Here is a 55,389-nt window from a genome sequence, read left to right as displayed (position 1 = left end):
TCCCGTCCTGCCGGCCCGGGGCGTCCACGACCCACTTCGTGCCGTACAGGGACGCGTCCTCGGACCTGCTGAGCCGGACGGTGTCGCCGTCGGCGGTGGTGAGGGTGAGCCGCTCGCCCTCGTTGTCCGTGGTCAGCGAGCCGGCGGTGAGGGCGCGGCCGAGGGACTTCTCGAAGCCGGCGGGGGTCTTGGCGCAGGCCTTCTCGGTGAACATGGCGTCGCTGAGCCGGACGCGCTGGTCGCCACCCGCGCCCTCGACGTCGGCGCGGGCGCTGAAGCTGTTGCAGCCGGTGCTGCCCGCGGCCTCGCCGCCGTCGTCGATCCGTACGTGGGCCGTGTCCGGCGCGCGGTGGGTGGCGCCGTCGACGGTGACGCTGTCGATGCTCCACCGGACGCCGGTGATGCGCTCTCCGGCCGCCTCCGCGGAACCGCTGCCGCCGCCATCGGCCTTCTCGCTGCCGCAGGCCGCGGCGAGCGGGACCAGCGCGACGACGGCCGCCGCCCCGGCCAGGGCCACACCGCGCCGCTGATTCCGTCCGCTCTTCTCACTCTTCCCGGTCGTCGTCCTCGTACCGGTCGTCGTGCTCTTCCCTGTCTTCCTGCTCTGCCTGTACATGCCGATTCGACGGAGCCGGGGAAGATCCGGTTCCGTCCGGCCTCCGCTCAGCTCAGCAGCGGCAGCAGCGCTCCGAGGTCGGCCCGCTCCCCGCTCGCGCTCACCTTCGCCCCGTCCAGGGCGTCCTTCCAGGTCAGCCGTCCGGTGGCCAGCCGCACCCAGGTCAGCGGGTCGGTCTCGACGACGTTGGGCGGGGTGCCCCGGGTGTGCCGGGGGCCTTCAACACACTGCACGACGGCGTACGGCGGGATCCGCACCTCCGTCGAGCCACCGGGCGCCTTCACCGCGAGCGCGTCGGCCAGCAGCCGGGTCGCGGCGGCCAGCGCCTGGCGGTCGTACGGGATGTCGAGGCCGGGCACCGCGGCGGTGAGGTCGTCGGTGTGCACGACCAGCTCGACGGTCCGCGTGACGACGTAGTCGTCCAGCGGCAGGGCGCCCGCGCTGGTGGGGAGCAGCCTGCTCCCGGGGTGGGTGTCGAGCCGCTCGGTGAAGCGCCGCTCCACGTCGGCGAGGTGGGCGTCGAGGTCGGGGTGCTCGGCGGCGAGCCGCCGGGCCGTCCCGGCGATGGCGTCCGCGTCGGCGGCGATGGCGAACGGCCAGTCGAGCAGCCGTCCGTCCTGCCGCACCGGCTCGGGCTCCCCCAGCAGCCGGTCCACGGCGGTCAGCGCCATCCCGACGTGCGCGACCAGTTCCCGCACGGTCCAGTCCCCGAGCCGGGTCGGCAGCGCCAACTGTTCGGACGTCAGGGTGCGCACGGCCGCCCGTACGTTGCCGAACTGGGCGAGGACGGCGGTGCGGGTGCGGGCGGGGTCGTAGGCGCGGGGGCGTTTCCTGGCGGGCGGCATGGCGGTGAGCCTAACCAGTCCGTCTCCCGGGCCTCGCCCCAGTCCGTTTCCGGGGCTCACCCCGGTCCGTTTCCGGGGCTCACCCCGGACCGTCGTCTAGGAATCGCCCCAGTCGGCGCGGAACGTGTCGTGGCCGGGGAGGACGACGTCCGTGCAGTGGCGGCGGGTGGTCACGTCCTCGACGTAGGCGCGGAAAACCCCCTCCATCCGCGAGGCCACCAGCTTGGCGTAGCCGAGGCGGCCGAGGGTCATGGTGTGGACCTGGGGACGGCCGTCGCAGACGGAGGAGGCCCACCAGACCGGGTCCGTGTCGCTGCGGCCCGCCTTCCCGGGGACCGCCGGTTCCAGGGGCTCGTCGTCGTCGGTGCCGGTGAGGTGGAGGTTCTCGGCGACCGGGCCGGTGTAGGTGTGCAGGGAGACGAACCACTCGCCCGGTGTGTCCGGGCTGTCGAGCCAGTCGTGCGCGTCGGCCAGCTCCGCGTACACCCTGTTGGCGTGGCCGAGGGAGAGGACGAGAGCGCAGCTCTCGTCCCACACCCGGCCGTCTGTGCGGCTCTCGATGACCTCGTCCGGGTAGGGCGACCGGTCGGCGAGGCCGGTCTTCCCGTACCAGGCGCAGGTCCCCTCCGCGCGCGCCGCCGGGACGGGCCCCGCGGTCAGGGCGGGCACGTGGTCCGGGGCGTCCGGCAGGCGGTCGGCGCAGCCGAGCCGGTCGGCGAGGTTGTTGGCGGTTTCCACGGCCGTGTCGGCGAGGATGTCGCGGTCGTGGCCGCTCACCTGGCTGCCGCGCCGCGGCATCAGCTCGGCCCGCGCCCACAGGGCCCGCACGGATGCGCCGTCCGCCGTTCCTTTCTCGCACGGCAGTTGCACGGTGACCGAGGAGTCGGTGACGCGTCCGGCGATGTCGCCGCCCAGGGGCTGCGGCGGGTAGGTGGTCCGGCTGAGTATGTCGAGCGGGCCGTTCATCGGTGCGTCCGCGATCTGGGGCCGACCGGCCGGCAGGACACCCATCGCGCCGGTGAAGAACCAGCGGATACCGGTGTCGGTGCCGGCCCGTTCGCCCGCCTCCGTGCTGAAGATCTCGCAGTCGTGCGGGATCCCCGTGTCCGGGTCGAAGCTGTCCGCGTCGAGCTTCCGGTGCGTGATGGTGCCGCCCGCTTCGGAGAGGTCCAGCACCCGGCCCGCCGGAACGAGTCCCCCGCAGGCCGCGTCGATCTGCCGGTGGTTGTTCCACACCAGCCAGATCTCCCGGCCGCTCCAGCCGATGGCCACCACGGCGGCCAGGCACAGCACGACGTTGACCGTCTTGCGCGCCCCGTCCGGTATTCGCACCGCTCCCCCGTCCCCGTCCCCCGGCGCCCCCGCGGGAGCCGCGATCACGGACGAACGTAACAGGTGTCTACTCGGGCGAGGCGGGGACCGGTTCCGTTACGTCGAACACCTCGCCGTTGCGCGGGACGCCGATGCCGGTCCAGGTGAAGGGGACGCCCCGCGCGGTGTCCGGGTCGGGGCCGTCCATCAGCTGGAAGTGGACGTGCGGCTCCGTGGAGTTGCCGGTGTTGCCGCACCGGGCGAGGACCTGGCCGGCGCGCACGCGGTCGCCCTCGCGGACAGTGAAGGAACCCCGCTGGACGTGGGCGTACAGGGCGTGCACACCGTCGCCGAGGTCGAGGACGAGGTGATTGCCGACGATGCGGCGGACGCCGGCCATCTCCCGCACCGAGCCCTCGACGAGCATCAGGTACAGCAGCGCCGGCAGCGAGGTGCGGCTCAGGTGGTCGCGCTGGCCGTCGTCGGCGCGTACGACCGTGCCGTCGGCCACCGCGAGGAGTGGGGCGCCGAACGCCGGGAAGTCGCGGGGGCGCCGGGCGAGCGGCCACAGGGCACGGAAGCCGGGGCGGGCGCCGGGCTGCGGCTCGGCGACGAGGTCGATGGCGAAGGTCTGGCCGTAGGCGTGGACGCCGTGGCTCGGGGTGCGGTCGGCCGGGCTGTTCAGCGCGGACCAGCGGCCGGTGACGGGCGGGGCGACCTCGACGGGCTCGCGGGACCTGCCGGGCGCGTCCGGAGGGCCGCCGTTCCACCGGTTGACCACCGTGATCAGGACGTAGGCGAGGACCAGCGGCAGGAAGACGCTCCACCACGGATACCCCGGGTCGAAGAGGACGCCGACGACCACCAGGGCCAGGAAGACCAGTTGGAGCACCCTGAAGGCGATCATGGCGAGCTTGCGTACGGACATCGTTCGTTCCCCCTTGCTCGTGACGGTCCCGCCGGTTGGGGCCTCGGTCAGTTCCGCGCGGTCGACAGCGCCACCAGCAGCGGTACGACCCGCCCCGGCGGCACCTCGTGGCGGCCCCGGCCGGTGGTGTGCAGCCAGCCGGCGCCGGTGAGCTGGCGCAGGTGGTGGTAGATCTGGCCGGTCGTGCCCATCCCATCCAGCTCGGCCAGCTCGGCGGCGGTGCGCCGGCCCCCGAGCACCTCCCGCAGCAGCCGCAGCCGCACGGGATGCCCGAGGGCCGCGAACACGTCGGCCGACTCGGCCCAGTCGGCGTCCATCAGCCCGTCGGTCAGCGCGCCGTGCTGCCAGGCGTACAGCTCCCCGGTCGGCAGCCGGACGGAGCCGGTGAACAGGACACCTCCGGCCGCGGCCTTCAGTTCCGCCAGCTGCTCCTTCAGTCCTTCCAGGGCCCAGAGGTCGCCCTCCTTGGGCCCGGGGGCCGACCGGTCGGCGGCCTCCAGGGCGGCGAGGCGCCGCTCGAGGTCGGCCACGCGTTGCTCCAGTTGCTCCACGAGTACGACATTACGTAGCTACGTAATTCCGCGCAAGCGTCACCCGTACGTGTGTCTGGTCGCGAAAGGCGGCCCGGGAGGACCGCGGCCCTGGAAACACTGGTCCGCGCCTGGAAGGAGGTGCAACATGACGGTTATGGCCGAGCACACGTCTCAGATGTCGGTGGACGAGTTCGAAACGATCGCTTCCGCCGCTCCCGAGACCGTCACGTTGGAGTTCATCGACGGACGGATCGGGGTCAAGCCGGTGACGGACGGGGACCACAACAGCATCGTGTCCTGGCTGGCCAAACGCTGTATGCAGACGCGGCCCGACCTGGACCTGTACCAAACACAAGGGCTACGGGTCGACGCCTACCGGCAGAGCAGGGCGCGACCGGACGCCGTGCTCGCGCCAGAGGCCCACTTCGCGGGACACGGCGAATGGGCCGAGCCGGACGGCGCCCTCATGGTCGTCGAAGTCACGTCGTACGACTCGGACACGGACCGGCGTGACCGGCACGAGAAGCCTGCCGCGTACGGGCAGGCGGGCATCCCCGTCTATCTCCTGATCGACCGGGACGCCTGCACGGTCACGGTGCACAGCCGCCCGGACCGGCGGGTCGGTGGCTATCGCGACATCCGCCTGACGGATTTCGGGGAGACCGCGGTCCTCCCCGACCCCGTCGGCATCGAGCTCGACACGGAGATCCTCAAGAACTACGTGCGCTGAGACGACGAGGTCCCGCCCGGAACCGGACGGGACCTCAGACGTTCAGGGAGCTGCGACCGCTACGCCAGCAGCCCCGGGATCGTGCTCTCGTGCGCCTCGCGCAGGTCGGTCAGGGAGAGGGTGAACTCGCCCTGGACCTCGACCGCGTCGCCGTCGACCACGCCGATGCGGGTGACCGGCAGGCCGCGGGCGCCGCACATGTCGTTGAACCGGACCTCCTCCGAGCGCGGGACCGCGACGACCGCACGGCCCGCCGACTCCGAGAACAGGAAGGTGAAGGCGTCCAGCCCGTCCGGTACGACCAGCCGCGCGCCCTTGCCGCCCAGCAGCGCCGACTCGACGACCGCCTGGACCAGACCGCCGTCGGACAGGTCGTGCGCGGAGTCGATCATGCCGTCGCGGGAGGCGGAGATCAGGATCTCGCCGAGCAGGCGCTCGCGCTCCAGGTCGACCTTCGGGGGCAGGCCGCCGAGGTGGTCGTGGATCACCTGGGACCAGGCCGAGCCGCCGAACTCCTCACGGGTGTCGCCCAGCAGGTAGAGCAGCTGGCCGTCCTCCTGGAAGGCGACCGGCGTGCGGCGGGCCACGTCGTCGATGACGCCGAGGACCGCGACCACCGGGGTCGGGTGGATGGCCGCCTCGCCGGTCTGGTTGTAGAGCGAGACGTTGCCGCCGGTCACCGGGGTGCCGAGCTGGAGGCAGCCGTCGGCCAGGCCGCGCACGGCCTCCGCGAACTGCCACATGACCGCCGGGTCCTCCGGCGAGCCGAAGTTCAGGCAGTCGGAGACCGCCAGCGGCTTCGCGCCGGTGGTGGCCACGTTGCGGTAGGCCTCCGCCAGCGCCAGCTGCGCGCCCGTGTACGGGTCGAGCTTGGCGTACCGGCCGTTGCCGTCGGTGGCGATGGCGACGCCGAGGCCGCTCTCCTCGTCCACGCGGATCATGCCGGAGTCCTCGGGCTGGGCGAGGACCGTGTTGCCCTGTACGAAGTGGTCGTACTGCTGGGTGATCCACTGCTTGGACGCCTGGTTGGGCGAGCCGACCAGCTTGAGGACCTGGTCCTTCAGCTCGTCGGACGTGCCCGGCCGGGGCAGCTTGTTCGCGTCGTCGGCCTGGAGGGCGTCCTGCCAGTCGGGGCGGGCGTAGGGGCGCTCGTAGACCGGGCCGTCGTGGGCGACGGTGCGCGGGTCGACGTCGACGATCTTGCCGCCGTGCCAGAAGATCTCCAGCCGGTCGCCGTCGGTGACCTCACCGATGACGGTGGCGATGACGTCCCACTTCTCGCAGATCTCCAGGAAGCGGTCGACCTTCTCCGGCTCGACGACCGCGCACATGCGCTCCTGCGACTCGCTCATGAGGATTTCCTCGGGCGAGAGGGTCGAGTCGCGCAGCGGTACGTCGTCCAGGGTGACGCGCATGCCGCCGGAGCCGTTCGACGCCAGTTCGCTGGTCGCGCAGGACAGGCCCGCCGCTCCCAGGTCCTGGATGCCAACGACCAGCTTCTCGGCGAACGCCTCCAGGGTGCACTCGATGAGGAGCTTCTCCTGGAAGGGGTCGCCGACCTGGACGGCGGGGCGCTTGGACGGCTTGGCGTCGTCGAAGGTCTCGCTCGCCAGGATCGACGCGCCGCCGATGCCGTCGCCGCCGGTGCGGGCGCCGTACAGGATGACCTTGTTGCCCGCGCCGGACGCCTTCGCGAGGTGGATGTCCTCGTGCCGCATGACACCGATGGCACCGGCGTTGACCAGCGGGTTGCCCTGGTAGCAGGCGTCGAAGACGACCTCGCCGCCGATGTTGGGCAGGCCCAGGCAGTTGCCGTAGCCGCCGATGCCGGCGACGACGCCCGGCAGGACGCGCTTGGTGTCGGGGTGGTCCGCGGCGCCGAAGCGGAGCGGGTCCACGACCGCCACGGGACGCGCGCCCATCGCGATGATGTCGCGCACGATGCCGCCGACGCCGGTCGCGGCGCCCTGGTAGGGCTCCACGTACGACGGGTGGTTGTGCGACTCGACCTTGAAGGTGACCGCGTAGCCCTGGCCGACGTCGACGACACCGGCGTTCTCGCCGATGCCGACGAGCATGGCGTCGGACTGGGGTGCCTTCTCGCCGAACTGGCGCAGGTGGACCTTGCTGCTCTTGTACGAGCAGTGCTCGGACCACATGACGGAGTACATGGCCAGCTCCGCCCCGGTGGGGCGGCGGCCGAGGATCTCGACGACCCGCTCGTACTCGTCCTTCTTCAGGCCCAGCTCGGCCCAGGGCAGCTCGACGTCGGGGGTCGCGGTCGCGTGCTCGACCGTGTCCAGAGGCGTCCGGCTCATGCGTTGACCAGCTTCTTGAGGATCGAGGTGAAGAACGGCAGGCCGTCGGTACGGCCCGTACCGATCAGCGACTCGACGGCGTGCTCGGGATGCGGCATGAGGCCGACGACGTTCCCGGCGGCGTTGGTGATGCCGGCGATGTCGTTGAGCGAGCCGTTGGGGTTCATGTCCAGGTAGCGGAAGGCCACCCGCCCCTCGGCCTCCAGCTCGTCCAGCGTGCGCCGGTCGGCGACGTAGCGGCCGTCCATGTTCTTCAGCGGGATGTGGATCTCCTGGCCGGCGGTGTAGTCGCTGGTCCAGGAGGTGTCCGCGTTCTCCACCCGCAGCTTCTGGTCGCGGCAGATGAAGTGCAGGTGGTCGTTGCCCAGCATGCCGCCCGGCAGCAGGTGGGCCTCGGTGAGGATCTGGAAGCCGTTGCAGATGCCCAGCACCGGCAGCCCGGCCTTCGCCTGGTCGATGACGGTGTCCATCACCGGCGAGAAGCGCGCGATGGCGCCGGCGCGCAGATAATCGCCGTACGAGAAACCGCCGCACAGCACCACGGCGTCGACCTGCTTGAGGTCCTTGTCCTTGTGCCAGAGGGCGACGGGTTCGGCGCCGGCGACGCGGATGGCGCGCTGCGTGTCCCGGTCGTCGAGAGAGCCGGGGAAAGTGACGACGCCAATACGAGCGGTCACTTCGCCGCTCCCGCGACTACGTCTTCGGACTCGACCTTGACGGTGAAGTCCTCGATCACGGTGTTGGCGAGGAAGGATTCCGCAAGATCATGGATGCGGGCGAGGGCGGCGTCGTCGACGGGCCCGTCCACTTCCAGTTCGAATCGCTTTCCCTGGCGGACGTCCGAGATCCCTTCGAAACCCAGTCGCGGCAGTGCGCGCTGCACCGCCTGGCCCTGGGGGTCGAGGATCTCCGGCTTGAGCATGACGTCGACTACGACGCGTGCCACTGGCACTCCCGGTGTGTGGTGCTGAGCAGGTTCCTTCAGACTACCCGTACAAAATTTCTACGCGCGTAGCCTTGGAGGAAACTACGTGAGCCCAGTCACGCTTCGGCATCGGGAGGGGGCGGTCGAGAAAAGCTTCGGGAAAGATCTGGGATCGATCGCCGACACCTATTGCCCGGGGGACACGCGGGCAGATTTAGTCGGTCTTCCCATTGCAATGCCGGGCACTGTACAAATGAAATGTCATTAGCCGATACTTTGCCCAATAACAGGCGAACAGTCGGCATCACCTCGGCGTCCGGACACGTTCTGGCACGTCATCGCGGAGATGCCGCACGAAGGGACCGATATTCGTGGCGCAGCGTGTCGTGGTCACTCTCTTTGACGACATCGACGGCTCGGAAGCGGCGGAGACGATCGCCTTCGGAGTCGACGGCCGGATGTACGAGATCGACCTGAACGAAGCCAATGCCCGGAAACTGCGCAAGTCGCTCGAGCCGTACGTCTCGGCCGGCCGCAAGCGCTCCCGGTCCGGCAGGGCCTACCGGCAGACGGAGGTCGCCCCCGACCCGGCGGCGGTCCGCGCCTGGGCCCAGGCGCACAAGATGGACGTGCCCGCGCGGGGCCGGATCCCGAAGAAGGTGTACGAGGCGTTCGCCGAGGCGCAGTGAGCCGCCCCCGGCCCGGAGGGGCCGACGGCCGCTCAGCCGCCCCTCGCGGCAACCGACTTGCGCGGCACCCCGGGTGATCAGCTAAAGTCTGGAGCACGCCGAGGGGCGAGGCCGAAAGGCCCGGCTCACGGACACGCGGGTGTAGTTCAGTAGTAGAACATCCCCCTTCCAGGGGGAAGGCGCAGTGTGCAATTCCTGTCACCCGCTCTGCATCGCCGTACCGGCCACTCGATTGGATCAGGTAGGCTGGTGCTCGCACCGATCGGTGAACCGCCGATCGGGAGCAACTGCGGACGTAGCTCAGTTGGTAGAGCGCAACCTTGCCAAGGTTGAGGTCGCGAGTTCGAGCCTCGTCGTCCGCTCGGGAATCAGACCCCGGTCCCTAGGGCCGGGGTCTTTTCGTGTGCCCGGTCCCGGGGCCCCGACGGCTCTGACATTTGTCATGTCCGGTGATGACGGCTCGCACTGTCGTCCCGCCCGGTGCGCCGGAATGCTTGAAGCATGCAAACGAACGAGCACGAACACGTGATTGAGGTCACCGACCTTCGGCGTGTGTACGGGGGCGGGTTCGAGGCCGTGCGCGGAATCGACTTCTCCGTGCGCCGCGGTGAGGTCTTCGCGCTGCTCGGCACCAACGGCGCCGGCAAGACGTCGACGGTCGAGCTCCTGGAGGGGCTCGCCGCCCCGGCCGGCGGACGGGTGCGGATCCTCGGGCACGACCCGTACACCGAGCGGGCCGCCGTGCGTCCCCGCACCGGGGTCATGCTCCAGGAGGGCGGCTTCCCCTCCGAGCTGACGGTCGCCGAGACGGCGCGGATGTGGGCGGCGTGCGTGAGTGGCGCCCGGCCGCCGGCCGAGGTGCTGGCGCTGGTCGGTCTGGAGGCGAAGTCCGACACCCGCGTGAAGCAGCTGTCCGGGGGCCAGCGGCGCCGCCTCGACCTGGCGCTCGCGCTGCTCGGCGACCCCGAGGTGCTCTTCCTCGACGAACCCAGCACCGGCCTGGACGCCGAAGGCCGCCGGGACACCTGGGAGTTGGTGGGGGCGCTGCGCGACCAGGGCACGACGGTGCTGCTGACCACGCACTACCTGGAGGAGGCCGAGCACCTCGCCGACCGGCTCGCGATCATGCACGACGGCCGGATCGCCGCCACCGGCACCCCGGCCGAGGTGACCGCCGCACAGCCGTCCCACATCTCCTTCGAACTGCCCGACGGCTACTTCGTCGGCGACCTGCCGCCGCTCGCCGAACTGGGCGTGAGCGACCACGAGACCGACGGCCGCATGGTGAAGCTGCGCACCCGGGAACTCCAGCACGCGGCCACCGGCCTGCTGGTGTGGGCCGGACAGGCCGGGGTGGAGCTGCGCCGCCTGGACGTGCGCTCGGCGTCCCTCGAGGAGGCCTTCCTCAGCATCGCCAAGGAGGTGTCCGCGAGGACGTCCCCCACCACGACGGAGAAGGAGTACGCGGCATGAGCGCCACCGACGCACCGGCCCGCACCAAGCGCGCCGGGACCGCGACCACCACGCCGATGGGCCGCATGACCGCCCTCGCCCGCGCCGAACTGACCCTGCTCGGGCGGAACAAGGGCACCGTCTTCGCCGCGCTGTTCGTGCCGCTCGTGCTGCCGTTCAGCGTGCGGGCGGGGGCCAAGGAGATGGACCTCGCCGGAGCCGGGCTGACCACCGGCACGCTCGTGCTGCCCGCCGCGATCGGCTTCTCCCTGCTGTTCGCCGTCTACTCGGCCCTCGTCGGCGTCTTCGTCGTCCGGCGCGAGGAACTCGTCCTCAAGCGGCTGCGCACCGGTGAGCTGCGGGACGTGGAGATCCTCAGCGGGTCCGCGCTGCCGGCCGTCCTCAGCGGGCTGGTGCAGTCCCTGCTGCTCGCGGCGGGCTGTGCGGCGCTGCTCGACCTGTCCGCGCCGTCCGCCGTCCACCTGGCCGTCGTCGGGCTGCTGCTCGGCCTGGTGATGTGCGCCGCGCTCGCCGCGGTCACCGCGAGTTTCACCAGGACCGGGGAGAGCGCGCAGGTCACACCGCTGCCGTTCATGTTCGTCTCGATGCTCGGCTCCGGCCTGTTCTTCCCGCTGGAGATGATGCCGGACCGGCTGGCATCGGTGTGCGAGCTGCTGCCGCTGACGCCCGTCATCACCCTGGTCCGCGGCGGCTGGACCGGCGACCTGTCGGCGGCCGACGCGCTCGGCGCACTGGCGACGGCGGTGGCCTGGACCGTGCTCGCGGTGTTTGCTGTACGGCGGTGGTTCCGTTGGGAGCCGCGGCACTGACGTACAGGGACGTGCGAGGACGTACGAGGTGAGTGGGAGCGGCGGACGGATGCGCAGGCCGGGCGGATGGTGGCGGATCAAGAGCACGCCGGAGAAGGTGGAGACGTACACGCGGTGGTCCTTCCACTTCTTCGGGGTCGTCGAGGTCCTGGCGCTGGGAGTGACCGCCTACGGCCGGACCGGCGCCGGACTCGCCACCGTGCTGTGCTTGCTGGTCACGGCGCACGCCGCCGTCTGTGTACTGGTCTCCTCCCGGGCCCTGGACTGGACGCTCGGCCGCCGCCCGCAGCCCGTGCGGCTGATGTGGACGCTGATCGCCGTCACCGCCGTGGTCGCGATCACGGCGGTCGGGATCGCGGAGCGCGGACCGGCCGGCGAGGTGGAGACCGCGGCGGGCTCGGTCTACGGCGGGGTCATGCTCTACGGCGCCGGTGTCACCGCCACCGGGGTACGGGGCCGGCGGCGCCGGGCAGCCACCGTCGGAGCCTTCGCGCTGGGCGCGGGGCTCATCACGTTCCCGCTGGAGATGCCCGCCCTCGCGTCGGTCGTGCTGGCCGGCCTGGTGCTGGTGACCGGCGGGCTCCTCGCCGTCACTTCGAACTTCTCCCTGTGGCTGCTCAAGGCGGTCTACGCGCTCGACGACGCCAAGGAGACCCGGGCCAGGCTCGCCGTCGCCGAGGAGCGGCTGCGGTTCGGCCGGGACCTGCACGACGTGATGGGGCGGAACCTGGCGGTGATCGCGCTCAAGAGCGAACTGTCGGTCCAGCTGTCCCTGCGCGGGCGGCCCGAGGCGGTGGAGCAGATGATCGAGGTGCAGCGCATCGCCCAGGAGTCGCAGCGCGAAGTCCGGGACGTCGTGCGCGGCTACCGGGAGGCCGCCCTGGAGGTCGAACTGGCCGGCGCCCGGGGCGTGCTCGCGGCGGCGGGCATCGTCTCGGAGGTCACCGGTGAGACGGCCGGTCTGCCCGCCGAGGTGCAGTCGGCGCTCGGCTGGGTGGTGCGGGAGGCGACCACGAACGTGCTGCGGCACGGGGACGCGAAGAAGGTCGCGGTGACGGTGCGGATGTCGGAGGGGCGTGTAGTGCTGACGGTGGAGAACGACGGCGTGGCGGAGACGACGGGGGACGGCCCCCCGACGGGCCCGGGCGGCTCCGGGCTCTCGGGGCTGCGCGAGCGGCTCTCCGCGGTGGACGGGACGCTGGAGGCGGGGCCCGTCGGCAGGGGTGCCTTCCGGCTGACGGCCGAGGTGCCGCTGCCGGCCGCCGCTGCCGGAGCCGCGCTGGGGGCCGCGTCGTGACGACGACCGTGCGCGTTCTGCTCGCCGACGACGAGCACCTCATCCGCGGGGCCCTGGCGGCGCTGCTGTCCCTGGAGGACGACCTGGTCGTCGTCGCCGAGGCGGCCACCGGGCCCGAGGCCCTGGCGATGGCCCGGGCGCACGCGCCGGACGTCGCCGTACTGGATCTCCAGATGCCCGGCGCCGACGGTGTGAAGGTCGCCACATCGCTGCGGGCCGAACTGCCCGCCTGCAAGGTGCTGATCGTGACCAGTCACGGGCGCCCCGGCCATCTGAAGCGGGCCCTGGCGGCGGGGGTGCGCGGGTTCGTCCCCAAGACGGTCAGCGCCCAGCGGCTCGCCGAGCTGATCCGCACCGTGCACGCCGGAAACCGTTACGTCGACCCCGAGTTGGCCGCCGACGCGATCTCCGCCGGGGACTCGCCGCTGACCGCGCGCGAGGCCGAGGTGCTGGAGCACGCCGCCGACGGGGCGCCCGTCGCGGAGATCGCCGAGCGGGCCGCGCTCGCCGAGGGAACCGTACGGAACTACCTGTCCTCGGCCGCGAGCAAGCTCGGTGCGGAGAACCGGCACGCGGCGGTGCGGCTCGCGAGGGAGCGCGGTTGGGTATAGTGGCTGTCGCGCCACGGAGAAATCCGCGGCACGCAGTGCGAACGTAGCTCAGTTGGTAGAGCGCAACCTTGCCAAGGTTGAGGTCGCGAGTTCGAACCTCGTCGTTCGCTCCAGATGAGAAGCCCCCGGCTCAGGCCGGGGGCTTCTTCGTGTGCGGCCTTCCGCGGCCTTCGCGGCCGCCGCCGCTACGACCAGCTCTGGCCGGTCAGCAGCTCGTACGCCTCCACGTACTTGGCGCGGGTGGCGTCCACGACCTGCCGCGGCAGCGGCGGCGGGGGCTGCTCGCTCTTCCGGTCCCAGCCGGACTCCGCCGAGGTCAGCCAGTCCCGCACGAACTGCTTGTCGTACGACGGCTGCGCGCGGCCCGGCTGCCACCGGTCGGCCGGCCAGAAGCGGGAGGAGTCCGGGGTGAGGACCTCGTCGGCGAGGACCAGGTCGTCCCCGTCGAAGCCGAACTCGAACTTGGTGTCCGCGAGGACGATGCCGCGCTCGCGGGCGATGTCCCGGGCGCGGGAGTAGACGGCGAGGGTGGCCTGGCGCAGGGCGGCGGCGGTGTCGGCGCCGACCTGGCGGGCGACCTCCTCGTAGGAGACGTTCTCGTCGTGCTCGCCGACCTCGGCCTTGGTGGCCGGGGTGAAGATCGGGGCGGGCAGCTCCGAGCCGTCGACGAGTCCCTCGGGCAGGGCGAGGCCGCAGACGGTGCGGGTCTCGTCGTACTCCACCAGGCCGGAGCCGGTGAGGTAGCCGCGGGCCACGCACTCCACCGGGACCATCCGCAGCGACTTGCAGACCAGGGCGCGGCCCTCCCAGTCGGCGGGGGCGCCGGGGGGCAGCTCGGTGCTCAGCACGTGGTTCGGGGCCAGGTCGGCGAGCTGGTCGAACCACCACAGGGAGAGCTGGGTGAGGACCCGGCCCTTGTCGGGGATCTCGGTCGGCAGCACCCAGTCGTAGGCGGAGATGCGGTCGCTGGCGACCATCACGAGGTCGCCCGCCTCGTTCCGGTACAGCTCGCGCACCTTGCCGGTGTGCAGGTGCACCAGACCCGGAACCTGGATCGGTTCGGGCTTTTCAACGAATCCGGACACGGTTCCTCCCCGTGGTTCTGTCCAATGGTCCGATTCTCCCGTATGTCGGAGGCGCGGTGGACGGCGGGTCGGTCTCGTGCGCGCGTGTCAGTCCCGTTTGCAGATGCGGTCGAGGAGGTTGGCCGTGGCGCGCTGGACGCGCGGGTCGACGTGGCCGGGGCGGTCCAGGGCCGGGGACCAGGCGAACGTGCCGGACGCGAAGACCCAGGCACCCGACGGCGCCCGGTACAGCGACGTCTCCTGGTGGCGCCGGACGCCGTCCACGTCGGCGTACGGGGAGTGGGCGAGCAGGACCCGCTCGTCGTGCTCGGGAAGGGCGGTGCGCGGGAAGTAGCGGTCGGCCTCGCCCGCCACCAGGTCCTCGATCGCGTCGCCCTCGTGCGCTCCGGTGGCCTCCCAGAGCCAGTGACCGGCGTTGCGGACGATCAACGGGTGCGGTTCGGGGACGCGGCCGGCGTACTGGATGCCGAGCAGCTGCTGCTCGGGGCGATCGATCTCCCGCCACAGCGCGGGGCGGCCGGGCCCCTTGCGTTTACGGCAGGTCAGCAGCCGGTCGGGGACACCGGACGGGGAGGAAGCCAGCTCGATCTGCCAGTACATGGTGTTGGCGGAGAGGAAGACGAGGGACGTACCCCGGTCGCGGGCGAGTTCCGCGGTGCGGCGCATGGGAGCGGACCAGTACTCGTCGTGGCCGGGGAAGACCAGCCCCCGGTAACGGGCCGGGTCGACGCGGCCGGAGTGCAGGTCGCGGGCGTCGGCGTAGGCGAGGTCGTAGCCGTAGCGCTCGGCGAAGCGGATGAAGTCGTAGGCGTGACCGACGTGGAGGGGCAGCCCGGCGCCCGCGTACGGGCGGTCGAAGGAGACGGTCGTCGCGGCGTCCGCCTCGCCGAGGAGCCGGCCCTCCTCGTCCCAGGCGTGGTAGAGGCTGGCACCGGTGCGGCCGTCCTCCGGATAGAGGTTGTACGCCTGCCAGGTGACGTCCGGCAGGAGGAGGAGCAGGTCGGCGGGGTGGTCGTCGCGGACCGTGAAGGGCACGTGGGAGCGGTAGCCGTCGGCGGTGGTGAGCACCGCGACGTACGCGCCGATGTTCCAGTACGACGGGATCTGCAACCGCCACGACAGCCACCAGTGGTGGCAGGAGACCGTGCGGTCGGCGGTGAGCGGCGGGGGCTGGACGATGCCGGACAGGCGGGGGCTCGTGGTGATCTTGGCGGCGCCGTCACCGCCGTAGTGCCCGATCCGGTAGACGTCGACGCTGAACTCCTGCGGCGGGTCGAGGGTGATGTGGAAGTCGATGGCCTCACCCGGGGCGGCGGCGCCCGTCGCGGTGAAGCCCTTGATCTGGCGGCGGACGTCGTCCGCGGCGCGGGGGCCGCCGCCGGTGCCGGTGCCTACGCCGGCTCCGGTGCCGGTGCCGGTGCGTGTGCTGTCCTGGTCCGCGTACCAGGCGACCACCTGGCCGGTGTCGCCGAAGTACGTCTCGCCGCCGCGCAGCCAGGGGACCGGCCCCTGTCCGAAGGGGTCCGTCACGGCGTGCGCGAGTGCTCCCGACTCCCAACGGCGGATCTGCTCGGGCCCCATGGGACAGTCCCCTCCCTCGTGCCCCCGTGGTCGTGCGTATGACGAACGCCTTTGCCATGTGCGCGATCGGTCCCAGCACATCACATTTCGCACGCGGGCTGTCACTGTTCGTTGCGAACTGGCCGAAAGTGGAATGAGACAGTCCGATTCGCCGGGGTGCAGGGCTCGCGGGGTGCGGGCACGGCACGGACGGGGACGGAGGCGGGCTGAGGGGCGGACGGAGGCGCTCCGCGCTCCGGGAGTCAGACCAGGCGCACCGGCTTCTCCGGCCGTATGCCCAGCTCGGTCATCCAGGCACGCAGTGGGCCCGGGTCGCCGGTCTCGACGAGGCTGAGCACGCTGGGCGCGAGGTCCGCGGCGCGGGCGCCGTCGAACAGGAGCGACGGCCCGTCGAGCCAGTCGAGCGCGGGGGCCGCGCCGGCGGTGTCCATCGCCGCGCAGCACACCATCGCCGTGATGTGCGCGGTGAGGATCTCGCGCCCGGTGCGCGGCGGCTGCAACGGCAGCAGGGGGAGCGCGCGGTCGTCCCAGAGCGCGGCGTCGGGGCCGGCCGCCGGTCCCGGGGCGGCGGCGGACAGCGCCCGGGCTCCGACGGGCCGCGCCGCGGCCTCCTCGCGGGCCAGCTGAGCCGTGAGCCCGGCGGCCAGGGCAGCACCACGGGCGGTGGTGCCGGCGAGATCGTCCTCGTCGTCCACGTCGTTGTCGGCGGCGGGGGCGGGGGCGGGGGTGGTGAGGGGGGCGGGGGGCACGGGGGTGACGTGGTCGTCGTACGGCGGTTGCGTGGCGTCGGGGTCGCCGTACGCGGGCTGCGGGGCATCGGAGGCATCGAGCGGCGGACGCGAGGGGCCGTGATCGCCGAACGCGGGCTGCGAGGCGTCGGGGTCGCCGTACGCGGGCTGCGGGGCGTCGGTGGGGGTGTCGGGGTCGGTCGGCGAGGTGGCCGTGTCCGGGCCGCTTCCGGGTTCGGTGGCGGCGCGGGTGTCGGACCCGGCGGTGAGGGGGGCCGTGGCCGTGCTCGCGGCGTCCGGGGTGGTGAGGTGGTCCAGGACGCGGGCCAGGGTCGGGCCGTCCGTGCCCGGCGCGGCGCCCTCGGCGGCGCGGCGGACTCCCAGGGTGTCCAGCACCCGGTGCAGGCGGGCGGCGTCCGTGCGCCAGGTCCGGTCCACGACCTCCTCGGGATACTCCTCCCAGCCCACCGGCGACCAGTCCGGGCCCCTCTCGGCCGGCCCGCCGTGGAAGAGGCGCGCGGCGAGGAGCGAGACCGCCTCGTCCATCACCCCGGGCTCCTCCAGCAGGTCACAGGCCGGACGCTCCCCCAGGCGGGAGGCGAAGCCCTCGGCCAGGCGGTCCCGGCGGGACAGCTCCGTGAGGGCCGCGACGACACCGACGTCCAGCCGCGAGGGCCAGCGGCCCATCCGCCAGGCGGGCAGCGCCACCCGGGTGAGCAGCCGGTCCCAGCCCGCGTAGGCGAGCCCGACCTGCTCCTGCGCGACGATCCGCAGACCGTAGTCCACAGCCTGTGCACGCTCGGCGGCCGCGGCCGCGACTCCGCGCTCCATCTCGGCCGCGTGCCCCCGGCAGCTGCGCAGCAGAAGCCGGGACACCCAGCCGAGGCCCGCGCACGCCACCCGGGACAACGGGTCGCGCCGGCCCGCCGAGGCCACCGCCACGGCGGCGTCCAGGCCCCGTATGAAGCGCCGGGCCGCGGCTATGTCGGGGTGCGCCGAGGGCCCCGTGCCGGCGACGACCGGGGCGAGGACGGCGCGCAGCTCGCCCACCCGCATCCACCACAGGAACGGTGAGCCGATGACCAGGACGGGCGCGGTCGCGCTCCGGCGGTGGGCGGGTCCTCCCGGCCCTGCCAGGTCGTCGTGGTGCTTCTCGGCGGGCGGCGGGCCGTGGGCCGGGTGGGTGCGGTCCTCCAGCCAGCTGTCGCAGTCCGGGGTGAGCGCTATCGCGGACGGGGCGGGGACGTCCAGCCGGTCGGCCAGGTCACGCACCATCCGGTAGAGGTCGGGCGCGGACTCCTCGGCGACCGTGACGGTGGGGGTGACGGCGGGCCGGGAGCGGGCCACGACCAGGGCTACCCCGGCGGCGGCCAGCAGCACGAACACCGCGAGGACGCAGACGGCCCGGCGCAGGACGTCCCAGCCGCCGCCCGCCAGGTGCCCGGTGGAGCCGCCGACGAGGAGGATCACGGCGGCGGCAGCGGGCAGCAGCGCCACGGCCAGTGCGCGGCTGCGGACCCGCAGCACCGCCAGTGCCCGCGACCGCGCGGCCTGCGCGCCCATTTCCACACCACCACCGATACCGGTCACGGCCGGACCTCACCCCCTCATCGCTGTCCTGTCCGTCCTGTCTGTCCTGGACCGACCTGCTGCTCTTCTGCTCTTCGGATCCTGCTCACTCCACCCACTGTGGCACCCGGCACTGACATCGCAATGCCGGTGGGCCAAGTGCCGGAATGCTTGCGCGGCACCATAGTTGGGGCCCTCGGCCCCGTCAGCCGTATGGCCCATCGGTCACCCGATGGAATGGCTTTGGGGAAAGGTGGGGACGGACAGCAAAGGTCAGGCCCCGGCTCCTGAGACGGAGCCGGGGCCTGTCGGGTTCGGTGCCCGGGGAGCGGGTTCGGTGACCGGTTGACCGGGGAGCGCGGCTGGTTCGGTGACCGGGAGGCGGAAGGGTGGTTACGCGCCCGCCGCCTTCGCCGCGATGTCGGTGCGGTGCTGCGAGCCGTCGAGACCGATGCGGGCGACGGCCCGGTAGGCACGGTCGCGGGCCTCGGTGAGGTCGGTGCCGGTGGCCGTGACGGACAGGACGCGGCCCCCGGCGCTGACGACGGCGTCGCCCTCGGTGCGGGTGCCGGCGTGCAGCACGTAGGCGTGCGGGGCGTCCTCGGCGGCCACCGCGTCGAGGCCGGTGATCGGGTCGCCGGTGCGCGGGGTGCCGGGGTAGTTGTGCGAGGCGACGACCACGGTGACGGCCGCCTCGTCGCTCCAGCGCAGGGGCTCGAGGTCGGCGAGGTTGCCGGTGGCGGCGGCCATCAGCAGACCGGCGAGCGGGGTCCTGAGGCGGGCCAGCACGACCTGGGTCTCGGGGTCGCCGAAACGGGCGTTGAACTCGATCACGCGCACACCGCGCGAGGTGATCGCGAGCCCGGCGTACAGCAGCCCGGAGAACGGGGTCCCGCGGCGGCGCATCTCGTCGACGGTCGGCTGGAGCACGCTCTGCACGACCTCGTCGACCAGCTTCGGGTCGGCCCAGGGCAGCGGCGAGTACGCGCCCATGCCGCCGGTGTTCGGACCCTCGTCGCCGTCGAGGGCGCGCTTGAAGTCCTGGGCGGGCTGGAGCGGGCGGACGTTCTCGCCGTCGGTGACGGCGAAGAGGGAGACCTCGGGTCCGTCCAGGAACTCCTCGATGACGACGCGTTCGCAGGCGTTCGCGTGCGCGCGGGCCGCCTCGACGTCGTCGGTGACGACGACGCCCTTGCCCGCGGCCAGCCCGTCGTCCTTGACGACGTAGGGCGCGCCGAAGGCGTCGAGGGCCGCGTCGACCTCGGCGGGGTTCGTGCAGACGTAGGAGCGGGCGGTGGGCACGCCCGCACCGGCCATCACGTCCTTGGCGAAGGCCTTGGAGCCCTCCAGCCGGGCGGCCTCCGCCGACGGGCCGAAGACCGGGATGCCCGCCTCGCGGACGGCGTCGGCGACCCCGGCGACCAGGGGCGCCTCGGGTCCTACGACGACCAGCTCGGCGCCGAGCCGGGTGGCCAGCGCGGTGACGGCCGCGCCGTCGAGGGCGTCGACCTGGTGCAGTTCGGCGACCTCGGCGATACCGGCGTTGCCGGGTGCGCAGTGCAGCGCGGTGACGTCGGGGTCGAGGGACAGGGAACGGCACAGGGCGTGTTCGCGGGCACCGCCGCCGATGACAAGGACCTTCACGGGGTGAAGCCTAATGGGAACGGGCCGGTGCGGTTTGTGCGGGCTTCCGAACGGACGGGGCGCGGGGACTTGTGCCTTCCTCCAGACGGCGGGGCTACTCGTTCGCGATCTCCTCGACCACCGTGGCGCCCAGCTCGCGCACCAGCAGCTCCTTGCCGGACAGCGCCGACTCGTCGAGGTCCGGGTCGTCGTCCTCGGGGGTGTCGTCCTCGGGGGAGACCGGGGGCGGCTCGGGCGCCGAGGGCCGGGGCGCGGGCGCCGGGGCCGGTGCGGGGGCCTGAGACGGCGCGGCGGGCGTGGACGCGGGCGACGACGGCCGCGGGGCGGGCGCGCCCCCGCCGAAACCGCCGCCACCACCGCCTCCGCCACCGAAGCCACCGCCCCCGGAGCCGCCGAAACCGCCGGAGGGACCGGCAGCGGGCGGGGGCGCGGAGCCGCCGCCGGAGGGGTCGACGACCGCGTCGATCTTCCACTGCACGTTGAACTGCTCGGCCAGTGCCTGCCGCAGCACGTCCTCGCTGCCGCTGCTCACGAAGTTGTCCCGGGCACCGGCGTTGACGAAGCCGAGTTGCAGGGAGGTGCCGTCGAAGCCGGTGACCTGGGCGTTCTGGCTGAGCAGGATCCAGGTGAACCGGCGGCGGTTCTTGACGGCTTCCAGGATGTTGGGCCAGAGCGAGCGGGGGTCGACCCCGGAGGCACCCGGCGGCGGAGAGGTGGGCGCGGGGCCGGGGGCGGCCGGCGCGGGAGCCGGAGCCGGCGTCGCGGCGGGGCCGGCAGTGGGACCGGAGCCGGGCCCGGAGGGGGCCGGAGTCCGGGACTGTCCACCGCCCGCCGGGGCCGCCGTGGGCCATCCGCCGGGACGGCGCCCGCCACCCGCGGGAGCCGCGGTCGGCCAGGCACCGGGCCCGGGCGCCGAGCCGGGGGCGGCGGCGGGCGGCGCTGCGGCGGGTGAGGGCGCGGCGGGTGAAGGCGCGGCAGGGGAGGGCGTGGCAGGCGCGGGAGCGGCGGAAGGAGCCGCAGCCTGCGGGTGCCCACCGTCGGCGGCAGATCCACCAGCGTCGGAACCGGAACCGGAACCGCTGCCAGAACTGGCACCGCCCCCGGAACTGGCACCGCCACCGGCAGCCACGTCGCCGTACGGGCCGCCGCCCGGCGCACCCGCCGGGGCACCGGCGCCCTGCCCCCGTACCGCCGCACGGGCCGCGGCGGGCCCCCCGCCCGGCGCGACCGGAGCCGTGGCGGGCGCGGCACTCGCCGCACCGGCGTGTGCCTCGGGCCCGGGCACGTACCCCATGGCGGGCGCGCCCGCACCGGCCGAGAACTGCACCCCGCGCTCGATCCGGTCCAGCCGGGCCATCACGGACCGCTCGTCGCCGTACGCGGCGGGCAGCAGCACGCGCGCGCAGATCAGCTCCATCTGGAGGCGCGGCGAGTGGGCGCCGCGCATCTCGGTCAGCCCCTCGTTGACGATGTCGGCGGCGCGGCTCAGCTCGGCGGCGCCGAAGGACCGGGCCTGTGCCTGCATCCGCTCGACGACGTCGGCGGGGGCGTCGATGAGCCCCTTCTCCGCGGCGTCGGGCACGGCGGCGAGGATCACCAGGTCGCGGAGGCGCTCCAGCAGGTCGGTGACGAACCGCCGCGGGTCGTTGCCCCCCTCGATCACTCGGTCCACGACCCCGAAGGCGGCGGAGCCGTCCCCCGAGACGAAGGCCTCGACGACGGAGTCGAGCAGCGAGCCGTCCGTGTAGCCGAGGAGGGCGGTCGTCATGTCGTACGTCACACCGTCTTCACCGGCGCCCGCGAGCAGCTGGTCCATGACGGACATGGAGTCACGCACGGATCCGGCGCCGGCCCGCACCACGAGCGGGAGCACGCCCTCCTCGACCGCGATCCCCTCGCGGCCGCACACGTCGGCGAGGTAGTCGCGCAGGGTGCCGGGCGGCACGAGCCGGAAGGGGTAGTGGTGGGTCCGCGACCGGATGGTCCCGATGACCTTCTCGGGCTCGGTGGTGGCGAAGATGAACTTGAGGTGCTCCGGGGGCTCCTCGACGACCTTCAGCAGGGCGTTGAAGCCCTGCGGGGAGACCATGTGGGCCTCGTCGATGATGTAGATCTTGTACCGGCTGGAGGCGGGCCCGAAGAAGGCCTTCTCGCGCAGGTCACGGGCGTCGTCCACACCACCGTGCGACGCGGCGTCGATCTCGATGACGTCGATCGACCCCGGTCCGTTCCTCGCGAGGTCGCGGCAGGACTGGCACTCGCCGCACGGCGTCGGCGTCGGGCCCTGCTCGCAGTTCAGGCAGCGCGCCAGGATGCGGGCGCTGGTCGTCTTGCCGCAGCCGCGCGGACCGCTGAACAGGTACGCGTGATTGACCCGGTTGTTCCGCAGCGCCTGCTGAAGCGGGTCGGTGACATGCCCCTGCCCGATGACCTCGGCGAAGGACTCCGGGCGGTAACGGCGGTAGAGCGCGAGAGACGACACGCATACGAGGTTATAGGCGCCCACCGACAACCGGACCGCCCGCAAAGGAGACGCCCCCCACGCACCCGCCAGAGCCGACCTACCCTTGCTGCCTTCCGGCCCTGGGGGAGTTCAGTCAGATAGCGCCGCGTGAGGGGCTGGGCCACACGTTACCCGATGTGGGGGCCTCAGAACGAGTTCGCAAGCACTCCCCGGCGTCATGTAATGTTCTCGGCGGAGGATTCGCCTAGAGGCCTAGGGCGCACGCTTGGAAAGCGTGTTGGGGGCAACCCCTCACGAGTTCGAATCTCGTATCCTCCGCCAGTGCCTCACCGGGCACGATGTCGAAGGGCCCCGCAGCTTGCTGCGGGGCCCTTCGGCGTGGGGTGCGCCGGCTCGGCGGTGACCGTGCGGCGTTGCTCCAGAGAGGGGAATCTCGCGCGCCGTCAGGGTGCACCGACCCGGTTGCGCGTCCGGGCGGTCGTCTTTCGGGTATGGAGCGGTTTGGTCTGTTCCATTCCAGTGAAGGAGGGCCGGTGGCCGAACGCATGGTTCATCGACGCGGTTATCGAAAGGGCCTCGGCGGTGAGATGTGTGCCGAGTTCCTGGGGACGTTCGTCCTGATCCTGTTCGGCATCGGTTCGGTGGCCGTCGCGGTCGCGGGACTGCCGGGCTCGGGACGGCAGACCGCGGACTTCGGGCCCGCCAACTGGCTCATCATCTCGTGGGGATGGGGCCTGGCCGTCGTGTTCGGCGTCTACGTGGCCGGCGGCATCAGCGGCGCGCACCTGAACCCCGCGGTGACCCTGGGGTTCGCGGTCCGGCGGGACTTCCCGTGGCGGAAGGTCCTGCCCTACTGGCTCGCCCAGGTCGTGGGCGCCTTCGTCGCCGCCGCGCTCGTGTACGCCTGCTACCGGTGGGCGATCGACGCGGCCATCGCCAAGGCGGGCGAGACGCGGGAGACCTCGCTGAACACGTACTCGATCTTCGCCACGTTCCCCGCCGAGTACTTCGGAGACTCCTGGTGGGGTCCGCTGCTCGACCAGATCGTGGGCACCGGGGTGCTGCTCCTGTTGATCTGCGCGCTCATCGACACCCGCAACACGGCTCCGATGTCCAACCTCCACCCGTTCCTCATCGGACTGGTGGTCGTCGCCATCGGCCTCGCCTTCGGCACCAACGCCGGGTACGCGATCAATCCGGCCCGCGACTTCGGCCCCCGGCTGTTCACCTTCTTCGAAGGATGGGGGGACATCGCCCTGCCGGGCACCTTCGAGTGGTTCAGCGGCTACTGGTGGATCCCGATCGTCGGCCCCCTCATCGGCGGGGTGGTCGGTGTCCTCGTGTACGACCTGCTCGTCAGCCCCGTACTCAAGGCCAGGCTGAGCGAGGCGGAGGAAGGACCGGCCACCGAGGAGCCCTCCTGAGCGAGGGGCCCAGAGGGTGCCGTTCCGAGCCGGCCGGGCGTCAGCGGTCGGCGATGTCCTCACGGAGTCCGTCGGAGAACTCCCACCACGACAGGGGGAGCCAGTCCCCCTTGACGAAGGCATCGACGGTCGCTCCCCGGCCGCGGACGGTCACCGTCGTCCCGGGCGGGTAGGTGGTGCCGGACAGGCCCGGCACGGGAACCAGCAGAGTCCCCAGTCGTTGCGCTGACACCCGGTGGCCTCCTTCTCAGTGGACTGCACGGCGTCTCAATCATCCCGAGATTACCGACTTGCCCCATCACATCGACCGGAGAACCATGAGAGATGGGTCACGGGTGATTCGACGGGCGGACGGAGGTCCGGATCATGAAGGCCGTCGTGTACAAGGGACCGTTCTCTGTTGCGGTCGAAGAGGTCGAGAAACCACGCGTCCAGCATCCGAACGACGTGGTCGTGCGCGTCACCTCGACCGCCATCTGCGGGTCCGACCTGCACATGTACGAGGGACGCACCGCCGCGGAGCCCGGCATCGTCTTCGGTCACGAGAACATGGGGATCGTCGACCAGGTCGGTGAGGGCGTCACCGGGCTGAAGAAGGGCGACCGCGTGGTCATGCCCTTCAACGTCGCCTGCGGCTTCTGCACCAACTGCGCCGAGGGATTCACGGGGTACTGCACGACCGTGAATCCCGGCTTCGCGGGCGGTGCGTACGGCTATGTGTCCATGGGGCCCTGGCAGGGCGGCCAGGCCGAGTACCTGCGCGTCCCGTACGCCGACTTCAACTGCCTGAAGCTGCCCGAGGGCGACGCGCACGAGACCGACTTCGTCCTGCTCGCCGACATCTTCCCCACCGGCTACCACGGTTGCGAACTCGCCGGTGTCCGGCCCGGCGAGAGCGTCGCCGTGTACGGGGCGGGTCCGGTCGGGCTCATGGCCGCCTACTCGGCGCTGCTGCGCGGCGCGAAGAAGGTCTTCGTCGTCGACCGCGTCCCGGAGCGGCTGCGGAAGGCCGAGGAGATCGGCGCGGTGCCCGTCGACTTCTCCGCGGGGGACCCGGTCGAGCAGATCAAGGAGCAGACCGAGGGGGCCGGCACGGACAAGGGCGTGGACGCCGTGGGCTACCAGGCGACGGCGGGCGGGACCGGCGAGGAGGAACCGGCGACCGTGCTGAACTCACTGGTCAACACGGTCAGGCCCACCGGGGCGCTGGGCGTGCCCGGGCTCTACGTCCCGGCCGACCCGGGCGGTCCGGACGAGCAGGCCAAGCAGGGCATGCTCCTCGTGGCGATCGGCAAGCTCTTCGAGAAGGGGCTGCGGGTGGGGACGGGGCAGTGCAACGTCAAGCGCTACAACCGCTACCTGCGGGACATGATCATCGAGGGCAGGGCCACACCCAGCTTCGTCGTCTCCCACGAGCTGCCGCTGGACCAGGCACCGTCCGGCTACGACAAGTTCGACAAGCGGATCGAGGGCTACACCAAGGTGGTCCTCCACCCCTAGCCGCGCAGGCGCAGGCGCAAACGTAGGCGGAGCCACAGCGCCGCGCACATCGCCAGAGGTACGGCGGCGAGCGGCACCGTCCACCACGGGACGTCGGCCCACGCCGCCGGCAGGCCCACGCCGAAGCACACGCCGACCACGGTGAAGAGCAGCCTCCTGCCGTACGGCTCCCAGGTGTAGGGCTCGGGGTCCAGGGGCCTGGCCAGGCGTATCGCGCCGAACGCGAGGCACTGGGCCGCGAGGAGCCCGGCGAGCACGCCGAGGGCGGCGTTCATCTGGAGTTCGTCGCGGGGCGCCTCCAGCGTGTCCTGCCGCACCCCGTCCCTGTCGAGGACCATGATTTCGCCGCGCCAGGCGGTGGCCGTGACCCGGTCACCGGACTCGAGCCGCTCCAGGAACGGTCCGGAACCGTTGAAGTGCACGGTTCCCCGCCAGGAGTCCTCGTAGGTGAGGGTCGCGTCGTGGACCGATTCCTTGCCGGCGGTCCTGTTCACCGTCTTCTCCACGGTGAGGTGCCAGGTGCTCAGGCAGTCGGTGTCCCCCCGCGCCATCGCACCGGACGAGCACGGCTCGGCCCTGCGGTAGTCCTGGTAGCGCTCGCCGTCGGAGGGGAGCCACCAGGAGAACGCGAGGCAGCAGGCCGCCGCCGCGGCCAGGGACAGCAGGATGAGCAGTACGCCCGTGCGGCGTGCCCGGCCCGGCGGCCGCCCGCCTCGCGGGGCGCCTGTGGCCCGCGCCCGCGGTGGTCTCGTCCCCGGCGGTGTCGCCCCCGGTGGTGCCGTCGCCCTCGGCGTCATCGCCCCACCCCCTTTGCCCTGCGAGTTTCCGCCCACTGGAACCCGGCAGGCAACGAGGCGGGACGGCAGTGAAGGAGGGGCGAGGCTTCCGTACTCCGGCAGCGCCGTCGGCCCGGACGCGGTGGCCGGCGCCTACCGCTCCACCCGTATCCGTCGGGTCTCGCTCACCTGGTCGGTCTCCGACACCCGGACCGTCGCCTTCATCGTCCAGGTGCCCGGGAGGGGCAGGGTGACGGTGTTGGCGCTCCAGTACCCGCCGCGGTCGACCAGGTCCGCCTCCAGGGGGCCGACGTCCTGGTCGGGGAGGGTGAAGGAGAGACGCAGTTCGGGTACGGCGGCCAGGCTGCCGTCGGGGCCGAAGACGACGGCCTGGACGGCGTTGTCGCCGGTGCGGCCGGGGTCCAGGGTGATCTGGACCGTGCCGCGGCCGGCCGTGCCGATCTCGAACGGGATCGTGGTGACGGACGCGGGCAGCACACCGCCCGCCGGTACGGCCGTCCGCGCCGCCTCCTCCGCGGAGCGGCCGGGCGGGGTGGCGGTGAGCACGGTGGTGACCCCCAGCACGACGGCGGCGACGACGGCCTCGACGAGGACGGACCGGTACAGGCCGCGCCGGACGGCGGACTCCGGTCCGGGGGCTCCGTGGCCGGCGGTCCCTGCGTCGCCGGTCTCCGTGTCGCCGGTCCCGGTGTCGACGGTTCCCGGGGGGACGGTTCCTCCGGTACCTGATCCGGTACCGGTGACCGGGGCGGCGGCGCCCGGGGCGGTGTCCGCACCGGGCGGGTGCGGGGGCCGCGGTGCCTCCGGTGGTGGGCCGCCCACCGGTTGCGGCACGCGCTCGTGCACGCGGTCGGGCTCGCGTACGGCGGCCGGTGCCGTCGGCAGCGCCGCCGTCCACCTGCGGGACACCGCCGCCGCGGCCAGCAGGACGGCCACCAGGACCACCTTCGCCAGCAGCAGCCTGCCGTACGTCGACCCGGTGAGCGCCTCCCAGGAACCGAGGCCGCGCCAGGACTGGTAGACGCCGGTGACGACCAGGACGGTCACGGCGGCGAAGGCCGTCCGGGAGAAGCGGGCGACGGTGGCGGCGTCCGGGGCGGGCCGCGAGGCGCGCAGGGTGGTGAGCAGGGCCACGAGACCGCCCAGCCAGACCGCGGTGGCCAGCAGATGCAGGACGGAGGACGTCATCGCCACCGGCACCTGGATACCGGCCGAGGCGTGCTCGGCCGCGGCCCAGGTCAGGGCGAGGCCGACGGCCAGGGCGGCGCCCGCCGCGGCGACGAGGGGGCTGTGCGGCCGGTGCCGGTCCGCGCGGGGTGCGCGGGGTGCGCGGGACGCGCCGGACGCGCCGGACACGCGGGACTCGCCGGACACCCGGACGACGTACAGCGCGGCCGGTGCCAGCAGCGCCAGCCTGATCAGCAGCAGCACGCCGGGGCGCGCGGTGAGGGTGCCGGCGAGCGCGTCGGCGTCCAGGGCCGACACCGGGCCCGTCCCCGCCTCGTACGGGGCGCGCAGCACCAGCAGTGCGACGGTGGCCGCCAGCAGGGTCCACCAGCCCGCCAGCAGCGGGCGGCGCAGCGGGGCCGGGTCCGGCGGGCGGCAGAGGGCGACGAAGGCGGCGGTGCCGATGAGCAGGGTGGCGGCGAGGTAGGCGAGATAGCGGGCGAGCTTGTGGAGGGTCGCGGTCAGCGGGTTCTCGGCGGGGCCGGTGTCCACGGACGCGGTCGTCTGCGACGGCTTGCCCACGGAGAAGGTGAAGGCGCCCGACACGGGGTGGCTGTCGGCGGACACCACCCGCCAGGCCACGGTGTACGTGCCCTCCCCCAGTCCGCCCGGCAGCGCGACCCTGGCCGTGTCGGACCTGCCGTCCGCGTGCCCGGTCGCCCCGGTGCGGACGCGGTGGCCGCCCGGGTCCAGGACGCGGAAGGAGTCGTCGCGCAGGCCGACGGACTCGCTGAAGGTCAGCGTGACGTGGCCGGGGGCCCGCTGGAGGACGGCTCCGTCCCCGGGGTCGGTGGAGCTGAGGGCGGCGTGGGCGGACGCCGGTCCGGCGCCACCGAGGAGGAGCAGGACCAGCACGGCGCCCAGCAGCACCAGCCGCCGGACTCCCCGGCGGTGCCAGCGTCCCGGGGGGCTCGGGAGGTCCCGGCGACCTGGGAGGTCCGGGCGGCCCCCGCGTCCCGGGAAGTCCGGGTGGCCCCGGCACTCCGGGAGGTCCCGCCGGTCCCGGCTTCGGGGTGGGCGTCCGCGGCCTCGATGCCCGGTTGCGTCCCTCGGGTCCTGCCGACTCCGCGGGGCTTGGCGCCGTTCCGGCTCGCGGCCCCCTTCCCGTCGACGCGGGTCGCTTCCGTGCAGTCGGTCGTGGTGGCTCCGTCGCCGGTTCCGGTTCCGGTTCCGTCCGGTCCCTCGTCCCCGGTCTCCCGCGTGCGCACCGTCACCACACCTCACGTCGCATCTCCGTCGTCGGGGCCCACTGCCTCGGGGATACGTACGGACGCGGAGGCCGCCGCGCTCAGTGGCGCGACCGGCGGCTCCTCACCAAGACGGGCGTGCCGTCACCCCGCCGTCCACCACCAGGTCGTGGCCGGTCACCCAGGACGCCAGCCGTGAGGCGAGGAACACGCACGCGTCGCCCACGTCCTCCGGGCGCCCGAGCCGTCCCGTCGGCGCCGCCCGCCGCCATCGCCGTACGCCCTCCGGCCAGGCGTCGGCGAGTCCCTCGCGGTCGATGAGGCCGGGGGACACGGAGTTCACCCGGACGCCCCACGGGCCGTACTCCAGTGCCGCCGACCGGGCGTGCATCACGACCGCCGCCTTCGAGGCGCTGTAGTGCGCGTGCGCGGGAGCGGGGGCGCCCGCCTCGATGGAGGCGATGTGGGTGACCGTGCCGCCGCCGTCCTGGGCCCCCATGACCTCGGCGGCGGCCTGCGTGCAGGCGAAGACGCCGGTGAGGTTGGTGTCCACCACCGCCCGCCACTCGGCCGCCGTCATGCCGGGCAGTTCCCGCAGCGGCTGCACGCCCGCGTTGTTGACCAGCGCGGTGAGCCGTCCGCCGGCCCAGTCGGCGGCCTCCCCGACCAGGCGCCGGCAGGCGTCCTCGTCGGTCAGGTCGGCGCGCAGGACCGTGGCGCGTCCGCCGCCGTCCCGGATGCGTTCCGCCACCTCCCGCGCCGCCGCCACCGCCGTACGGCAGTGCAGCGCCACCGCGGCGCCCTCCTCGGCCAGGCGCAGCGCGATCCCCCGGCCGATGCCGCCGCCCGCGCCGGTGACCAGGGCGACCTGACCGTCGAGGAGAGGCGGCGAGGGGGCCGGGGCAGGGCTCATGGGCGGCACAGTGCCATGATGCGCGCGGCCTGCGCCGGGTAGCGCGCCGTGAGGTCCGCGGCATCGCCGTGCTCATAGTCCCCGTAGGTGAACCCGGGCGCCATCGTGCAGCCGAAGAGCGACCACGCGCCGCCCGCGGCCACCCGGCCGCCCATCCAGGTGCCGGCCGGGACCGTGAACTGGACGTGCTGTCCGCCGAGGACGTCCGGTCCCAGCACCGCCGTGCGGGCGCTGCCGTCCGGGGCGAGGAGCAGCAGCTCCAGCGGGTCGCCGAGGTAGAAGTGCCAGACCTCGTCGGTGGGCAGGCGGTGCAGCGCGGAGTGGTCGCCCGGCCGCGCGGTGAGCAGGGCGACGATGGCGGACCCGGCGGGGCGGCCGTCCGGGCGCTCGGGCCCGGCCCAGGTGCGCCGGAACAGGCCGCCCTCGCGGGGGATCGGCTCCAGTCCGTAGTGCGCGATCAGGTCTTCGGCGGTCGGCGCGGAAGTCACCCCGCGAACGCTACCTCCCGGCGGAGGAAGGCAAGTTGCGCCTTCTTCTCGGGCAGGTACACGTCCGGCAGGTCGACCTCGGGCAGGACGACCGCGGGACCGGCGGTGAAGCCCTGCTTCAGGAAGCGGGCGATCGCCTTCGCGTTGTCCACGTCCGGGTCGACCACGATCCGCGTCCGGTCCAGGCCCAGCAGCACGTACGCCATGAGGGCGCCCGACAGCGCGGCGGTCCAGCCGGGGCGCGCGCCCCCGGTTCCGGCGGGCGCGAGGAGCAGGTGGACGCCGATGTCGCCCGGCTCGGTGTCGTAGCACTCGCTCACCCGGTCGGCCGCGGGGTCGTAGGTCTGGAGAAGGGCCACCGGCTCGCCGTCCTTGACGACCAGGAAGGCGTGGTGGGTGTCCAGCGTGGCCATGTGCGCGTACACGTCGGTGACCTGGTCGCGCGTCAGGCCGTTCATGCCCCAGAAGGCGGCCCGCTCCTCGCTCACCCAGCCGTGGAGCACCGCGGCGTCCGCGGCGGGGTCCAGGGGGAGGACGCGGACGGTGCCGAAGCCGTCCAGGCGCTGTTCGTGGACGGGGGTGCGGGAGGTGTACGGGTCAGTCATCGGATTCCTTCGTGAGCCGGTCGAAGTCGGTGACCACCGGGGCGAGTTCCCCGTCGAGCCACAGGGGCTGCTGGTCGCGGTGGTGGGGCGAGTCCGGGATGCCCGAGGCACCGTGCGGCACCACCCAGCGGCTGTTCCCGCGGTCGGCCAGGTCCCAGACGTACCGGGCGGCCGGGCCGCGTGCGGCGCGGTCGGTGAGGCCGGGGACGGGGGACGTGCACAGGACGCAGTCGTGGTCGCCGGAGAGGCCGGGTTCGTCGCCGTGAGCGGTGGCGGCGTCCGGCAGCGCGCGCCAGGGGGCCAGTCGGTGGGTGTCGCCCCACGGGCCGGCGGGCGGCCGCGCGGCGATCTCCTCCAGCGCCGCGCGTACGGTCGCCGCGCGGTCGATGCCGTACAGGTCCTCCGCGCGCAGGAGGTGTTCGAGGGCGTACGCGACGCGCGGCACCAGCGCGAGCCACGGTTGCAGCACCTCGGGGTACGCGGGCGCGACGGCGGCGGGCGCCAGGGCCGGGTGCGCCGCCAGCCGCCGTACGACCGCCGAGCGCAGGGCCGCGTACACCGCCGCGTCGGCGCTGTCGGCGTCCATGCGCCGGTCCCAGGCGAGGAGGCGGTCGCGGAGGGCTGCTGCCTCGGGGGTCAAGGGGGTCAATGGGGGCGCGGTGGTCGCGGTGGTTTCGGTGGTTTCGGTGGTTCCAATGGTTTCGGTGGTCGCGGTGGTCAGGGCCGCGAGGTGGTCCAGGAGCGGGGTTGCCGAGGCCAGGTGGGTGTCCGTGTGGATCGTGGGCATGTCGGAGGCCGACCAGCGCTCCTTGCCCGCGAGCAGGGCGGCGATGCGGTCGGCGCGGTGCGGTGCGGCGAACTCGACGCCCAGGGGGGTGGACGGGCCGCGCTGGTTGGCCATCACGGCGACGCCCCCGGTGAGCCCGGCGCGGGGCGGGGTGTGCCAGCCGGTCCACTCGTGGCCGGGCTCCCAGGCGGGCACCGGACGGAGGCCGTTCGCGGCGGGGCGCACGGGGACGCGGCCCGCGACCCGGTGCAGCAGGCCGCCCTCCGTGTCGGCGGCCTGCACCACGTTGACCGGCTCGGCCCAGCCGTCCAGGGCGCGGTCCACGTCGGCGACCCGGCGGGCCCGCAGCAGCGGCAGCAGGGCGCCGAAGCCGAGGTCGGCGGTGACCCGGGGCGGGTAGCGCAGGCTGAGGGCGGCCGGGGTGCCGTCGTCGAGGCCCTCGGGGCCGCGCGCGATCACGGGGCCGCGGTCGGTCTCGATGATCTCGACCTCCACCGTGTCCTCCCCGGCGACGTGGATCGTCTCCGTGTGGCGGGCGGCGCGGTGCCAGGTGCCGTCCGGGCCGAGCGCCTCGACGCCCGCGCCGGTGCGGCGCAGGCGTTCGCGGTACAGGTCCTGGTAGTCGGCCATCGCGTTGGTGATGGCCCAGGCGACCGTGCCGGTGTGGCCGAAGTGCGCGACCCCGGGGACGCCGGGCACGGCGAGGCCGACGACGTCGAACTCCGGGCAGGACAGGTGGATCTGCTGGTAGACACCGGGATCCTCGATGAAGCGGTGCGGGTCGCCCGCGATCAGTGCGTGTCCCGTCGTGGTCCGCTCGCCGCTCACCAGCCAGCCGTTGCTGCCCGCGGTGCCGGGGCCGTCGGCGGCGAAGAGGGCCACGGCGTCCGGGCCGAGGTGCGTGGCGACGTGCTCGCGCCAGAGTTTGGCGGGGAAGCCCGCGAAGAGGATGTGCGTGGCGAGCCAGACGCCGAGCGGGGTCCAGGGGTCCCAGTGGCCCGGGGCGAGGCCGGTGCGGGCGAACTCGGGGGCGGGGTGCCTACGGGGCGGCTGCCCGGGGTTCGGGTGCGTGCGGGTCGGCTGCCCGGGGGACGGCTGCCCGGTCTCGGTGAGTCCTTCGTTCACTCCGTCGACGTACGCCCGCACCCAGGCCGCCGTCTCCGGGTCCTTCCGCTCCAGGGCGGTGAAGCAGCGGCGGGCGGTGTCCGCGAGGCGGGCGCGGCGGGCGAGGCGGTCCCAGGAGAGGGCCTCGGGGCCGAGGAAGGACGCGGAGGTGCCCTGGGCGCGGTGCCGCTCGACCTCCAGTTGCCAGGCGCGGTCGCGGGCGGTCACCTGGCCCTGGGCGCGGGCCAGTTCGTGCGGGGTGTCCGCGCGCAGGTGCGGGATTCCCCAGGCGTCGCGGTAGGTCTCGGCGCTCACCCCTGTGCCTCTACTTTCCTTTAGGTTAGGCTCACCTAAGTTTGTCTGTCGTGGCCAAATAGTACGTGAAAGGTGAAGGAAACATGGGGCAGGGGCGGGGCTGGGAGGGCGCGGTCCTCAAGCTGATGCGCGCGAAGGACTTCGAGTTCACCGTGACGGGCGCCGAGGACGTGACCCCGCACTACCGGCGGTTGCGGCTGAGCGACGGCGGCATGCTGGCGGTGACCGGCGCCCACCCCACGATGTGGGTGCGCCTCTGGTTCGACAACGCGGGCAAACCGCACCAGCGGGGGTACACGCTGGTCGATCCGGACCCGGCGGCCGGGACCTTCGCGATGGAGTTCGCCCTGCACGAGGGGTGCGCGAGCGACTGGGCGCGGGCGGCGAAGCCGGGTGACACGATCGAGGCGACGGTCCAGGGCACCGGGTTCGAGGTGCCGCAGCCCCTGCCCTCCCGTGTCTTCGCGGTCGCGGACCCGGCGTCCCTGCCCGCGCTCAACTCCCTGCTGGGCTCCGACGCGCTGGGGTCGGTGCCCGCGACCGTCTGGTTCGAGGGCGACACGGACGAGGGCCTGCCCTTCCGTACCGAGCCCGGGCGGCACGAGGTCCGCACGGTCACGCGGGGGGACGCGGGGGCGCAGCTGGTCGCCCGGGTGAAGGAGGAGCTGCCGGAGCTGCTGGGGGCCGTCCCGGAGCCGTTCGTCTGGATCGCCTGCGACACGGCGACGACGCGGGCGCTCTCGTCGTACGTCCGCAAGGAGCTGGGCGTGCCGAAGCAGCGGGTGAACGCGCTGGGGTACTGGCGCGCGACCTGAGCCCGTACGCGCGATCATCGGGACCATGGACGTCACACTTCACCTCGCCCAGGACCCCGAGGCCGATGAACTCCTCGGGCGCAGCCCGCTCGCCGCGCTGGTCGGCATGCTGCTGGACCAGCAAGTGCCGATGGAGTGGGCGTTCAAGGGCCCCTCGACCATCGCCCGGCGCATGGGGGCGGAGGATCTGGACGCGCACGACATCGCCGCGTACGACCCCGAGGGGTTCGCCGCGCTGCTGTCCGACAAGCCGGCCGTCCATCGGTATCCCGGCTCGATGGCGGGGCGGGTGCAGCAGCTGTGCCGGTACCTCGTCGAGACGTACGACGGTGACGCCGAGGCCGTCTGGCGGGGGGTGGCCACCGGGAAGGAGCTGCTGAAGCGGCTGGAGGAACTGCCGGGGTTCGGCAAGCAGAAGGCCCAGATCTTCCTCGCGCTGCTCGGGAAGCAGCTCGGCGTGCGTCCCGAGGGGTGGCGGGAGGCCGCGGGGGCGTACGGGGAGCCCGACTCGTTCCGGTCGGTCGCGGACATCAGGGGGCCGGAGTCGCTGACCAAGGTGCGCGCGCACAAGCAGGAGATGAAGGCGGCGGCCAAGGCGGCGAAGGCCTCGGGCAAGTAGAAGGTGGTGGGGGTGCGGTGCCTGCGGCGCCCCTGCCGATTCGGTGGGGGTGCGCAGTGCCTGCGGCGCCTGTGGGGGTGGTGGGGTGCGCGCGATGCCTGCGGCGCCTGTGCGGGTTCGGTGGGGGTGCGCGTAGCGCGGTGCGTCCGGTGGGTGGGTCGGGGCCGCGCCGGGGGGTGTTCGTCCTCGGAACGGCGCGGAATCGGTTGGCCACAGATCTTCCCGGCGTTGACGCGCCAACCGCTGCGGGCGAACACCCCCCGACACGTCCCCTTCCCGCCGTACGCGGCTTTCCCGCCGCGTCGCCATCCGCCCCCGGCTGCGGGCGTCGCCGTCGCCGCGGGCAGTCGCCCCCGCAACCGCGGGCAGTCGTGCCTCCCCCAGTGCCTGAACGGCCTGGGAGGTACCCCCAGGCGGCACGGGTGGGCGCGGCGGCACCCCGGCAGCGCCGGGCCACGCGACCCACCCCCGCGCCCACACCCGCCCCGGGCAACGAGGGAACCCCGGATCACATCAGCCCCGTGGCCCAATCCAGCTGGCATCCACGTCCCGCCTGCTCGGAGCATGGGGCATGACCGAACCACCTAGTGGCTCCCCCGGCGGGACACCGTACGACGACCGCGGGGTGCACGCCCGGCACGGGACGCCGCACGGGACGCCGCACGGGACGGCCTCCGGACGGCAGGAGCCGGAGCCCGAGCCGGCCTTCGAGGGGCCGCTGCACCTCCTGTCCCGCGCCGCCTGGCAGACCGTGCTGTTCACCGGTGTCGCCTCCCTGGTCCTCGGCGTACTGGTGCTCGTCTGGCCCGGCGCCTCGCTGCTCGCCGCCGGCGTGCTCTTCGGCCTGTACCTCGTCATCAGCGGCGTCCTCCAACTGGCCGCCGCCTTCGGTACGCACCGGCGGACCTCCCTGCGCGTGCTGGCCTTCATCAGCGGCGCGGTGTCGATCCTGCTGGGCCTCTTCTGCTTCCGCGGCCCCCTGCAGTCGGTGCTGCTGCTCGCGCTCTGGATCGGCATCGGCTGGCTGTTCCGCGGCGTCACGCAGATCGTGGCCGCCGCGCACGACCCGGCGATGCCGGCCCGCGGCTGGCAGATCTTCCTCGGTGCCGTCACCGTCGTCGCCGGCATCGTGCTGATCGACTCGCCGGTCGAGTCGGCCACCGTCCTCATGCTGGTCGGCGGGTGGTGGCTGGTCGTCGTCGGCGTCGTGGAGATCGTCACGGCGGTGCGGCTGCGAGGGCGGGCGCGTCAGGTCCCGCACGCCCTGTGAGCGGCCCGGCCTACGCCGAGCGGGCGGTTCTCGTCCCCGGTGCGATGGACGGCGTACCCCGGGCGGGGACACGACTGGGATGAGAACCGCACCGCACGCCGCCCCGCGCCACGCCGCCTGGCTGCGGGTCCTGGTGCTGGTGCTCGCCCTGCTGGTGCCCTGCACGCACGTGACGGTCCAGGCGGCACCGGTGACGGTGGCGGCCGGTGCGGCGGCGGAGTACGACCATCTCGACTCCGCACTGCGCGTCGCGGCCCGGAGCGGCCGCCGTGCCGCCGTGCTGCGGCCTGCCCCGCCGTCCGTCCGGCCGGACCGCCGGGCACCCCTTCGGTGCGACGCCCGTACCGGGCGGGCCGCCGCTCCTCCCGGCGGCCCGCGTTCCGTCGTTCTGCGCTGCTGACCGTGCCGGACCGGCCCGACCGCCGGTCCCCCGCGGACAGGAACCACACGCGAGGAACGAGGAACCGTCATGCCCCACGACCCCTACGCCGTCCTGCGCGCCCTCCTGCGCGCCGAGGCCGCCCGCCGTACGCCCAAGCCGGTCACCGCACCGCAGGAAGCCGAGGAACGACGGCTGCCCGCGCGGGAACGGAGGCGCGGCTGACGGGAGCGACCGGGCGGCGGGGGCGGGCACGCACCGTCTCCGCCGTCGGCGGAGGGCCGATTGATCCGGTTTACGGCGTCTTTTCCGGCGCCGCACTACGGCGCCATGGCTGCGCCCGCAACCTCCGGGCCGGTAGGCTTTCCGTGTGATCTTCAAGCGCATCGGAAACGGCCGGCCGTACCCCGACCACGGCCGGGAAAGCACCCGGCAGTGGGCGGACGTCGCTCCGCGCCCGGTCCGCCTCGATCAGCTCGTGACGACCAAGGGCCAGCTCGACCTGGAAACGCTCCTGGCCGAGGACTCCACCTTCTACGGCGACCTCTTCGCGCACGTGGTGAAGTGGCAGGGCGACCTGTATCTGGAGGACGGTCTGCACCGGGCGGTGCGGGCCGCGCTACAGCAGCGCCAGGTGCTGCACGCCCGGGTGCTCGAACTCGACTGACGAGCGTGCGACGGCACCCCGGCGGGGCTTCCGCTTGACCCTTTCGGGTTGCCTTGCGCCGAACCTCGGAACGTCGACTGATCATCTAATAGGCATCATCGCCCCGGCGCACTACGCTGCGCCCATGAGCATGCTGACTCCTCCCGGCATGGGTGGCCAGTACAAGATCACGGGGGACAAGTACCCGCGGATGCGCCCGGCCCGGCGACGTGGGCGGCTCGCGTTCGTCGCCGTCGCCTCCGTCACCGTTCTCGGCGTGCTGGGCTGGGGCACGCTCCAGCTCGTCGACGTCTTCACCGGCGGCGACAAGGCCTCGGCGGCCGGTGCCGCGGGCTGTGTCACCACCGCGCGGGCGAGCGCCTCGCCGGCGGCCGCGGTGCTGCCGAAGCCCGGGCAGGTCACCGTCAACGTGCTCAACGCGACCACCCGCAGCGGGCTGGCGCAGAAGACCGCCGACGAGCTGAAGAAGCGCGGCTTCCGGGTGGGCGAGGTGAGCAACGCGCCCAAGGAGTACGACAAGAAGGTCACCGGCACGGGGCTCCTGCTCGGGCCGGCCGCTTCCCCGAAGAGTGCGCTGCCGGTGCTCGGCACGCAGCTTCCCGGCGCCGTGCACCGCACCGACGCGGCCCGCAAGGGTGCCACCGTCGACCTCATCATCGGCAACGGCTTCAAGGGGCTCGCGAAGCGCGCGGACGCCGACACGGCGCTGGCCGAGCTGGCCGCGCCGCGGTCGACGCCCGCCGCGGAGAAGAAGAGCTGCTGAGTCCGGGCCGTACCTCTACTCGGCTGCTCCGTACATGCGGTCGCCCGCGTCGCCGAGGCCCGGGACGATGTAGCCCTGCTCGTTGAGCCGCTCGTCGACCGAGGCCGTCACGACCGTCACCGGGGTCCCGGCCAGCTCGCGCTCCATCAGCTCGACGCCCTCGGGGGCGGCGAGCAGCACCACGGCCGTCACGTCGTCGGCGCCGCGCTTGATCAGCTCCCGGATGGACGCGACCAGGGTCCCGCCGGTGGCCAGCATCGGGTCCAGGACGTACACCTGGCGCCCGGAGAGGTCCTCCGGCATGCGGGTGGCGTAGGTGGACGCCTGGAGCGTCTCCTCGTTGCGGATCATGCCGAGGAAGCCGACCTCCGCGGTCGGCAGCAGGCGGACCATGCCGTCGAGCATGCCGAGGCCGGCACGCAGGATCGGCACCACCAGCGGGCGCGGGTGGGAGAGCTTGACGCCGGTGGTCCTCGAGACCGGCGTGTGGATGTCGACCTGTTCGGTGCGCACGTCGCGCGTGGCCTCGTAGGCGAGCAGGGTGACCAGCTCGTCGGCGAGGCGGCGGAAGGTCGCGGAGTCGGTGCGCTGGTCGCGCAGCGTGGTGAGCTTGTGGGCGACCAGGGGGTGGTCGACGACGTGGAGACGCATGCTCACCACAGTAACCGGGCCCCGTGGGGGCGGCGTCCCCGCGCCCCGGGGCAAGGGCCGGACACGGGCTCCACTCGTTCGCGGGCGTCAAACCGCCCGGTCGGGGGAAGGTGGGAGGGACGGACGCTGGGTGGTGAGACTGTGGCTGACCGGGACTTCCACGACACGCCGTCCCCCGGCACGGACCGGGGTGCGGGACGCGGGGCCGAGCCGGGTGCGGAGCCGGACGGGGAGCGTGAGGCCGAGCGGCGGCGGCGCCGGGCGCAGTTCCTGCGCGATCTGGCGGAGGCCCGGCAGCTGCGGGACCGCGTGCAGCCGCGCCGCGCCAAGACCGCCCGGCTGCGGCACGCGATGCGCATGCGCACCTTCCGCTGGTAGTTCCTCCGCGGTCCTGCCGCCCGGGACGACTTCCTGACCCGGGCGGGGAAGATCGCGCGCCGCGCCGACGTTGGTGGTGACGGACGTACGCGGGGACCGCGAGAATCCGCGTACGATCCGCACGTGGCGGCGACGAGAACGCTGCTGGGCGGCTGCCCGGGTACGCACCTTCCGGGACGCCGGTCAAAACAGCCGGACACAGGGCGCCGAAGACGTCCCCTGAGTGCCTTGTTTCTGCCACGATTCCGAGTGGGTGGGGCTCGGAGCACCGCTCCCCCGCCCGTAGCCTCCGCCGGGGGGATCCCCAACCGGCACGCCTAGGACCAGTGGGAGAGTCACGGTGTACTTCGCCGCACTGCTCGCGCGCACCGAAGACGGGTGGGAAGCGAGCGACACGGAGCTCGACGATGTGGAAACCCTGTCGGATCTTGCCGACCTGGCCCGGGAGGCCTCTCCCGACGAGGACACGGTGCTCGTGCTGATCGAGCAGGAGGACGCGTGGTTCGGAGTCGTCCGGGTGGACGGTGAGGAGGACCCCCGTATCTACGTCTCGGACGCCGCCGCGGCCGCGCGCAGCAGCTACGGCGAGATCCTGCTCACCGACGAACTGCTCGGCCGGGAACCGGGGGACGACGGCGACGACCTCGACGCCCTCGACCTCGACGGCACGGAGGACGGCGAGTCCGACGACGAGGAGGACGAGGACGGCGGCGGCGGCTCCGACGCGGCCGCCGGCTCGGGCGAGGCCGTGCCGCACGGACCCGTCGGCGACGCCGAGGTCCTCGACGACCTCGGCGTGAGCGAGAAGGAACTGCGCTCGATGTCCGGGGACGCGGTCGGCGAGATCGCCGAGGCCCTCGGCGCGCTGGACGTCCTGGAGACCGTCCGCTGACCGCGCCGGCCGAGGAGGGTCCCGGGGGGACACCGCCCGATCCGGTGCGCGACCGGTGGCGGGCCGCGATGCGGCTCGCCCTGGTCGAGGCCGGGCGGGCGGCGGAGGGCGGGGACGTGCCCGTCGGCGCCGTCGTGCTGGCGCCGGACGGCCGCACCGTGCTCTCCGCCGGGCACAACGAACGCGAGGCCACCGGGGATCCGACGGCCCACGCCGAGGTCCTCGCGATCCGGCGGGCCGCGGGGGAACTGGGAGAGTGGCGGCTGTCGGGCTGCACGCTCGTCGTCACCCTGGAGCCCTGCACGATGTGCGCGGGCGCGCTCGTCCAGTCCCGGGTGGACCGCGTGGTCTACGGCGCCCGCGACGACAAGGCGGGGGCGGCCGGGTCGCTGTGGGACGTGGTGCGCGACCGGCGCCTCAACCACCGTCCCGAGGTGATCGAGGGCGTGCTCGCGGACGACTGCGCCCGGCTGCTCACGGACTTCTTCCGCGACCGCTGACCCGGCGTCCGGACGGCTGTTCGTCGGCCGCGATACCGATTTCGGAGCATGCCGCCGCGTGCTGTAAAGTCTCCCTCGGTAGCGTGTCCGAGCGGCCGAAGGAGCTCGCCTCGAAAGCGAGTGTGGCGCAAGTCACCGAGGGTTCAAATCCCTCCGCTACCGCTTTGGAAGGGCCCCGTCGAAAGACGGGGCCCTTCGTGCGATCATGAGCGACCGAAAGGCGTGGGTCGAAGGGACAGGGGAGGCCGCGGTGGCGGTGAACTCGAAGAAGATCGCCGTCTATGTGGTCGTGGTCTTCGTGCTGTACGTGATCATCACTGATCCGGCCAAGGCAGCCGACTACGTACAGATAGGTTTCCAGGGCATATCGGACGCGGCGGGCGCCGTGGGCGACTTCATGACCTGGGCCGCCAACGGAGGAGAGTGATGATCCGCCACCTCGTGCTGTTCAAGCTGAACGACGGCGTCGGGCGCGACGACCCGCGCGTCGTGGCCGGCGTCGAGGCCTTCCGGGCGCTCGGCGGCCAGATCGACGACCTCCGCTTCTGGGAGTGCGCCTGGAACATCAGCGACCGGCCCATCGCCTACGACTTCGCCATCAACTCGGCGGTGGACGACGCGGACGCGCTCAAGCGGTATCTCGAACACCCGGCGCACCAGGCGGGCGTCGCGCTGTGGCGGGAGTTCGCCACCTGGGTGATCGCCGACTACGAGTTCTAGTACGACCGCGGGTCCGCAGCACGCCGCGGACCCCGGCCCGGCCCCGTACCTGCCCGGTGCGGGGCCTTTCCGCGTTCACTCAACACGACCTTATGCGGTGCTTGCACACAGTGGACATGTCTTGTGATGCTATGACCGCTTTTGACGGATGAGTTGACGGAAGAGTTGACAGATCACGAGGTGGAGTTGACCGTGCCGGCCAGTACTGCGCCTCAAGCACCGCCCGCGCCGCCCGCCCAGGCCCAGGAGGCTCCCGCGCCGCAGCGCAGCCGGGGCGCCGACACCCGGGCCCTGACCCAGGTGCTGTTCGGCGAGCTGAAGGGCCTCACCCCGGGCACACCGGAGCACGACCGGGTGCGCGCGGCGCTCATCGAGGCCAACCTCCCGCTGGTGCGCTACGCGGCCGCCCGGTTCCGCTCCCGCAACGAGCCGATGGAGGACGTCGTCCAGGTCGGCACCATCGGGCTCATCAACGCCATCGACCGCTTCGACCCGGAACGCGGCGTGCAGTTCCCGACGTTCGCGATGCCCACGGTGGTCGGGGAGATCAAGCGGTACTTCCGCGACAACGTCCGCACGGTGCACGTGCCGCGCCGGCTGCACGAGCTGTGGGTGCAGGTCAACAGCGCCACCGAGGACCTCACCACCGCCTTCGGACGCTCCCCGACCACCGCCGAGATCGCCGAGCGGCTGCGCATCACCGAGGAGGAGGTGCTGTCCTGCATCGAGGCGGGACGGTCGTACCACGCCACCTCGCTGGAGGCCGCCCAGGAGGGCGACGGGCTGCCCGGACTGCTCGACCGGCTCGGCTACGAGGACCCGGCACTGGACGGGGTCGAACACCGGGACCTGGTGCGCCATCTGCTCGTCCAGCTCCCCGAGCGGGAGCAGCGGATCCTGCTGCTGCGCTACTACAGCAACCTCACGCAGTCTCAGATCAGCGCCGAACTCGGTGTCTCCCAGATGCACGTGTCGCGGCTACTGGCGCGTAGTTTCCAGCGGTTGAGGTCCGCGAACCGGATCGACGCGTAAGCTCGGGCGGGACTCCGGGCGGAGTCGAAAGCGCGAGCGAGGGGTCACCGGGGAGAGCGAATCGCTCACCAGGGCCGTTGCGGACGGAATCGGGCTGAAAGGCCATCAGACCCCCTGTTTCCAGGGGGTATTCGCATCTCGGATGTCGACATGTCACTACAGCGCGTTGCCGACATGTGACATTCTGCCGGAGACGCGTTTGCCGGGGCTTCGGCTCCGGTATTCAGGTGAAGGCTGCGTTCCCGGCGTGGGAGCGTGTGCCGCGACCGTCCCGCGACCCAAAGGGGGTGGCATGTCCGCAGAACAGGGCAGCTCGAAGGTGCTCGCGCTCGCGGAGAGCGAGACCGCGCCCGACTCGATCGAGGCCCTCGCCTCCGTCGAGCCCGTCGGCCCCATCGACTCCGTCGGCTCCGTCGACGGCACTCAGGCCGGCGACGCCGTGCCGGACCTCGACGCCGTGCCGGCCCAGGCCCTCCCGGCCACCGAGGCCATCGACACCCGCACCCTGTCCCGCTCCCTGTTCCTGCGGCTCGCCGCCCTCGACGCGGACAGCCCCGAGCGTGCCTACGTCCGGGACACCCTGATCGAGCTCAACCTCCCGCTGGTGCGCTACGCCGCCGCCCGGTTCCGCTCCCGCAACGAGCCGATGGAGGACATCGTCCAGGTCGGCACCATCGGCCTGATCAAGGCGATCGACCGCTTCGACTGCGAGCGGGGTGTCGAGTTCCCGACGTTCGCCATGCCGACCGTGGTCGGCGAGATCAAGCGGTTCTTCCGCGACACCTCGTGGTCGGTGCGCGTCCCGCGCCGGCTCCAGGAGCTGCGGCTGGCCCTGACGAAGGCCAGCGACGAGCTGTCCCAGAAGCTGGACCGCTCCCCGACCGTGGGTGAGCTGGCCGCCGTCCTCGGCGTGTCCGAGGAGGACGTCGTCGACGGCCTCGCGGTCGGCAACGCCTACACCGCCTCCTCGCTGGACTCCCCGGCCCCGGAGGACGACGGCGGCGAGGGCTCCCTCGCGGACCGCCTGGGCTACGAGGACACGGCGCTGGAGGGCGTGGAGTACCGCGAGTCCCTCAAGCCGCTGCTGGCCAAGCTGCCGCCCCGGGAGCGGCGGATCATCATGCTGCGCTTCTTCGCCAACATGACCCAGTCGCAGATCGGCGAGGAGGTCGGCATCTCGCAGATGCACGTCTCCCGGCTGCTCACCCGGACCCTGTCGCAGCTGCGCGAGGGGCTCATCTCCGACTGAGCCCGCGCCGCGGGAGAGTCCGTACGACAGCACGGCGACCGCCGTGGCACCTCGGGGGTGCCGCGGCGGTCGCCTTCGTGTGTTCCGGTACCGGCCGCGGCGGCCCGGTGCCCGTGCCGTCCTAGCCGAGCGCCAGCCAGGCCACGGCCGCGACGACGATCACGGCGGCCACGATGCCGACGATCAGGCCGACGCGGGGCCCGGAGGAGGAGGCGGCGGGGGCCGCCGCCTGCCGGCCCTGCGGGGCGTCGTCGACGAACGCGCGGAACATCTGGGTGCTGCCTGCGGGGTCGTTATTGCCCTGGGGGCCCTGGGTGTTAGCCATGGGCCGAGACACTAGCGAATCCGCGGGTGCGGCCCAAGTGCGGGGCCACCGAGTGCCCTTGACCCGGTCCACCCCTTATCACCTGCGCATTTACTTTCGCAATACTTGCCTTTGCCAACTTTTTATGCCACACCGACCATTTTTGTTTGCCTGTAGCAACTAACGGATCTTATGGTTGCCCTAAGCAACGAATCGGGAGGTGCGCATGGCCGAGAAGGCGCAGTACGAGGAGCTGATCCGCCAGTTCAGCGCCTTCGGCGCCGTGAAGCGGGAGATGGGGCGGCTGCTGCCGTCCGACTGTCCCGGCGGGTCCGTCGCCGTACTGACCCTGCTCGGCCGCCACGGGGACATGCGCATGAGCAAGCTCGCGGAGCTGCTCGCGGTGGACATGTCGGTGACCAGCCGCCACGTCGCCCACGGCGCCGAGCGGGGCTGGATCGAACGCCTTCCCGACCCCGCGGACAAGCGCTCGCGCATCCTGCGCCTGACGCCCGCCGGGCAGGACCAGCTCGACGAGATCGCCGAGCGGACCACCCAGCTGCTCTCCCACCGCCTGAGCGACTGGTCCGACGACGAGGTCGGCCAGCTCTCCCGGCTCATGGCCCGCCTCAGGGCCAGCTTCGACGACTGCCGGGCCCCCGCGGCCCGGCCTCCCGCACTGTCCGGGGACGCACAGTCCACCCGTACACCCGCGATCACCACGTAAGTAAAGGAAGTCCATGGCAACGACCACACCAGCCGGTGTGCGGGCTCATGCCAAGCACGGGGGAGGCTCCTCCGGAGACGCTCCGATGACGCACCGGCAGATCATGGAGGCATTGTCCGGGCTGCTGCTCGGCATGTTCTGCGCGATTCTGTCCTCGACCATCGTCACCAACGCGCTGCCCGAGATCATCGGGGACCTCGGCGGCGGCCAGAGCGCCTACACCTGGGTCGTCACGGCCTCGCTGCTGACGATGACCGCCTCCACCCCCCTGTGGGGCAAGCTCGCGGATCTGTTCAGCAAGAAGGCCCTGGTCCAGATAGCCCTGCTCGTCTACGTCATCGGCTCCGTCGTGGCCGGTCTGGCGCAGAACCCCGGGATGCTGATCACCGCGCGAGGCATTCAGGGCCTGGGCGCCGGCGGTCTGTCCGCCCTGGCGCAGATCATCATGGCCGCGATGATCTCCCCGCGCGAGCGCGGGCGCTACTCCGGCTACCTCGGCGCCACCTTCGCGGTCGCCACCGTCGGCGGTCCGCTGCTCGGCGGCGTCATCACCGACACCAGCTGGCTCGGCTGGCGCTGGTGCCTCTACGTCGGCGTGCCCTTCGCGATCATCGCGCTGATCGTGCTGCAAAAGACGCTGCACCTGCCGGTGCTCAAGCGGAAGGTCAAGGTCGACTGGGCCGGCGCCTTCTTCGTCACCGCGGCCGTCTGCCTGCTGCTCGTCTGGGTCACCTTCGCCGACGACAAGTACTCCTGGATGTCGTGGCAGACCGGCGCCATGGTCGGCGGCGCGATCGTGCTGACGCTGATCTTCCTCCTCGTGGAGTCGAAGGCCAGCGAGCCGATCATCCCGCTGCGCCTGTTCAGGAACCGCACCATCACGCTGGCCTCGCTGGCCTCGCTGTTCGTCGGTATCGCGATGTTCGCGGGCACCGTCTACTTCAGCCAGTACTTCCAGCTGGCCCGGGACAAGTCCCCGACCATGTCGGGTGTCATGACGATCCCGATGATCGGCGGTCTGTTCGTCTCGTCCACGGTCTCCGGTCAGGTCATCACCAAGACCGGCAAGTGGAAGGGCTGGCTGCTGGCCGGCGGTGTGCTGCTGACCGCGGGCCTGGGCCTGCTCGGCACCATGCGCTACGACACCCCCTACTGGCACATCGCGATCTTCATGGCGCTGATGGGTCTCGGCGTCGGCATGATGATGCAGAACCTGGTGCTCTGCACGCAGAACCAGGTGGACCCGAGCGACCTGGGTGCCGCGTCCTCCACGGTCACCTTCTTCCGCTCCCTCGGCGGCGCGGTGGGCGTCTCGGTGCTCGGCTCCGTGATGTCGACCCGGATCAGCCACTACGCCTCGGACACCATCGGTTCGCTCAGCCCGCAGGAGCAGGCGGCGGCCGCCAAGGCCTCCGGCAGCGGCGCCATCCCCGACATGGACCTGCTGCCCCCCGGCATCCGGGAATGGCTGGAGAGCGCCTACGGGCACGGCATCGCGGACATCTTCCTGATCGTCGCCCCGATCGCCCTGCTCGCCTTCCTGGTGACGCTGTTCATCAAGGAGGTCCCGCTGCGCACCAAGGGCGCCCTCGCCCAGGCGTCGGAGGCCTCGGCCGAGGCCGCGCCGCCGGTGGCGGGCACCCCCGCGGAGGCCGTCCGCGTCGCCGCCGAGCCGGTTCCGGCCGGGGCGATGGCGGCCGTGTCCGCCGCGCCGTCCGGTGACCCGGCCACGTCGGCCACCTCCGCCGTCTCGGACACCGCGGCCTCCCCGGCCGCCACGCAGCGGCTGGCCGCCGTCGCCACGACGACCGGCTCCGGTGAACCGCAGGCCCCCGTCTCCGGCGGCATCGCGGTGCGCGGCTTCGTCCGCGGCGCCGAGTCCGCCCCGGTCCCGCAGGCAGCGGTCACGCTGATCTCGCTGGCCGGCCGGCAGCTCGGCCGGTCCGTCGCCCAGGCCGACGGCTCCTACGCCGTCGACGCGCCGAGCGCCGGGTCGTACGTGCTGATCGCCTCCGCCGACGGCTTCCAGCCGCAGGCCTCCACCATCGTCGTCAACGACGAGCCGGTCGCCTACGACATCCTGCTCAGCGGCACCAGCGGGCTCACCGGCCTGGTGCGGGCCGAGGAGAGCGGGCAGCCGGTCAAGGACGCCATGGTGATCGTCACCGACGTGCGCGGCGACCTGCTGGCCAGCGCCGCCACCGGTGAGGCGGGCGAGTTCGCCTTCACCGAGCTGGTGCCGGGCACGGTGACCGTCGCGGTCAACGCCGCCGGCTACCGGCCCCGCGCCCTGCCCCTGGAGGTCGGGGGCACCGGCGTCACCCGCGTCGAGGTCGATCTCCAGGCCGGGGCCCAGGTCCAGGGCGTCGTGCGGGCCCCGCACGGTCCGCTGGCCGACGCCCGGGTCACCCTGGTGGACGCGGCGGGCAACGTGGTCGGCACGGCCACCACCGGGGCGGACGGGGCGTACGCCTTCACCGACCTGGACGCCGGTGAGTACACCGTCATCGCGACCGGCTACCCGCCGGTGGCCACCGCCCTGACGGTCGCCGGCCCCGGTGCCGACGGCCACGACATCGAGCTCGCCCACCCCGGCGAGTAGCAGAACCCCGGCCCGTGGTGGCGTGCGCGCTCTGAGCGGAGGTGCGCCCGCCCACCACGGGCCGGTTTCTTTACGACCACTTTCTGAGTCTTTGCAGGGAGAAAACGGGATGGGACTGACCGCGAGGATCCGAACGCGGGACGGATGGGCCGTGTCGCACGCGGTCGTCACGGTGACCGACATGACCGGCGCGCAGGTGCTGCGCGCCGAGGCGGACACCGAGGGGGCCGTGCGGGACACCACCGCGCTGACGCCGGGGGCGTACACCGTCATCGTCACCGCGGTCGGCTACGCGCCGGCCGCCTCCAGCGCGATCGTCACCGCGAGCGGCCGGGCCGAGGTCGGCACGGTGACGCTGGCCCGCCAGGGCGGCACCGAACTGCCGCCGCCGGGACCGTGGACCGTCGACCCGGCGCACTCCAGCGTGGCCGCCGTCGCGCAGCACCTGGGCATCTCCAGCGTGCGCGGGCGTTTCACCGACTTCGCCGCCACCGTCGAGATCGCGCCGGACGACGTCACCAAGTCCCGGGTGGAGGCGGTGATCAAGGCGGCCTCCATCGACACCGGCAACGGCATGCGCGACACCCACCTGCGCTCGGCCGACTTCCTGGACGTCGAGCGCCACCCGGAGATCACCTACCGCTCCACCGGCGTGAGCGAGGCCGGCCCGGACCGCTGGACCGTCCACGGTGAGCTGTCCCTGCACGGGGTGGTCCGCGAGGTCGACCTGGACCTGGCCTACCTCGGCACCGGCGCCGACCCCTGGGGCGGCACCCGGGCGGCGTTCCGCGCGACGGCGGAACTGCACCGCGAGGACTTCGCCATGAACTACAACCAGGTCGTCCAGGCCGGCATCGCCGCCATCGGCACGACGCTCAGGGTCGAGCTGGACATCCAGGCGGTGCAGGGGGAGTCACTGCCCGCCGTGTGAGGCGTCGCCGGACGCCCGGGACACCACCTGGGCGCACAGGTCCCGGAGCTTGACGTTCCGGTCCTGCGAGGCCCGGCGCAGCCGCTCCAGGGCCCGGTGGGCGTCGATGCGCTCCCGGGCCATGAGCATGCCCACCGCCTGGTCTATGACGCTGCGGGAGATCAGGGCGGTGCGCACGTCGGCCGCCGAGGCCTGCCGCCGTTCGATGCGCAGGGCCTCGTTCACCGCGTCCGCGGCCCGCTCCGCGAAGGCGCGGGCCGCCTCCCGTCCGCGGGCCAGCGAGGCGGGCTCGATGCCGTAGAGGTTGAGCGCGGCGCCCGTCTCGCCCTCGACGGGCAGCGGCAGCGCCAGCACGCAGCGCACCCCGGTGGCCAGCGCGTACTCCGTGTACGCGGGCCAGCGGGTCTCGGCGGCCAGGTCGGGGGAGTACTGCGCGTCCCCCGTCTCGGCGGCGTCCACGCAGGGGCCCGAGCCGTTCTCGTACTGGCGCAGGTCCAGGCCGCTGGGCAGGCCGGTGCTGCCCGCCAGGGTCATCAGCCGGTCGGCGCGGCGCACGGTGACCGAGCAGGCCACGGCACCGGGCACCTGCACGACCGCCCGGTCGGTCAGATCGCGCAGCAGGGTGTCGAGGCCCTGGACGCGCGCCATGGCGTGATCGAGCGTGTCCGGGTTCGCGCCCGTACCCGGGCCGGTCGTCTGCGGGGTCATGACCGTACGGATGTCCCGTTACCTCTCGGTCACGCCTCTGCCGCCCGCGCCGGAGTTGGCGTCGACGATGCGGCGGGCCAGGTCGCGCAGCTTCACGTTCTCCCGCTGGGAGGCCTTCACGAGGGACTCGAAGGCACCGGCCGCGTCGATGTCCAGGCGCTCCATCAGGATGCCGGTGGCCTGGCCGATCAGGTCCCGGGTGCGCATCGCCTCGGTGAGCTGCGCGCGCACGGTCGCCGAGTCCAGGGCGAGGGTGACGTGCGCGGTGAACAGCCGCCCGATGCGGGTGGCGTCCTCGCCGAAGGCCTGCGGCTTGCGGGCGTACGCGGTCAGCACCGTCAGCCGGCGCCGGTCGGCGCGCAGCCGCAGGGACAGCGCCGAACGCAGGCCGCGCCCGGACAGGACGTTGCCGCCGCCGTCGGCCTCGCTGTCGTCCGTCCGCACCACGGGGGTGGTCCACAGGCGCTCCCAGTCCGGGTGCGGGGTGTGGCCGCCCTGCCGGGGCTCGGCGGCGAACCGCACGGTCTCGTCGGTCCAGGCCAGGGAGCGCAGCCGGCCGCCGCGCTGGATCTCCGAGATGTCCGCGTGCTCGGCGTCGGGCAGCAGGCGTACCGCCAGGGTGACGGCGGTGTGCATGGTGTCGTCCGGGGTGCCCGTCCCGTGCAGTTCGCGAGCCGCCGCGGTCAGGGCCTCGGCCAGCTCGAAACCCACCGGAAAACGCGGCAAATCAGTAAATTCGGACGCAGCCACCACGAACCTCTTCGGCAAGCGCGGCCTCACGGCCGTGCGCAGGAGAGCTCCGCAGCACATTCCCGACTGCGAGCACAGGACGAACAGCACTTTAGCTGCTCGGTTGCGTGCCGGTGACGCTCGGCCGACGGTCCGGGCGGCCCGGCGGCCGGCGAGCGGTGCGCCTTCCGCGCCGCCCCGCCGCGTGGTGGAATGGGAGCCGGGTCAGGAAGCGGCCCGGCCGGAAGCCCGACGGACGTCTGTCAGGTGAGTGCTGTGACCTTCCTCCCCCAGCCCTGCGAGCCGTGTGGGCCGTGTGAGCCACCCGGCTGCGCCGTGCTCGCGATGCCCAGCGAGATCGACTTCTGCAACGCCTCGGGGCTGCTGCCCCTGATCACGACCGCCGTGGAGCAGCGCTCCGACGGACTGCGCCTGCTCGTGCTCGACCTCTCCGCGACCCGTTTCATGGACTCCCAGGGTGTCCGCCTGATCGCCGCCGTGCGCCGCCGGCTGCCCGAGCGCACCCTGCTGCGCGTGGTGGCCGCCCCGAAGGGCGTACCGAGCCGGGTCCTGGAGCTCTCCGGCCTGCGCCGCGACGTGCCGGTCCACGACAACCTCGCGGAGGCGCTGCGACCGTAGCGCGCGGCCGCGTCCTAGGCTGGCGCCATGGCACCGAACATCGCGACGAACACCCGCGTCTCCCTGGCCGAGTTGCTGGACTTCGTACGCCCCCGGCACCGGGCGATCCTGCTGACCCGGCGGGCCGACGGCAGCCCGCAGGGGTCGCCGCTGACCTGCGGGGTCGACGACGCCGGGCGGATCGTCGTCTCGACCTACCCCGAACGGGCCAAGACCCGCAACGCGCGCCGCGACCCCCGGGTCAGCCTCATCGTGCTCAGCGACGAGTGGAACGGCCCGTGGGTGCAGGTCGACGGCACCGCGGAGGTCGTCGACGCGCCCGACTCCGTCGAGCCGCTCGTGGAGTACTTCCGCAACATCTCCGGCGAGCACCCCGACTGGGACGAGTACCGGCAGGCCATGGTCAAGCAGGGCAAGTCCATCATCCGGGTCACGCCGGAGAAGTGGGGCCCGGTGGCGACGGGCGGCTTCCCGGCGCGGCTGTCGGCGGACGACTAGGGGGTGTCGTTTGGATCAGGCCGGCCGCGGCCGGCGGTGCCTTGTGGCCAACCCGAGCGGGGTCTGGTGCGTGCAGCTGCAAGGCGGAGGAGGGCGACAACGCGATGGGGGTCCCCCCGCGCGAGCGAAGCCGAGCGTGGGGGAGTTGGCAACCGACGACAACGCCGCAGATGTGCGTGCCAGACCCCGCGACCCCGGCAAGATCCAAACGACACCCCCTAGGCCCCGGGGGCCCGCGGCGGCCGCCCGGAAACGCCGCGCGGGCTCAGCGGCTCAGCGCCGTCGGCCGACGTCTGCGGCCGAGCGCCGTGGGCCGGGCGGCTTACGGCTGAGCGCCGCAGCATGCCGGGGCGTACGGCTGAGTGCCGCAGCGTGCCGGGGCGTACGGCTGAGTGCCGCAGCGTGCCGGGGCGTACGGCTGAGTGCCGCAGCGTGCCGGGGCGTACGGCTGAGTGTCGCAGCGTGCCGGGGCGTACGGCTGAGTGCCGCGGTCGGCCGTATGGCCCAGCCCCATCGGCCAGGTGTGCGGCCGAACGCCGCGTCGGGCGGGCATACCCCGAGCGCCGGTCCCACGGGGACGTACGGCCGAGCGGCGACGGCCGGCCGCCGTGCGCCGAGGCGTGCGGCTGAACGTCGCCTCGGCCGGGCGGGCTGCTGTGGGCGTGGGACCGGTGCGGTCCGGGTGGGGTCAGGGTGCGTCGGCCATCGCGTCGATGCCTGCGACCAGCAGGTCGAGGGCGAACTCGAAGTCCCGGTCCAGCATCTCCGCGACGGTGTCGCCGCCCCGGGCCGCCATGATGTCCTGGGCGTTCTCGATGACACCTGCCGTGTCCGGCACCTCGGTCACGGCGCTCATCGAGTCCTCGTAGTACTCCTCGGGACTCAGGCCGGTCTCCGCCACCCGGGCGAGGAAGCGGCCCTCGATGGTGCCGTAGCCGTAGACGAACTGGAAGACCGCGGAGATGGCGCCGGTCAGGCGATGCGCGGGCAGCCCGCTGCGGCCCACGACGCGCTGCACCGACCGGGAGAACGCCAGCGAGTGCGGTCCGATGTTGAGGTAGGTGCCGACCAGCCGGGACGACCAGGGGTGGCGCACCAGCAGCGCCCGGTTCTCCCGGGCCAGGGCACGCAGCTCCGCGCGCCAGTCGAGGCCGGCGCCCGGGTCCGGGTGGCGCAGCTCGCCGAAGACGGCGTCCAGGGCGAGTTCGAGCAGTTGGTCCTTGGTGTCGACGTACCAGTACACGGACATCGCCGTGACGTTCAGCTCGGCGGCCAGGCGGCGCATGGAAAACCCCGTCAGGCCCTCGGCGTCCAGCAGCCGGACGGTGGCCCGGGTGATCCTGTCCCGGTCGAGCCCGGACGGCTGCCCCCCACGGCGCCCACCGCGCCGCGCCTCCCCCGACAGCCACACACTGTCCCGCGGCCCTTCCCGCCCTGCCTTCGCCATGCGCACCTCTCCTCGACTCCTCACACACCGGTCGGCGAAGCGCCCCACCGGGGCGCGGGACCCCATCATGGTGCGGCTCCGCCAGGTGAGCGCGAGCAGCCGCGGTCGACCCGCCGCGTCGCGAGCAGGCCGCCCGCGCCCTCAGGCGCTCACAACCCCCGAGTCTGCCCGCTCCGCCCGCCGCAACAACACCGCCGCCACCACCCCGCCCAGCAACACCGCCGCCGCTCCCACCAACTGACTGCCCTCCACTCCGGAGGAGAACGCGTCGAGGACCCGGCCCCGCTCCCCCTCCCCCCGCGCCGAGGCCAACGCCGCCGGCAACGACGTCGCCGCGACCGGCGTCAGCGCCGCGAACCGGGAGTTCAGCACCGCCCCGAGGACGGCCACGCCCAGCCCGTTGCCGAACTCGGCCAGCGTGCCGTTGACGCCCGCGCCGACCCCCGCCTTGGCCGGCGGTATCGCGCTCATCAGCGCATGGGCCATGGCCGGATTGCCGAGCGCGCACCCCACGCCGATCAGCACCAGCCCCAGCAGCGTCCCGGCGTAGCCCTCCCCGGTCAGCGTGGCGATCGACACCAGGCCCGCCGACATCAGCACCATGCTCAGCAGCACCGCCACCGGTGTGCCCAGCCTGGCCAGCCACTTGGCCGCCACCCCGGAGAAGTTCAGCAGCACCACCGTCAGGGCCAGCGGCGCGGTCCGCAGCCCCGCCTCGAGCGGGCCGTACCCGAGGACGAATTGCAGGTGCTGGGTGAGCAGGAACAGCGCACCGCCCATGCCGAAGGTGATCAGCACGAGACCGGCCACCGCACCGGTGAACCGCTGGTCGCGGAAGAAGCTGAGGTCGAGCATCGGGTACGGGACGCGGCTCTCCCAGTGGGCGAAGAGGGCGAGCACCCCCACGGCGACGGCGGCGGTCGCCAGGACCCGGCCCGACGTCCAGCCGTACTCCGGGCCGGAGATGATCGCGTACACCAGCGCGGCCATGCCGATCGTGGACAGGACGGCGCCGAGCAGGTCGGGCCGGTCGCCCTGCCGGTTCTTCGACTCCGGGACCAGGGTCACGACCGCGACCAGGCCGAGGGCCACCACCGGCAGGTTGATCAGGAAGATCGCACCCCACCAGAAGTGGTCCAGCACGAAGCCGCCGATCAGCGGTCCGCAGGCGAAGCCGAGCGCGCTGACCGCACTCCAGATGCCGATGGCCTTGGCGTGCTCGGCGGGCGCGAAGATCTGCATGACCACGGCCAGCGTGGTGGTCAGCAGCAGGGCGCCGCCGACGCCCATGCCGGCCCGCGCCGCGATCAACTGGCCGGTGGTGTCCGCGAGTCCGGCCGCCAGCGACCCGATTCCGAACAGGGCCAGACCGGTGGCCAGCATCTTCTTGCGGCCGTACCGGTCGGCCGCGCTGCCCGCGGTGAGCAGCAGGCCGGACTGGACGAGCGAGTAGGCGTTGATCATCCACTGGATGTCCGAGGTGGCCGCGCCCAGCTCGTCGGTGAGCGAGGGGATGGCCACGTTCAGCACGGTGTTGTCCAGGACCACCGTGAGCTGGGCGAGGCTGATGACACCGAGGATCAGCCAGCGCTGCGGATGGCCCTGGACCGGGGGCGCGGGTTCGCGCTCCCGGTCCTTGGCGGATTCCTGGGGTGACGTCGTCATGTTGTACAGCGTATAGGAGAGTCCTCTACGCTGTACAACGCTCTCCCGTCCGGGACGGCGGTCGGGCCGTCTGCGACGTCAGGTCGTCTGCGACCTCAGCTCGTCGGCGACGTCAGGTCGTAGAAGGTGGCCGAGCCGGCCGTGACCTCCTTGAAGTTGGCCTCGACCCAGGCGGTGATCCGGGACGCGGCACCGGAGTCGCCGCCCATGCCGCCTCCCGCGCCGCCACCGATGAAGTAGTGGATCCGGCCGTCCGCCACGTACTTCTTGAACTGGGCCAGGGTCGGCGACGGGTCGGTGCCGTTGAAGCCGCCGATGGCCATCACCGGGGCTCCAGTGCCGAGTTGGTAGCTCGCGGCGTTCTGGGAGCCGATCGCGGCGGCGGCCCAGGTGTACGCGTCGGCGTCGGTCTCCAGCAGCTTCTTCGCCTCCGCGCCGACTTCGGCGCCGTTGAGCAGGCCGCCCATGCCGCCGCCACCGCCCGCGCCCATGCGGCCGCCTTCGCCGGTCGGGCCGCCGTTCTGGCCGTTCGGCATCTGCCCCGCCTGGCCGTTCTGGCCGTTCTGGCCGTTCGGCGTCTGGCCGTTCTGGTTGCTGCCCCCGGCGCCCGGCGCGGTGCCGCCGCCGGGGAAGCCGCCGCCGGCCGGACCGCCCTGGCCCTGCCCCTGCCCCTGCCCGGGTGCGTTCCCGCCGCCCGGGAAGCCGCCGCCCCGGCCACCGCCACCGCCGGGGCCGCCGCCCATGCTCGCGCCGGCCGGACCGGCCGTGACGATGGAGCCGCTGTGCCCTTCCCGCACGGTGCTCAGCGTGTACGCGGTGGGCGCCGCCAGCGACGCCACGAGGCCGAGCCCCGCCGCCGCGAGGGCGGTCCGCCGCCCCAGCCGGCCCGCGAAGACCAGCCCGAGCGCGGCGACCAGGCCGCCGACCAGGACCGGCACCCTCAGCCAGGGGAGGTAGTCGGGGGTGCGGTTGAGCAGAACGTAGCCCCAGGCCGCGCTCGCCGTGACGGCGGCGGCGAGGGCGAGCGACGCCCAGGGCCGCGCGCGGCGTTCCCACAGCGTCGCGGCGCCCATGCCGATCACGGCCGCCAGGTACGGCGCGAGGGCCACCGTGTAGTACTGGTGGAAGATGCCGGCCATGTAGCTGAAGACGGCCGTGGTCATCAGCAGCGAGCCGCCCCAGACCAGGAGGGACGCCCGTGCGGTGTCCGTGCGGGCCGCGCGGCGCGTGGCGAGGAGGCCCGCGGCGAGGAGGATCAGGGCGGCCGGCAGCAGCCAGGAGATCTGCCCGCCGATCTCGGAGTTGAACATCCGGTCCCAGCCGGTCTCGCCCCACTGGCCGCCGCTCCCGCCGCCGGGGCCGCCCCCGCCGCCGACGCTGCCGGTCTCCTCGCCGTTGAGGCGGCCGAGGCCGTTGTAGCCGAAGGTCAGTTCCAGGAAGCTGTTGTTCTGCGAGCCGCCGATGTACGGGCGGGACGACGCCGGCCACAGTTCGACGACCGCGACCCACCAGCCGCCGGAGACGACGATCGCGGCGGTCGCCAGCGCGAGCTGCCCGAGGCGCCTCCTGAGCCGCACCGGTGCGCAGACGCCGTAGACCAGGGCGAGGGCGGGCAGGATCAGGAAGGCCTGGAGGGTCTTCGCCAGGAACGCGAAGCCGATCGCGGCGCCCGCCCACACCAGCCACTTGGTCCGGCCGTCCTCCAGCGCCCGTACGACGAGGTAGCAGGCGACGGACATCAGCAGGGCGAGAAGCGCGTCCGGGTTGTTGAACCGGAACATCAGCGCCGCGACCGGGGTGAGCGCGAGCACGGCGCCCGCGATCAGTCCCGCCGCGGGGCTGAAGCGGCGGCGGACGGCCGCGTACACGACGGCGACCGTACCCACCCCCATGAGCACCTCGGGCACGAGGATCGACCAGGAGGAGAGGCCGAAGATCCGCACCGCCAGCGCCATCGGCCACAGCGCCGCCGGGGGCTTGTCGACGGTGATGGCGTTGCCAGCGTCGAGCGAGCCGAAGAAGAACGCCTTCCAGGACTGGCTGCCCGCCTGTACGGCCGCCGAGTAGAAGGAGTTGGCCCAGCCGGAGGCGCTCAGGTTGTAGAGGTAGAGCAGCGCGGTGGCCAGCAGGAGGCCGAGGAGGGCGGGGCGCACCCAGCGCGGGTCCTCGGGGCGGCCGCGCCACACCCGGCCGAGCCGGGAGCCCAGCGGGTGCCGGGGCTGCCGGTGGGCCGGCGGCGCGGTGGACGGAGGACCCGCGTCCATGCCGGCCGGGGTGGGTGTGCCGCCGGCGGGCGCGGTGGGGTCGTAGTGCGTCGTCATCGGGCGTCGCTCCAGGTGCGCTGCGGGTCCGGGAGATGGGGTTCGGAAGGGCGGTGGTCCGGGCAGGGGGCCGCGGGCGGCGCGTCCGGGAACACCCAGGCGCGGAAGAGCAGGAAGCGCAGCACGGTGGCCGCCAGGTTGGCGGCGATCAGCACCGCCAGCTCGGTGGAGTGGTCGGGGTCGCTCGTCGCCGCGCTCAGGGCGGCCAGCGAACCGCTGGTCAGCGCCAGGCCGATGCCGAAGACGACCAGCCCCTGCGCCTGGTGCCGCACGGCGCCGCCCCGGCCCCGCACCCCGAAGGTCAGCCGCCGGTTGGCGGCGGTGTTGGCGACCGCCGAGACCAGCAGCGCGAGCGCGTTGGCGAGCTGGGAGCCGGCGAA

The 55,389-nt window shown here is 73.0% G+C and carries 55 protein-coding genes, 5 tRNA genes and 1 other RNA gene (2 of these 61 cut by a window edge); 32 read left to right on the top strand and 29 right to left on the bottom strand.

Annotation, left to right across the window (positions count from 1 at the left end; genetic code table 11):
* The 5 genes from B9W62_RS20295 to B9W62_RS20275 form a co-directional block, all read right to left on the bottom strand.
* On the bottom strand, positions 1–517 hold the 5' portion of the coding sequence (locus tag B9W62_RS20295; RefSeq protein WP_256976519.1) for an META domain-containing protein. 275 nt of this gene lie to the left of the window's left edge; only the first 517 of its 792 coding nucleotides appear in the window; the start codon lies at positions 515–517; its stop codon lies off the left edge, out of view.
* Between the two features lie 146 nt (positions 518–663).
* Entirely contained in the window at positions 664–1,461 is a 798-nt protein-coding gene (locus tag B9W62_RS20290) for a maleylpyruvate isomerase family mycothiol-dependent enzyme (RefSeq protein WP_087808514.1), read from the bottom strand.
* 96 nt (positions 1,462–1,557) lie between these two features.
* Complete coding sequence (locus B9W62_RS20285) at positions 1,558–2,793, bottom strand: hypothetical protein (protein WP_087808513.1); 1,236 nt, start codon at positions 2,791–2,793, stop codon at positions 1,558–1,560.
* A 67-nt stretch (positions 2,794–2,860) separates the two neighbouring features.
* A complete protein-coding gene (locus B9W62_RS20280) occupies positions 2,861–3,700 on the bottom strand; it encodes a M23 family metallopeptidase (protein ID WP_087808512.1) in 840 nt (279 codons plus the stop codon).
* 47 nt (positions 3,701–3,747) lie between these two features.
* Positions 3,748–4,230 (bottom strand): ArsR/SmtB family transcription factor, encoded by a 483-nt coding sequence (locus B9W62_RS20275; protein WP_087811992.1) that lies wholly within the window; start codon positions 4,228–4,230, stop codon positions 3,748–3,750.
* Between the two features lie 148 nt (positions 4,231–4,378).
* Here B9W62_RS20275 and B9W62_RS20270 point away from each other — a divergent pair, with 148 nt between their 5' ends.
* Positions 4,379–4,963 (top strand): Uma2 family endonuclease, encoded by a 585-nt coding sequence (locus tag B9W62_RS20270; protein ID WP_003974892.1) that lies wholly within the window; start codon positions 4,379–4,381, stop codon positions 4,961–4,963.
* 59 nt (positions 4,964–5,022) lie between these two features.
* On the opposite strand, the gene purL is transcribed toward B9W62_RS20270, so the two are convergent.
* From purL to purS, 3 genes are read right to left on the bottom strand one after another with little or no spacing between them, the layout of a single operon-like run.
* Entirely contained in the window at positions 5,023–7,281 is a 2,259-nt protein-coding gene (purL, locus tag B9W62_RS20265) for a phosphoribosylformylglycinamidine synthase subunit PurL (RefSeq protein WP_087808511.1), read from the bottom strand.
* Entirely contained in the window at positions 7,278–7,958 is a 681-nt protein-coding gene (purQ, locus tag B9W62_RS20260; protein WP_003974894.1) for a phosphoribosylformylglycinamidine synthase subunit PurQ, read from the bottom strand. The genes purL and purQ overlap by 4 nt, the downstream gene beginning before the upstream one ends.
* On the bottom strand, positions 7,955–8,227 hold the full coding sequence (gene purS / locus B9W62_RS20255) for a phosphoribosylformylglycinamidine synthase subunit PurS (protein WP_003974895.1): 273 nt from the start codon (positions 8,225–8,227) through the stop codon (positions 7,955–7,957). Before purS ends, purQ begins: the two co-directional genes overlap by 4 nt.
* A 350-nt stretch (positions 8,228–8,577) precedes the next feature.
* Here purS and B9W62_RS20250 point away from each other — a divergent pair, with 350 nt between their 5' ends.
* From B9W62_RS20250 to B9W62_RS20215, 8 genes are all read left to right on the top strand, one after another.
* Positions 8,578–8,895, top strand: a complete 318-nt coding sequence (locus B9W62_RS20250; RefSeq protein WP_087808510.1) for a histone-like nucleoid-structuring protein Lsr2 — start codon at positions 8,578–8,580, stop codon at positions 8,893–8,895.
* A 135-nt stretch (positions 8,896–9,030) separates the two neighbouring features.
* Positions 9,031–9,102: transfer RNA gene (locus tag B9W62_RS20245), tRNA-Gly, on the top strand.
* Between the two features lie 82 nt (positions 9,103–9,184).
* A tRNA-Gly gene (locus B9W62_RS20240) sits at positions 9,185–9,257 on the top strand.
* A gap of 139 nt (positions 9,258–9,396) precedes the next feature.
* Positions 9,397–10,368 (top strand): ABC transporter ATP-binding protein, encoded by a 972-nt coding sequence (locus tag B9W62_RS20235; RefSeq protein WP_087808509.1) that lies wholly within the window; start codon positions 9,397–9,399, stop codon positions 10,366–10,368.
* Complete coding sequence (locus tag B9W62_RS20230) at positions 10,365–11,177, top strand: ABC transporter permease (RefSeq protein ID WP_087808508.1); 813 nt, start codon at positions 10,365–10,367, stop codon at positions 11,175–11,177. The genes B9W62_RS20235 and B9W62_RS20230 overlap by 4 nt, the downstream gene beginning before the upstream one ends.
* Positions 11,178–11,226: 49 nt before the next feature.
* On the top strand, positions 11,227–12,474 hold the full coding sequence (locus B9W62_RS20225; RefSeq protein WP_087808507.1) for a sensor histidine kinase: 1,248 nt from the start codon (positions 11,227–11,229) through the stop codon (positions 12,472–12,474).
* Positions 12,471–13,085, top strand: a complete 615-nt coding sequence (locus B9W62_RS20220; protein ID WP_059302871.1) for a response regulator transcription factor — start codon at positions 12,471–12,473, stop codon at positions 13,083–13,085. The genes B9W62_RS20225 and B9W62_RS20220 overlap by 4 nt, the downstream gene beginning before the upstream one ends.
* Positions 13,086–13,122: 37 nt before the next feature.
* Positions 13,123–13,198 (top strand) — tRNA-Gly (locus tag B9W62_RS20215).
* 72 nt (positions 13,199–13,270) lie between these two features.
* Here B9W62_RS20215 and B9W62_RS20210 read toward each other — a convergent pair.
* The 6 genes from B9W62_RS20210 to ffs form a co-directional block, all read right to left on the bottom strand.
* Positions 13,271–14,170, bottom strand: coding sequence for a phosphoribosylaminoimidazolesuccinocarboxamide synthase (locus B9W62_RS20210; RefSeq protein ID WP_087808506.1), 900 nt, complete (start codon positions 14,168–14,170; stop codon positions 13,271–13,273).
* Between the two features lie 87 nt (positions 14,171–14,257).
* Positions 14,258–15,751 carry a N,N-dimethylformamidase beta subunit family domain-containing protein gene (locus B9W62_RS20205; protein ID WP_087808505.1) on the bottom strand — a complete coding sequence of 498 codons (1,494 nt, stop codon included), beginning with the start codon at positions 15,749–15,751 and terminating at the stop codon, positions 14,258–14,260.
* 242 nt (positions 15,752–15,993) lie between these two features.
* Positions 15,994–18,069, bottom strand: a complete 2,076-nt coding sequence (locus B9W62_RS20200) for a M48 family metalloprotease (protein ID WP_087808504.1) — start codon at positions 18,067–18,069, stop codon at positions 15,994–15,996.
* A 372-nt stretch (positions 18,070–18,441) separates the two neighbouring features.
* Positions 18,442–19,692 (bottom strand): phosphoribosylamine--glycine ligase, encoded by a 1,251-nt coding sequence (purD, locus tag B9W62_RS20195; protein WP_087808503.1) that lies wholly within the window; start codon positions 19,690–19,692, stop codon positions 18,442–18,444.
* Positions 19,693–19,786: 94 nt separating this feature from the next.
* The gene (locus B9W62_RS20190) at positions 19,787–22,174 is read right to left on the bottom strand and encodes a DNA polymerase III subunit gamma and tau (protein ID WP_087808502.1); all 2,388 of its coding nucleotides are present in this window, start codon (positions 22,172–22,174) and stop codon (positions 19,787–19,789) included.
* A gap of 45 nt (positions 22,175–22,219) precedes the next feature.
* An RNA gene (gene ffs / locus B9W62_RS20185) (signal recognition particle sRNA small type) lies at positions 22,220–22,316 on the bottom strand.
* Positions 22,317–22,389: 73 nt separating this feature from the next.
* Here ffs and B9W62_RS20180 point away from each other — a divergent pair.
* Positions 22,390–22,477 (top strand) — tRNA-Ser (locus tag B9W62_RS20180).
* Between the two features lie 266 nt (positions 22,478–22,743).
* Entirely contained in the window at positions 22,744–23,580 is an 837-nt protein-coding gene (locus B9W62_RS20175) for an MIP/aquaporin family protein (RefSeq protein ID WP_179236057.1), read from the top strand.
* 40 nt (positions 23,581–23,620) lie between these two features.
* Here B9W62_RS20175 and B9W62_RS20170 read toward each other — a convergent pair whose 3' ends face one another.
* Positions 23,621–23,812, bottom strand: a complete 192-nt coding sequence (locus tag B9W62_RS20170; RefSeq protein WP_087808500.1) for a hypothetical protein — start codon at positions 23,810–23,812, stop codon at positions 23,621–23,623.
* Between the two features lie 134 nt (positions 23,813–23,946).
* Between B9W62_RS20170 and B9W62_RS20165 the strand changes: the two genes are divergently transcribed.
* Positions 23,947–25,080, top strand: coding sequence for a glutathione-independent formaldehyde dehydrogenase (locus B9W62_RS20165; protein WP_087808499.1), 1,134 nt, complete (start codon positions 23,947–23,949; stop codon positions 25,078–25,080).
* Here the strand turns inward: B9W62_RS20165 and B9W62_RS20160 are convergent.
* From B9W62_RS20160 to B9W62_RS20135, 6 genes are all read right to left on the bottom strand, one after another.
* Positions 25,077–25,877: a hypothetical protein gene (locus B9W62_RS20160; RefSeq protein ID WP_256976518.1), complete on the bottom strand. Its 801-nt coding sequence runs from the start codon at positions 25,875–25,877 to the stop codon at positions 25,077–25,079. The genes B9W62_RS20165 and B9W62_RS20160 overlap by 4 nt on opposite strands.
* A 132-nt stretch (positions 25,878–26,009) precedes the next feature.
* Positions 26,010–27,974: a copper resistance CopC/CopD family protein gene (locus B9W62_RS20155; protein WP_087808498.1), complete on the bottom strand. Its 1,965-nt coding sequence runs from the start codon at positions 27,972–27,974 to the stop codon at positions 26,010–26,012.
* Positions 27,975–28,415: 441 nt separating this feature from the next.
* Positions 28,416–29,204: an SDR family NAD(P)-dependent oxidoreductase gene (locus B9W62_RS20150; RefSeq protein ID WP_087808497.1), complete on the bottom strand. Its 789-nt coding sequence runs from the start codon at positions 29,202–29,204 to the stop codon at positions 28,416–28,418.
* Positions 29,201–29,692 (bottom strand): cupin domain-containing protein, encoded by a 492-nt coding sequence (locus B9W62_RS20145; protein ID WP_087808496.1) that lies wholly within the window; start codon positions 29,690–29,692, stop codon positions 29,201–29,203. The genes B9W62_RS20150 and B9W62_RS20145 overlap by 4 nt, the downstream gene beginning before the upstream one ends.
* Positions 29,689–30,297 carry a GNAT family N-acetyltransferase gene (locus B9W62_RS20140; RefSeq protein WP_087808495.1) on the bottom strand — a complete coding sequence of 203 codons (609 nt, stop codon included), beginning with the start codon at positions 30,295–30,297 and terminating at the stop codon, positions 29,689–29,691. Before B9W62_RS20140 ends, B9W62_RS20145 begins: the two co-directional genes overlap by 4 nt.
* Positions 30,290–32,503, bottom strand: a complete 2,214-nt coding sequence (locus B9W62_RS20135) for a penicillin acylase family protein (protein ID WP_087808494.1) — start codon at positions 32,501–32,503, stop codon at positions 30,290–30,292. Before B9W62_RS20135 ends, B9W62_RS20140 begins: the two co-directional genes overlap by 8 nt.
* Positions 32,504–32,586: 83 nt before the next feature.
* Here B9W62_RS20135 and B9W62_RS20130 point away from each other — a divergent pair, with 83 nt between their 5' ends.
* The 7 genes from B9W62_RS20130 (at position 32,587) to B9W62_RS20105 (ending at position 37,016) form a co-directional block, all read left to right on the top strand.
* Positions 32,587–33,318 carry a siderophore-interacting protein gene (locus tag B9W62_RS20130; protein ID WP_087808493.1) on the top strand — a complete coding sequence of 244 codons (732 nt, stop codon included), beginning with the start codon at positions 32,587–32,589 and terminating at the stop codon, positions 33,316–33,318.
* Between the two features lie 25 nt (positions 33,319–33,343).
* Positions 33,344–33,937: an HhH-GPD-type base excision DNA repair protein gene (locus B9W62_RS20125; protein ID WP_087808492.1), complete on the top strand. Its 594-nt coding sequence runs from the start codon at positions 33,344–33,346 to the stop codon at positions 33,935–33,937.
* Between the two features lie 571 nt (positions 33,938–34,508).
* Positions 34,509–35,207: an HdeD family acid-resistance protein gene (locus tag B9W62_RS20120; protein ID WP_087808491.1), complete on the top strand. Its 699-nt coding sequence runs from the start codon at positions 34,509–34,511 to the stop codon at positions 35,205–35,207.
* A 79-nt stretch (positions 35,208–35,286) separates the two neighbouring features.
* Positions 35,287–35,607, top strand: a complete 321-nt coding sequence (locus B9W62_RS20115; protein WP_087808490.1) for a hypothetical protein — start codon at positions 35,287–35,289, stop codon at positions 35,605–35,607.
* A 69-nt stretch (positions 35,608–35,676) separates the two neighbouring features.
* Positions 35,677–35,811, top strand: coding sequence for a hypothetical protein (locus tag B9W62_RS40790; protein ID WP_256976517.1), 135 nt, complete (start codon positions 35,677–35,679; stop codon positions 35,809–35,811).
* Between the two features lie 145 nt (positions 35,812–35,956).
* On the top strand, positions 35,957–36,253 hold the full coding sequence (locus tag B9W62_RS20110; protein WP_003999914.1) for a type II toxin-antitoxin system VapB family antitoxin: 297 nt from the start codon (positions 35,957–35,959) through the stop codon (positions 36,251–36,253).
* Positions 36,254–36,401: 148 nt separating this feature from the next.
* Positions 36,402–37,016, top strand: a complete 615-nt coding sequence (locus B9W62_RS20105; protein ID WP_087808489.1) for a LytR C-terminal domain-containing protein — start codon at positions 36,402–36,404, stop codon at positions 37,014–37,016.
* Positions 37,017–37,031: 15 nt separating this feature from the next.
* On the opposite strand, the gene upp is transcribed toward B9W62_RS20105, so the two are convergent.
* Positions 37,032–37,667: a uracil phosphoribosyltransferase gene (gene upp, locus B9W62_RS20100; RefSeq protein ID WP_087808488.1), complete on the bottom strand. Its 636-nt coding sequence runs from the start codon at positions 37,665–37,667 to the stop codon at positions 37,032–37,034.
* Positions 37,668–37,808: 141 nt separating this feature from the next.
* Here upp and B9W62_RS40220 point away from each other — a divergent pair, with 141 nt between their 5' ends.
* The 8 genes from B9W62_RS40220 to B9W62_RS20060 all read left to right on the top strand — a co-directional run bounded on the left by B9W62_RS40220 (position 37,809) and on the right by B9W62_RS20060 (position 42,438).
* Positions 37,809–38,045: a hypothetical protein gene (locus tag B9W62_RS40220; RefSeq protein ID WP_179235571.1), complete on the top strand. Its 237-nt coding sequence runs from the start codon at positions 37,809–37,811 to the stop codon at positions 38,043–38,045.
* 340 nt (positions 38,046–38,385) lie between these two features.
* Entirely contained in the window at positions 38,386–38,937 is a 552-nt protein-coding gene (locus B9W62_RS20090) for a tRNA adenosine deaminase-associated protein (RefSeq protein WP_087808486.1), read from the top strand.
* Between the two features lie 68 nt (positions 38,938–39,005).
* Entirely contained in the window at positions 39,006–39,437 is a 432-nt protein-coding gene (gene tadA, locus B9W62_RS20085; RefSeq protein ID WP_087811990.1) for a tRNA adenosine(34) deaminase TadA, read from the top strand.
* A gap of 77 nt (positions 39,438–39,514) precedes the next feature.
* A tRNA-Ser gene (locus tag B9W62_RS20080) sits at positions 39,515–39,599 on the top strand.
* A gap of 43 nt (positions 39,600–39,642) precedes the next feature.
* Positions 39,643–39,864 carry a hypothetical protein gene (locus tag B9W62_RS20075; RefSeq protein WP_003974925.1) on the top strand — a complete coding sequence of 74 codons (222 nt, stop codon included), beginning with the start codon at positions 39,643–39,645 and terminating at the stop codon, positions 39,862–39,864.
* Positions 39,864–40,157, top strand: a complete 294-nt coding sequence (locus B9W62_RS20070) for a Dabb family protein (RefSeq protein ID WP_087808485.1) — start codon at positions 39,864–39,866, stop codon at positions 40,155–40,157. Before B9W62_RS20075 ends, B9W62_RS20070 begins: the two co-directional genes overlap by 1 nt.
* Positions 40,158–40,349: 192 nt before the next feature.
* Positions 40,350–41,189 (top strand): RNA polymerase sigma factor SigF, encoded by an 840-nt coding sequence (locus B9W62_RS20065; protein WP_030188868.1) that lies wholly within the window; start codon positions 40,350–40,352, stop codon positions 41,187–41,189.
* Between the two features lie 292 nt (positions 41,190–41,481).
* Positions 41,482–42,438, top strand: coding sequence for an RNA polymerase sigma factor SigF (locus B9W62_RS20060; protein ID WP_059303045.1), 957 nt, complete (start codon positions 41,482–41,484; stop codon positions 42,436–42,438).
* Between the two features lie 121 nt (positions 42,439–42,559).
* On the opposite strand, the gene B9W62_RS20055 is transcribed toward B9W62_RS20060, so the two are convergent.
* Positions 42,560–42,763, bottom strand: a complete 204-nt coding sequence (locus tag B9W62_RS20055) for a hypothetical protein (protein WP_087808484.1) — start codon at positions 42,761–42,763, stop codon at positions 42,560–42,562.
* Between the two features lie 205 nt (positions 42,764–42,968).
* On the opposite strand from B9W62_RS20055, the gene B9W62_RS20050 reads away from it, so the two are divergent.
* The 3 genes from B9W62_RS20050 to B9W62_RS20040 all read left to right on the top strand — a co-directional run bounded on the left by B9W62_RS20050 (position 42,969) and on the right by B9W62_RS20040 (position 47,002).
* Positions 42,969–43,469 carry a MarR family winged helix-turn-helix transcriptional regulator gene (locus tag B9W62_RS20050; RefSeq protein WP_087808483.1) on the top strand — a complete coding sequence of 167 codons (501 nt, stop codon included), beginning with the start codon at positions 42,969–42,971 and terminating at the stop codon, positions 43,467–43,469.
* A 13-nt stretch (positions 43,470–43,482) separates the two neighbouring features.
* Positions 43,483–46,071: an MFS transporter gene (locus B9W62_RS20045; protein ID WP_087808482.1), complete on the top strand. Its 2,589-nt coding sequence runs from the start codon at positions 43,483–43,485 to the stop codon at positions 46,069–46,071.
* A gap of 109 nt (positions 46,072–46,180) precedes the next feature.
* Positions 46,181–47,002: a YceI family protein gene (locus B9W62_RS20040; RefSeq protein ID WP_087808481.1), complete on the top strand. Its 822-nt coding sequence runs from the start codon at positions 46,181–46,183 to the stop codon at positions 47,000–47,002.
* On the opposite strand, the gene B9W62_RS20035 is transcribed toward B9W62_RS20040, so the two are convergent.
* Entirely contained in the window at positions 46,985–47,710 is a 726-nt protein-coding gene (locus B9W62_RS20035) for a GAF and ANTAR domain-containing protein (RefSeq protein ID WP_087808480.1), read from the bottom strand. The two genes, B9W62_RS20040 and B9W62_RS20035, sit on opposite strands and share 18 nt — an antisense overlap.
* Before the next feature lie 18 nt (positions 47,711–47,728).
* Positions 47,729–48,478, bottom strand: a complete 750-nt coding sequence (locus B9W62_RS20030) for an ANTAR domain-containing protein (RefSeq protein ID WP_179235569.1) — start codon at positions 48,476–48,478, stop codon at positions 47,729–47,731.
* 237 nt (positions 48,479–48,715) lie between these two features.
* Between B9W62_RS20030 and B9W62_RS20025 the strand changes: the two genes are divergently transcribed.
* Both B9W62_RS20025 and B9W62_RS20020 read left to right on the top strand, forming a co-directional pair.
* Positions 48,716–49,078, top strand: coding sequence for an STAS domain-containing protein (locus B9W62_RS20025; protein WP_087808478.1), 363 nt, complete (start codon positions 48,716–48,718; stop codon positions 49,076–49,078).
* Positions 49,079–49,105: 27 nt separating this feature from the next.
* Complete coding sequence (locus tag B9W62_RS20020) at positions 49,106–49,576, top strand: PPOX class F420-dependent oxidoreductase (protein WP_087808477.1); 471 nt, start codon at positions 49,106–49,108, stop codon at positions 49,574–49,576.
* Between the two features lie 688 nt (positions 49,577–50,264).
* Here B9W62_RS20020 and B9W62_RS20015 read toward each other — a convergent pair.
* From B9W62_RS20015 to B9W62_RS20000, 4 genes are all read right to left on the bottom strand, one after another.
* Positions 50,265–51,023 carry a TetR/AcrR family transcriptional regulator gene (locus B9W62_RS20015; protein WP_087808476.1) on the bottom strand — a complete coding sequence of 253 codons (759 nt, stop codon included), beginning with the start codon at positions 51,021–51,023 and terminating at the stop codon, positions 50,265–50,267.
* A 141-nt stretch (positions 51,024–51,164) separates the two neighbouring features.
* Complete coding sequence (locus tag B9W62_RS20010; RefSeq protein ID WP_087808475.1) at positions 51,165–52,688, bottom strand: MFS transporter; 1,524 nt, start codon at positions 52,686–52,688, stop codon at positions 51,165–51,167.
* Between the two features lie 95 nt (positions 52,689–52,783).
* Positions 52,784–55,009, bottom strand: coding sequence for an ArnT family glycosyltransferase (locus B9W62_RS20005; RefSeq protein WP_087808474.1), 2,226 nt, complete (start codon positions 55,007–55,009; stop codon positions 52,784–52,786).
* Positions 55,006–55,389, bottom strand: partial view of a bifunctional glycosyltransferase family 2/GtrA family protein gene (locus B9W62_RS20000; protein WP_087808473.1) — the end only. It continues 936 nt past the right edge of the window; only the last 384 of its 1,320 coding nucleotides appear in the window; the start codon falls outside the window, past its right edge; the stop codon is at positions 55,006–55,008. The genes B9W62_RS20005 and B9W62_RS20000 overlap by 4 nt, the downstream gene beginning before the upstream one ends.

The organism is Streptomyces sp. CS113 (assembly GCF_002188365.1).
GTDB classification, from domain to species: Bacteria; Actinomycetota; Actinomycetes; order Streptomycetales; family Streptomycetaceae; genus Streptomyces; species Streptomyces tendae.
The sequence above is the reverse complement of the archived record's forward strand: the minus strand, read 5'-3'. Positions and strand labels throughout refer to the sequence as shown.

What these genes read in the sequence shown, in the direction of transcription:
- B9W62_RS20290 (WP_087808514.1), bottom strand. Translation starts at nt 1,461, where the DNA reads ATGCCGCCCGCCAGGAAACGCCCCCGCGCCTACGACCCCGCCCGCACC.
- B9W62_RS20280 (WP_087808512.1), bottom strand. Translation starts at nt 3,700, where the DNA reads ATGTCCGTACGCAAGCTCGCCATGATCGCCTTCAGGGTGCTCCAACTG.
- B9W62_RS20270 (WP_003974892.1), top strand. Translation starts at nt 4,379, where the DNA reads ATGACGGTTATGGCCGAGCACACGTCTCAGATGTCGGTGGACGAGTTC.
- purL (WP_087808511.1), bottom strand. Translation starts at nt 7,281, where the DNA reads ATGAGCCGGACGCCTCTGGACACGGTCGAGCACGCGACCGCGACCCCC.
- B9W62_RS20235 (WP_087808509.1), top strand. Translation starts at nt 9,397, where the DNA reads ATGCAAACGAACGAGCACGAACACGTGATTGAGGTCACCGACCTTCGG.
- B9W62_RS20230 (WP_087808508.1), top strand. Translation starts at nt 10,365, where the DNA reads ATGAGCGCCACCGACGCACCGGCCCGCACCAAGCGCGCCGGGACCGCG.
- B9W62_RS20225 (WP_087808507.1), top strand. Translation starts at nt 11,227, where the DNA reads ATGCGCAGGCCGGGCGGATGGTGGCGGATCAAGAGCACGCCGGAGAAG.
- B9W62_RS20205 (WP_087808505.1), bottom strand. Translation starts at nt 15,751, where the DNA reads ATGGGGCCCGAGCAGATCCGCCGTTGGGAGTCGGGAGCACTCGCGCAC.
- B9W62_RS20175 (WP_179236057.1), top strand. Translation starts at nt 22,744, where the DNA reads ATGTGTGCCGAGTTCCTGGGGACGTTCGTCCTGATCCTGTTCGGCATC.
- B9W62_RS20165 (WP_087808499.1), top strand. Translation starts at nt 23,947, where the DNA reads ATGAAGGCCGTCGTGTACAAGGGACCGTTCTCTGTTGCGGTCGAAGAG.
- B9W62_RS20160 (WP_256976518.1), bottom strand. Translation starts at nt 25,877, where the DNA reads ATGACGCCGAGGGCGACGGCACCACCGGGGGCGACACCGCCGGGGACG.
- B9W62_RS20150 (WP_087808497.1), bottom strand. Translation starts at nt 29,204, where the DNA reads ATGAGCCCTGCCCCGGCCCCCTCGCCGCCTCTCCTCGACGGTCAGGTC.
- B9W62_RS20140 (WP_087808495.1), bottom strand. Translation starts at nt 30,297, where the DNA reads ATGACTGACCCGTACACCTCCCGCACCCCCGTCCACGAACAGCGCCTG.
- B9W62_RS20130 (WP_087808493.1), top strand. Translation starts at nt 32,587, where the DNA reads ATGGGGCAGGGGCGGGGCTGGGAGGGCGCGGTCCTCAAGCTGATGCGC.
- B9W62_RS20125 (WP_087808492.1), top strand. Translation starts at nt 33,344, where the DNA reads ATGGACGTCACACTTCACCTCGCCCAGGACCCCGAGGCCGATGAACTC.
- B9W62_RS20120 (WP_087808491.1), top strand. Translation starts at nt 34,509, where the DNA reads ATGACCGAACCACCTAGTGGCTCCCCCGGCGGGACACCGTACGACGAC.
- B9W62_RS20115 (WP_087808490.1), top strand. Translation starts at nt 35,287, where the DNA reads ATGAGAACCGCACCGCACGCCGCCCCGCGCCACGCCGCCTGGCTGCGG.
- B9W62_RS40790 (WP_256976517.1), top strand. Translation starts at nt 35,677, where the DNA reads ATGCCCCACGACCCCTACGCCGTCCTGCGCGCCCTCCTGCGCGCCGAG.
- B9W62_RS20105 (WP_087808489.1), top strand. Translation starts at nt 36,402, where the DNA reads ATGGGTGGCCAGTACAAGATCACGGGGGACAAGTACCCGCGGATGCGC.
- upp (WP_087808488.1), bottom strand. Translation starts at nt 37,667, where the DNA reads ATGCGTCTCCACGTCGTCGACCACCCCCTGGTCGCCCACAAGCTCACC.
- tadA (WP_087811990.1), top strand. Translation starts at nt 39,006, where the DNA reads ATGCGGCTCGCCCTGGTCGAGGCCGGGCGGGCGGCGGAGGGCGGGGAC.
- B9W62_RS20075 (WP_003974925.1), top strand. Translation starts at nt 39,643, where the DNA reads ATGAGCGACCGAAAGGCGTGGGTCGAAGGGACAGGGGAGGCCGCGGTG.
- B9W62_RS20070 (WP_087808485.1), top strand. Translation starts at nt 39,864, where the DNA reads ATGATCCGCCACCTCGTGCTGTTCAAGCTGAACGACGGCGTCGGGCGC.
- B9W62_RS20060 (WP_059303045.1), top strand. Translation starts at nt 41,482, where the DNA reads ATGTCCGCAGAACAGGGCAGCTCGAAGGTGCTCGCGCTCGCGGAGAGC.
- B9W62_RS20055 (WP_087808484.1), bottom strand. Translation starts at nt 42,763, where the DNA reads ATGGCTAACACCCAGGGCCCCCAGGGCAATAACGACCCCGCAGGCAGC.
- B9W62_RS20050 (WP_087808483.1), top strand. Translation starts at nt 42,969, where the DNA reads ATGGCCGAGAAGGCGCAGTACGAGGAGCTGATCCGCCAGTTCAGCGCC.
- B9W62_RS20045 (WP_087808482.1), top strand. Translation starts at nt 43,483, where the DNA reads ATGGCAACGACCACACCAGCCGGTGTGCGGGCTCATGCCAAGCACGGG.
- B9W62_RS20040 (WP_087808481.1), top strand. Translation starts at nt 46,181, where the DNA reads ATGGGACTGACCGCGAGGATCCGAACGCGGGACGGATGGGCCGTGTCG.
- B9W62_RS20035 (WP_087808480.1), bottom strand. Translation starts at nt 47,710, where the DNA reads ATGACCCCGCAGACGACCGGCCCGGGTACGGGCGCGAACCCGGACACG.
- B9W62_RS20020 (WP_087808477.1), top strand. Translation starts at nt 49,106, where the DNA reads ATGGCACCGAACATCGCGACGAACACCCGCGTCTCCCTGGCCGAGTTG.
- B9W62_RS20015 (WP_087808476.1), bottom strand. Translation starts at nt 51,023, where the DNA reads ATGGCGAAGGCAGGGCGGGAAGGGCCGCGGGACAGTGTGTGGCTGTCG.
- B9W62_RS20010 (WP_087808475.1), bottom strand. Translation starts at nt 52,688, where the DNA reads ATGACGACGTCACCCCAGGAATCCGCCAAGGACCGGGAGCGCGAACCC.
- B9W62_RS20005 (WP_087808474.1), bottom strand. Translation starts at nt 55,009, where the DNA reads ATGACGACGCACTACGACCCCACCGCGCCCGCCGGCGGCACACCCACC.